Source organism: Xanthomonas sp. NCPPB 1638, assembly GCF_041475635.2.
Taxonomy (GTDB): domain Bacteria; phylum Pseudomonadota; class Gammaproteobacteria; order Xanthomonadales; family Xanthomonadaceae; genus Xanthomonas; species Xanthomonas cucurbitae.
Genome location: NZ_CM192984.1, coordinates 3,143,529 through 3,201,199 on the forward strand (window position 1 = coordinate 3,143,529; position 57,671 = coordinate 3,201,199).

Below are 57,671 nucleotides of genomic sequence, written 5' to 3' on the forward strand. Positions count from 1 at the left end.
CGCCTGGAGAGCTTGAACAACAGCACCATCCAGATCGGCGTTCGCAACCTGGCCGACCGGCAGCCGCCGCTGGTCTATTCCGGCTTCAATGCCTCCACCGACTTGCGGACCTACGATGCCATCGGCAGGTACTACTGGATGCGCTGGACTGCACGGTTCTGATCTGCAGCACCGGGAAGAGGGCGCCGCATTCGCGGCGCCCTCCTCTCAAGATCAGCTTCGGCACTTCATTCGAACCTACGACGACAGCTTGCCGCCGCACCTGTGCGCCAAGCTGATCGATTCCTTCCTGGCACTGGGCCAATTTCACCAACGCAATGGCCGTGGTGTGCGCCCCGGGCTGGACGACAGTGCCTGGACAGAGCTGGATATCTCCAAGCTGTCCGACGCGGCTTTCCTGGATTTTTTCCGTTCGCGGATCAGCCAGCAACTCGCACGCTACAACGCCGACATCGGCCTGGACATCGCGGTCCCCGATAGCCCGCTTCTCAGTCCGTTGATCCTCAAGCGTTACCGCGCCGAAGACAACGAGCGCTTCCAGACGCATTTCGACTCGATCAACAGCGTGTGCGACCGCTATCTGGTCTTCCTGTGGTATCTCAACGATGTCTCCCAAGGGGGAGAAACGTGGTTTCCCGGCCTGAACGTCGGTGTCGAACCGCGCGCGGGGCGGCTATTGATGTTTCCGCCATACTGGATGTACGCCCACCAGGGCAGGCCACCCCACAGCGGGGACAAATACATCCTTTCCACCTATCTGCGTTTTCCGCAACGCTGATCAGGCATAACCGTAACGACGACGCCACGGTGCAAGCAGTTCCAGCGTGCGCGGCGAAAAGTGCTGACGGTAGTTTTTCCACCGCCCTACCGCGCGGTCGTTGATCGGCTCGATCACCTGCGCATAACTGGGCGTATTGATGCGCACCGACCGTGATCGGGCAAGCATCTGGAAGTCGGCCATCGCATCGTCCCAGGCCGACTCCATGAAATGCAGCAGGGAAGCGACCTGCGCCGGCATGTCACGCACCAGATCCTCGTACCGCAGGACGTGAACCTGCGCATCCACCAGGGCTCTGTGCCGCTCCCAGTACGACATCACCTCAACGTAGGTCTCGGCGGAGGACTCCAGCGTTGCGAAGGAAAGCGCGCCCCCGCGCAGACCGAATGCCTGCATGTAGCAGCTCAGCACGCAGTCGCAGGGATCGCGTAGCAGCAGCACATACCTGGCGCGCGGGAACAGCCGGGCGATGTAGGGCACCCGCGTCAGATTGAGCGGGTACTTGTCGACGATGCCTTGCTGCACCGAGACATAGCGGGCGGCAACGTTGAAATAGACACCTCGCGCCGATGCGATCTGGTCGCTGGAAAGAGCTGCCAGCCGTTCGTCCAGCCCGACTTCCGGGACGGCGTCCCACGATGGCAGGGACGCAATCGCCTCTTCGAGCGCCGGCCGCTCATCCAGCACGTCCAGGGCCGGATGCGCATCCAGGATACGCTCCAGCAAGGTGGTCCCGGAGCGCGGAAATCCCACCAGGAACGTCGGATCATCCAGACCATCGTGCGTGGCCAGGGTCCGCCAGCCCTGCGGTGCCGGAGCAACCAGCGCGTCCCCCAGCCAAGCCAACGTGGCCTGGCGCGTTTGATCGGGAAAACGGCGCTGGTACGCCACAACGGCACGGGTGTGCGCCCGCTCCAGCGCAGCCATTGCAGCGTCGAATTGGTTGTCTGCATCGGCATTCTTGGCGCGCTCGAATTCCAGCAGCGCCCCGAGTGCCCCCTCCCCAACCACCGCAAGCCCGGCCTCCAGGCAGGCGTCCGCGGCTGCATGCTGCTTCTGCCGTCGTCGCATTCGCCCCATGGCAAGCGCCGTCATGGGCGTTGTGTCGCCCGCGGCAACCGCCCGATGCTGCAGATAGCCTGCGGCTTCATCCAGACGATTGAGCCGCTCCAGCAACAGCACCAGCTGCATCCGCAGCTCGAGGGTCGCGTCGGTCTCATCCAGCAGGTCCTGATACAGCGCGATGGCACGCGCCTCTTCGCCACAATGGGCCAGCAGCCAGGCAAAGGACTCGCGCTGAGCCCGCGACATGTCGCGCTCGGCGAGATACGCAAGGCATGCGCTGATCTCATCGAAGCGTTCAAGCTCCATCAGGCATTGGGAATACGCCAACGCAACATCGCAGGCGTCCGGCTCCCGTCTCCAGGCCTCGCGCAAGCTCTTTTCGGACTGTTGATACTGCTGCAGATACAGCAACGCCAACCCCCGCCCCAAGTGACAGGCGACCGCATCGCCGCCGCCACGTCGCATCGCCTCGTCAAAGGCAAACAGGGAATTCTGGAAGTCCTCCAACTCGAGCAACAGGTTGCCGGCGTTTATCGGATACGCCGGCTCGTCGGGTTGAAGCAAGGCCAGGTGCCAGTAGGCATGACAAGCATCGCGCAGCGCGTTACCTCCATGCAGTGTCTCCGCGAATCGGACCCACCCGAGGCTATCGGACGGATGCGGCGCGACGCCAGCACGGATCCATGCTTGAATTTTCGCTTGATGCTCGGACGGCGATGTGACCATCGACGGATGATCTCACACACACCGTGCCGCGATCCCAGCCGGCGCGATGTCCCGCCACTGCGACTGACGGTACCTGTCAAGACCCTTGATCTTCCCTGAAAAATCCTTTTAAGTACCAAGCGGCATCGTTTCCGGCCACACCCTGCGCTAGAAAAGCAAACCGTATCAAACCGCATGCCTGGCTTGGCTGCATGACAACCCGCCGTAGCTGCCGATACTGGGTGATAGCCACATTCGCTCTGCATGCTCGGCATCTAAATGCTGCTGGTTAGTGCGGTCAAGGAAATAATAATCAACACAATCGCAAGCCAAAGCAGCAAATAAATTCCAGCGAGGATGCCTATGACGGATCTTGGTTTTTCAAGGAAAACGCAACAGAATGCTTTGACTGACCTGACGGCTTCGCCTGGCGTATTAGGCGGAAAAAAATCAACTTCCGAGACTTGAATAACTGACTTCTCTGTGCTGACAGATTTTCTAGAGATGTAAATTACTAACGCGCGTGTCGCCATCAAGAGCGCAAAGGCAGCAAAAAGCAATAGAATTAAAATCTCAACGACTATTTTAGCCCCCACAAGCACCTCAATGAAGTAACTCATATTCAAGACAGCCAATGCATCAACACTCTTCAAAAATAATATATCAACAATCTCATACCCAGTCCTTTTCGGACGACAACCATTCTCACGCAGTGGTTACTAGATCCCTTTAGCCCCCCTCACTTCACCTTGCAGTAGTAAACCCCCTTCACATCCGAAGCCCATTCAATTCCGTAAATCCAATGGGATTTATAGGAATGCTCAAGCAAAAGCATCATTCTCTTTTTGCAGAACCGATAGCTTAGTGAATAAGGTGATTTCGCAGGTGCATTTTCCACCCAACCCGACTTCAATGCGACCCTTCTGAACTCAGCCAACGGAGGAAGCTTTCCAGCACTCAAATAGATATTTCTTGAAAGACCGCCAGCGATACTGAGCCGATCAAAAAAACCTATGGGAGCTCCACCAAAATGCTGCACAAACGGCTCAATTTCAGACCCTAATTCATGCACTCCTGGCTTCCCATAGGGATCGTGACTACTAGAACTTTCTTGAGAAAGACGGGCCCCATATAGAATACAAGAAATAATGATGAAAACAAATATTGATTTCTCGACGTTCACCATGCCCAGCCCCACCCATCATTACTGATAACCTCTCCCATCTCACCTCCGCCTCCTGCCGTAGCAGCCCCCTTCGTTATCGAAACGCCCAACCCCGCACTAATTTCCGTGGTAGACCCTGCCCCGGGAGAATAACTGAATGCTCCACCAAATGGTCCATCCGCCCGAAAGGTGGCTAATCAGGGACCGGCGAAAAGATCTTTCAAACTGCTGTCGTTCGGAGATCCTCCCTCCCGTTGCCCCATCCCACGCCAGCTGAAACACACGCAAATACTGAAGGTGAAAATATATCAACCACTCCTTTACTCATATAAAATCATCCATTCCTTCCTCAAACAAAAGGAAATTACACCAAGACCTAGAATAAAAGACACCTTACAGAATCTGACCCTTTGAAGCAAACGCAATTTTCCCTAAAAAACCTGACCCGGCCTTTCCCAGCCTGCTCAATCACCTATCTTCAAGGGCCTACTTTTTCATCTCTCTCAAGTCGTTTTTTCCGGATTTTGAATGCATGCAGGGCAAAGACAGTTACTGAAATTAGTAGGAGGGAGAGAGAAAGCCAGAAAAATAAAGTCGACCTTGAGTTATAGATTTTGTCGCATAATTTATTGCACCCAGGAGTGACGGCAATCCAAGCGTAATAGACTGCAAAAGTGAAATATAACACCGAGAGGAGCAGTGAAATCGACCCCGCCCATAAATTTAACCATCCAAATTTCACTGATTACTCCGGTGAGAATTTTGAACCAAGAGCCCCTCGCCTCTCAAATGTATTTGGGGCTATTGGACCAATTTGAGGACCATAGCGACATTGATTGACAACACCATTCGAGAAGCTTTGACACTGATTCAATATACTCCAAGTTCCTGTGGGTTGCCCTGGCTTTATCTTCTCGTTCACGCACTGCTCGTCAACATTTTGCTGAATTTGGCAACTGGCACCCGCCCCCCATGTCACGATAGTTGTCCGCTCCCCTGAATCCTCAGATGGAGAGCCCGATGGCCCGCTACAGCCCCGAACTCAAAGACCAGATCGTCCGGCGGATGATGCCCCCCAACAATCAGAGCGTTGCTGACCTGAGCCGTCACACTGGCATCAGCGCCCCCACGTTGTACGCGTGGAAGAAACAGATCCGCAGCCAAGGATATATCGTGCCCGACACCGCTACTTCGCCGGACAAATGGGATGTGAAAGCCAAACTGAGAGCCGTCGCCCAGACGATGCCGATGAACGAGGCCGAGTGCTCGGCGTGGTGCCGTGAGAACGGCATCTACCCCGAGCAGATCGCTGCCTGGCGGCAGGCCTTTGAGACCATGCAGTCGAGCGCCTCGGCAGCGGAGCGGGCGGTTTCCACGGTGATGCGCAAGCGCGTCAAGCAGCTTGAGAAGGAGCTTTTGCGCAAGGATCGCGCCCTGGCGGAGGCGGCAGCGCTGCTGACGCTGTCAAAAAAAGCCCAGGCTCTCTGGGGCACCGACGAGGACGTCTGATCCCCGCGTCGTTGAAACAGAGAGCCGTCACGTTGATCGCCGAGGCAGTGGCCGCCGGTGCCCGCGAGATCAAGGCATGCCAGGTGCTGGGCATCAGCTGCCGCACGCTGCGCCGTTGGCGCGGTGCCAGCACGTTGGTGGATGCTCGAAAAGGCGCGGCCAAGCACTGCCCGCATGCGCTGAGCTGCGTCGATAAGGAACGCATCATGGCCGTCGCCAACCAGCCCGATTACCAGAGCCTGCCCCCCTCGCAGATCGTGCCCCGGCTGGCAGATCAGGGGATTTACATCGCATCGGAATCAAGCATGTACCGCGTGCTGCGTGCGCGTGGGCAAGTCAATCGCCGTGGTCGCGCCGCCGCCCCGCGAACTGTGGCTAAACCGATGGCGGTGCGTGCCGATGCCCCTCGCCAGGTCTGGTCATGGGATATCACGTATCTGCCTTCGACGGTGAAAGGCCAGTTCTTCAAGCTGTATATGATCCTGGACGTCTACAGTCGCAAGATTGTCGGCTGGGAGGTCCACCACGAGGAGCTGGCCATCCACGCATCGATGCTGATCGGGAAAGCCTGCATGCGAGAGCAGGTGGCGCGCGACACGCTGGTACTGCACGCTGACAATGGCGGCCCGATGAAAGCGGCAACGATGCTGGCCACCTTGCAGAGCCTTCATGTGACCCCGTCCTTCAGCCGTCCACGGGTGAGTGACGACAACCCTTACTCAGAGGCGCTGTTCCGCACGCTGAAGTACGCGCCGTCGTATCCGAGCAGGCCGTTTACCGACATCACCTGCGCGCGCAGTTGGGTGGCGGGCTTCGTGGACTGGTACAACAACGAGCACCGCCACAGTGGCATCCGATTCGTGACGCCGCACGAGCGCCATGAGCGACGCGACCAGGCCATCCTGGCCGCACGCGCGGACGTGTACCGGGAGGCCGCCATGCGTCATCCGAGCCGCTGGCGCGGACGCGCCACGCGTAACTGGACGCCTGTCGGCGCGGTTTGGTTGAACCCGGATAACGACGATAGAAAAGCACCCGATGACATGAAGTTGGCAGCATGAAATAGCGGACAACTATGTTGACAATCACCGCCCGCTTGGTTCGATTGACCAGCATGGTCCTTAGTTATTGTTGCCGAGTAAGGAGCATCCGCACAGCCCTGCCCAGGAATTGGGCACTCGCCTCCCATTCCTGCCTCAAATGAGGATGTTTTAACCCACATGTGACGCAGGTACGGTCGCGCCCAATCTGGAACCCAGCCAACGTTGACCGGCCTTGAGCAAAGGTAGACAGCCAACCCAAGAACATCCATATGGTTAACAGGAGAGCCTAGACTGTATGAATATGTACTGCTCCCACCTTCAATTCCAATTGGGTCACTCTGTCCATACCGACCAGTAGTCGGATCGTAATCCCGGAAGTAGTTCTGACTCAATCCACTCACCGCATCGTATCGCTGCCCTGGGAAGCGCATATCCAATACCAGCGCCGCACCATCGCCATCAGGATCCTGATTCGGCGCGGTATTGCCGAACGCCTCGCCCTTCAAGCTCCACGTCCACACCGCCACATCGCGGGTTGGGTCGATCACTACGCGCGGGCTACCCAAATGGTCAGGCTCGATATACATCAACTTGGCGCCTGCACTGGTAAGACCTACCGGCATATTATCTAGCCATATCACTTGTTGCAGTGGCTTACCCGCATTGTCGTAGTCTCCCATCCAGCGGCCGAAATCGTCATAGAGCGTGTAGGTATTCGCATTACCGAGAAAGCGCCGAACCTGCTCGCCACGGCCGTTGTAACGGTACTCTAGAGCCACCACACCATTTCGCTTGACCTGACTCATCCGCCCAGTGACGTCGTAGACAAATTCGCGTTCAACTCCATTAATCGAGGTAGTATCGCCGACCGCGTTGTAGACACGCGGCACCGCGCCTACACTGGTCAGGCGGTGGCTGCCGGTCTCGTACGTATACGCAACTGTGCCGGCTGCTGACTTGCTGCTCTGTCGATTGCCCGTTTTGTCGTAGGTGTAGCCATCGAGTACAGTACCGGTCAAGCCATCCTTGAATTCGGTCAATCGGCCAAGCGAGTCATAGCCCAGCACGACATCCGTGACGGTGCCGCCTGCCGGGGTCAGCTTGGAAAGATTGCCCACCGGATCGAAGCCAAAGCCGACATCCAGCCCCCCGGCGCTCGTGTCTTGAACCGCCTTTGGACGGTAGTCTTGATCGTAAGTCCGCGTCAGTACACGCCCATTGCCATAATTCCAGCCAGAAACCGGACCCAACGGAAGATAGCTGGCGTTCTTCAAGAGGATCTGGCGTGCGCCCGTGAAAGGGGTATAACCCACCTCGATGGCCTGGCCCAGCCCATTGTGAACGTAGTCCACCGTTGCTCCATCCGGGTAGATCACACTCGCCAGACGGCCGCCTACGGTGTAGCCATAGCGCAACGTGAAGACTTTTCCGTTGGTGGTTTGCTGCTTACGCACTACATCGCCGAAACTGTTGTAGCAATACTCAGTCGTCCCGCTGCTGTCTTTGATGGATGCCAAACGGCCATTCGCAAACGTCTCCCCCGCTTGGCAGCTGACAGCCGCGGCGTCGTAGCTATAAAGAACATTGAAAGTGCTTGTGGGATAACTCAGCTTGGTCAACCGCCCCACCGCGTCATAACTCGAACTGATCTTGACTCCACGGGCAGTCGCTTCAAGTGTGCGGTTGCCTGCCGCATCGTAGCTATATGTGGTAGCGCCTGTATCAGGGCTAGTCAACTTGCCGAGGTCGCCAAGGCTGTTGTAGTCGTAACGCGTGACCAGACTCTTAGGATCGATCACGGCGGTGACGCGATCCAGCGCATCCAGTTGCTGCGTTGTTTCCACAGCCAGGCCGCCGACGTCTTGAAGAGTCCGTACCACACGACGTAGTGGATCAGAATTCAATTGCGTCTTGCGGCCCAATGCATCAGCCACCAAGTTGAGATCACCGTTTAGGTCGTACGAAAAATCGGTCGGGTTGGCAGACGCATCTGCTTGGGTCTGCAATTGACCAAGCTTGTTGTAAACACGCGTTAGAGTTTTCTTGACAGTTCCAGATGGATCCTTGACATCTTCCTTCAACCGATTCCCAGCCACATCAAGGACATAATGGACGTTATTGCCTGCACCGTCAGTGATATCTGTCAAACGGTGTGCCGAATCATATCCATACGTCACCGTGAGGCCATCAGGCTCTATCACCTGCTTTACGTTTCCGGTCTCATCATAATTGATGGTCGTTGCGCGATCCTGGGCAGACGCAGCGCCGTTTGCAGCGAACCTGGTAATTTTCGAAGTCAGCCATCCGCGCGGCGCGTAGCTGAAGTCAGTCGCGACCCCATTCGAATCAACGACTCGTGCAGGCCTGCCATTGACGTCATAGGAGGCATATGTAGTGACTTGCCCTACCGCACCTGTGGTCTGGAAAATATCGCCAGCGCGATGACATTGCCCCCCTGCCGTACCACACCCGGATTCGTCGCTGGAGGTGAAATAACGGTAGGACCTAACATCGCTAACGTCTGTCCGGGGGCCATCTACCGAGACAATCAAGCCAACCTGGGGACAATTGACTGCGTCGACTTTTTCGCAATAACTTATGCGCCACTGGCGGACGCCTTCCGGCGCATCTGTGGAACTTCCGCATGCATACGCATCAGCCGCCGCCACGGCAGTATTAATCTCGCATCTAGCTGTCTGCAGTCCACTACTATTGTAAGCCCATTTCGATTTCGCCTTGGCAACATTATTTGCATCGAGAACGGTTCGTTCAATAGGCTGGCGGATAGCAGTATTCCAGACAGTATTGGTAGTTCTCTGCTGTGTAGAGCCTACTGCATCGACCTGTTGTTGAAGCAAGCCGTTGACATCGAAGCTGGTCTGCGTCTTGTTGCCCAGGAAGTCAGTCATGGATGCGACGTAACCGTTTGCATCGTATGTGATAGCCCTGTAAGGCTGGTTGCACTGTGTGCCGCAAGGCAAACCAGAGCTTGCAAAGCGGATAGCACCGGTCGCAGCATCCACAAAACTGAAATAACTGCGTACCCCTAACGGGCCAGCCACGGACGCATTCACTATTCCATTAGTGGAATACGCGTCGTAATCGATCCTTGTTGTGTCAACTCCCCCTGCAAAGGATGCAGACGTCGCTCTCCGCCCCCCAGACTGATATGTGATCGTCTCATAACGCCCCCCTTTTTCATCAATCACCCCAGTCATCACACCAGGAAGGTTATTACCCCAAGTAAAATCACTCTCATTATAGAGATAGCCAATGGAGTTTCCATCGGGATATTTTACCGATGCCAGGTAGCCATTCGTGCCGTATGAATAGACAACCCTCCCCTTATCAGGGAGTGTCACTCCAACCAACCTTGATGCACCATCGTAATCAAAGTCGATTTTCCGGCCATTTCTATCGGCAGCGCTCAAGAGGAGTCCCCCTCCCACACCTGCGGCATCGGGAACGCTATAGGTCAGCAGATAGATTCTCTGGCCCGATCTATCGTAGACCTCCTGCAAAACACCCTTTGCATTATAAATTTCTGTCTGCTGAGTTGCTGAGATCGCGAGTGCGAAGCCCGCCCCGTCCGGACGCTCGACAAGCGTCTCTGCGTAATCAGAGCTAGCTTTCCATACACTATTAGTCAGCAGGAACGTCACCGAACTTCCATCTGGACGGTACGCGTTGATCGCTTGGGTGTCAGTCATCGCACTTGTAGAGCGTTGAATTTCCAGACTTCGATCAAAAAAATGGCGCCATTGCTTACCCATTGAGGTGGAAGTCACCGACGACGCGCTATTGTAAAATCGCCGAAACACAAGACCAGCAGAATTATCGTAGTCCGTATCTTGACGATAAAAGTTTCCTGTCGCTACATTGATGGGATCACCCTCAAACACCGAGCCGGATTTATTCGCTGCAGCCGCACTATCTCGGCTACCACGGGGACCGGTGCCATCCTTGCTGCCGCCAATACCGCCACTACAAGACATACTGCAGCCGCCAAGATTCTTCCTTGGCGAGCCTACCGTGTATTTTGTTGCCTCGACAAAGTAACCCAATCCAGTTGGGTCATTCGGCCACATGACAAATGCGCCAGTCGTTGCGGAATTATATTTAACGACTGGCCAAGACGGACAGCCCTGCGGCTTTGATATGCAGCCCTTGGTCATCTGACCAATAATCCAATCTACACCAGCGCCTGCGGATTCGAAGGTGGGATTTCCGTAAATGGTATTAAGAGTGTACGGAGGCCCGTAATAAGATGCCGCATTAGCCTCCAATGCCGCCATGAACAGCAAGCCGACTGACGCGCAAAGAGTAAAGTAACGAGCTAATGTGCGAGATACAGCATCCATATCACCATCCCTATGATATAAAAAGTCAAAATTTTGAAACCACTTAAATCACTGCAGATAAAGATCAAGATTCCGATACTGCTGCGGATTTAAGCTTGGCAACTCCTTTGGCGCCAACCAAGATCACTTGGCTGCTCGCCATATAGAAAACCCCTTTTAACCCACAAATGTTGCTGATTTTTGTCATGCCATGTCACGGTGGATTTGCGCCTGGCTGACCCGTCCGCGATTGACCGTTGGGGCCCTGCTCTATCGGCATCGCAGGGCCTGTCGATGCCGTACACCCGGGGGACGGCGCGCGGGGCTCGCGGCATTACCCGCCGCACAAACAACTACGCCCCCATGCGGGGGCGTAGTTGCACTCAAACGCTCAACTGCGCGCTATCAGAAACGCTGGGTGTAGCGCATGTACAGGAAACGACCAATGTCGAACCCACCGAAGTAGGAGACGTTGGCGCTCGGCTGGCTGTACAGGGTCGGACCGACGCGGTCGAACACGTTGTTGGCACCGGCGGCGATGGTCGCATTCCACGGCGCATTCCAACGCACCTGGACGTCGTTGAAGATGGTCGCGCCACGCTCGTTGGTCGGGTTGCCGACCGAAACGCCCTGATTGTTCGGGGCGCGGTAGTTCGGATCGCTGCACTCGTCCGGAAACAGCGACGCGTTCAGGCAGGCTTCTTTCAGACCGGAGAAGTAACGGACCGTCCAGCTGGCTCCGAAATCGCCCTTGTCCCAATTCAGTGCAACATTGGAACGAATGCGGAAGTGCGTGCCGGTGGTGGTGGTGCCTGCCCAGCCCACGCCCGTGAACGGGTTCGGGTCGGTGACGCGGTTACGGGTGGTCACCAACTCGTCGCGGCTGGTGTAGGTGGTGGTCCACTTGACGCCGAAGGTGCCAATCGTATCGGTCGCCAGGCGATATCCCAGGTCCAGATCGTAGCCTTCCACCTCACGATAACCGGCGTTGATCGAGGTTCGGTTCAAGGTATTGACGATGCCGCTGACCGGATCACGCGTAAACGCATTGCAACGCTCAGCAATGCCGTTGAGGTAGCAGTCGTTGAGGATCAGGTTGGCGGTGTCGCCGATGATGGTGTTCTCGACGCGGATCTGCCACCAGTCGAGCGAGACGTTCAGACCGCTCACGAAGCCCGGGCTCCACACGAAACCCAACGTCTTGGAGGTGGAGGTTTCCGGGGTCAGCTGGTCGTTGGAGCCCGACAGGAACGGTACCGGTGTCTGCGACGAGGCCGCCGTGGTCGGCACGAAGCCCTGCGCCTGCTGGCGGAAGGTGGCCGCGTTGACCGGCAGTGCAGCGGCGCAGCGCGCGCGAACCGCCGCGCTGGTACGGGAAGCACCGAACTGGGCGTCGCAGGGGTCGGTGTACGAGTCGAACGTCTGCGAACCACCGCCGAAAAGGTCAGAGATGGTCGGCGCGCGGAATCCCTCGGCCCAGGTACCACGGACCAGCAGCGAATCGATCGGCTTCCACTTGAAGCCGAACTTGCTGTTCACGGTATCGCCGAAGGTGTTGTAGTCGGAGTAGCGCGACGCCAGGCTCAGGCTCAACTCGCGAGCGAACGGCAGATCGGCCAGCAGCGGCACGTTGAACTCGGCATAGACTTCTTCCACCTTGTAGCTGCCGCTAGTCGGAAAATTGGCAAGACCGGACGTATTACCCGATTGAACCAACGCGTCGGGGCTGAACTCACCCTCTTCTTTCCGCTGCTCGGCGCCGATTGCAAAACCTAGATCGCCGGCAGGCAAAGTGAACAAGCTACCAGACAGGTTGGCGGTGAGTACCTTGGTCTTAGTGTCAGCGGTGGAGTGAGCTGTCGGGAAGAGAAAACTCTGCAGAGCTTGATTGCCGGCAAGCGCTCCAGGACCTGGCTGCCCGGCAGCGAGAAACGGATTGAATGGAACGCATTGCGACAACGACACCGGAGCAGCCGCCGAACCACACTGCGCGTCCCCCGAGGCATTAATGAAGGAAGGACCGACCGCTGCACGCAACGATGTCAGGTTCAGATCCCCCATAGCGCTTTGTACAAGCTTGTTGTTGTTGTACAGGTAGCCGACATCCCAGTCGAAAATGCGATCACCCACGTCAAAGCTACCATCGAACCCACCGGAAAAGCGGTAGGTCGTCAATTCTGAACGCGTCGTACGGGGAATTTCCGTGGATCGGCGCCACCAGTTCGCAATATCACGATTGAGCGGATTAAATGCGCTATCCACTGATATCGGCGACCCGAACGCTAGTGCTTGGTAGGGATAGCCTGCAATCTGACGCGTTGAGTCACGATTGCTGTAGAGCACATTGGTTCGGAAGCGGACCTTATCCGTCAGATCATAGCTACCATCCACAAACAGCGAGCGCCGCTCTTGCGGGGTACGCAGGTCAGTCCAAAAATTGGTATTCGTTTTGTCTTGAGAGACGAACTGGTCAACGTTCTGTGCGCGGTAGTCAGCGGGGTTATCCGTAGTGCCGCTGTTTCGCGTCAGCACACGCACTTCACGATTCGGATTACCAGTGGTAGCAGCCGGATATCTCACGTTCGGGAGCGCATCAGCCGGCCGGCTGACGAAGCCGCCAAATTCGCCCACTGGAGTCCAGCCAAGTTCAGGATGGTTCGACGAACGAGGAAACTCGGAATAAGGCCGGTCCGAAGCTGCCACTCTGTTCTCTTTGGCATACTCCACACCCACGGTCAAGCTGCCCCGCTCGCCGGTCACACCCATCACGAAGTCGGCGTTGGTGGTCTCACCGTCGCCCTGCGAGTACTGGCCGTAATACACATTGCCGGTCGCGCCGTCGAAGTTGGTGCGGGTGATGATGTTGATGACGCCGGCGATCGCGTCGGAACCGTAGATCGAGGAAGCGCCGTCCTTCAACACTTCGATACGATCGATCGACGACACCGGGACGGTGGAGATGTCCTGCAGGCCATCGGTGGTGACGCCCAGGCGCTTGCCGTTGACCAGAACGAGCGTGCGTGTAGCTCCCAGGTCACGCAGGCTGATATAGGTACCGCCAACCGCTTCGCCGGAGGACAGCGGCGAGGCGCGGCTGATCGGCGGCGTGCCGACGGCGCTGATGTTCTGCAGGATGTCGGCAACCGACGAGAAACCCTGCTTCTCGATGTCGGCGCGGCTGACCGTCAGGATCGGCTGGGCCGTTTCGGTGTCCACCTGGCGGATGCGCGAACCGGTGACTTCGATGCGATCGAGGTTGGTCGCGCCCGCGTCCTGGGCAACCGCCGTCGAAGGCAGTGCCGAGGCGGCGGCGCCGACCGCGATGGCGAACGAAATCGCGTCGCGCAGCTTGCTGGTTTTGTACATCATTGAGCTCTCTCTCCAAGATCTTGGTAATGGCGTGAAGAACAACCGTTCGCGGGATCGAAGGGCGAGCCCAATACGAAGGTTCAGCCGATAGTAGCCATCATGATGGAGACATTAAAGATGCGTTAACAAAAAATTGTTACCTCATGAATTTCAGCCGGGATTCAGCATCGACCTTCGTTTTTCGGTCACTAAAGTCGCGGCACTGTTGGCCGTTAATGCTGTGTTGGTCTGCCCGACAAGCGCCGGCACTCCTTCCTCAGGAGGCGGGGCCTGATATCGCCCGTCAGGCCGGCAACAGTGGCCGATGGCGATCTGCGCGCATCGCCCGGCGGCCTGGATCACGCTGGAATCAGCGTCTGGATCACGTGTTCCACGTAGGCCTCGAACTCCTCGCGCGCCTGCCGGGGTTGCTGCAGTTGCAGCGATAGCTGCAGGAAACCGACATAGGCCGCATACGCCAGACGCGCGCGGTGCTGGGCGTCGGTGCGCGACAGGCCGGCCTGTCGGAACGAGGCAATCAGATAGTCCAGACGACGCTGCGAAACGCGGTCGATGACCGGGCGCACGGCTGGGTGGTCGAGCGCCTTGAGCAGTTCGCTGTAGATGACGTGCGGGGTCACCTCGTGCGCCACCAGCTGGAACAGCGCGCGCAGGCGGGCACTGGGATCGGGCACGTCTTCCAGACTGCCGAACACTTCTTTCTGCTCGAAGATCTCCCAGCGCTCTAGCGCCGCCTGCAGCAACGCGTCGCGCGAGTGGAAGTGCCAATAGAAGCTGCCCTTGGTGACTCCCAGGCGACGCGCAAGTGGCTCCACGGCCACCGCACCCACGCCCTGCTCTGCGATCAGATCCAGGGCCGCCTGTGCCCAATCGTCAGCACTGAGGCGATTGCCGCGGCCGGAACTGCGGGGCGTGGTGGAGCTGGAGTCGATGGTGTCGTTCATCCGACGATTTAACCATACGCTTGAGTCAGTTGCAGTATGCGTCACATATCTGGCACCCACCCGACACCATTCAACGGTTTAACCGTCCATACCAGGCAGTATTGACAGCCGCCAGGCCGCATCCATACCATTAAGTATGGTTAGCTCATTTCATGCTCAGGCCGCAGCCGTCTCCAGCGTCCCCGCTGGCGATGCGCTGCTTGCGGTATCGGTGCGCGGTGCGGCGCAGGCGCCGACGGTGTTACTCGCGCATGGCTTCGGACAGACGCGACATGCCTGGGAAGCGACGGCCACCGCCCTGGCGGCGGCCGGTTACCGGGCGCTTTGCTACGACGCACGCGGGCATGGTGAGTCGAGCGCCAATCCGGCAGACACGCCTTATTCCCGCACCCAGTTCACCGACGACCTGATCGTGCTGGCCGGCAACCAGGCCGAGCCACCGGTGCTGGTGGCCGCATCGATGGGCGGATTGTTCGGGCTGATGGCCGAAGCGCGTTGGCCGGGACTGTTCCGCGCCATCGTGCTGGTCGACATCACGCCGCGTTGGGACAGCACCGGGGCCGAGCGCATCCTGCGTTTCATGACCGCCCATCCCGATGGCTTCGCTTCACTGGATGCCGCCGCCGATGCAATCGCGCTCTACCTGCCGCAGCGTCCGCGCAAGACCGAAGATCAATTGCAGGCGCTGCTGCGGCAACGCGCAGATGGCCGCTGGCGTTGGCATTGGGATGCACGCTTGATAGGTGAGCTGGCCGGCACGCAGTCGCAGCAGCAAGACACTGTGCTGGACGCCGCCGCGCAGGTGCGTTGCCCGATGCTGTTGATCAGTGGCGGCCGCAGCGATCTGGTCACGCCGGCCACGATCAGCGAGTTCCTGTCGATCGCCCCGCACGCTCAGCATGTGCAGCTTCCCGAGGCCACGCACATGCTGGCCGGCGACGACAACACCACGTTTACCGCCACCGTGTTGCATTATCTGGACGCACTGCCCCCGGTTGGCACCATCGCAGCGTCCAACATCACCGAGCATGTCACTGGAGCAAGACCATGAGCATCGTTGCACCATTCCTCCTCGTCATCCTGGCGGCGGGCATCGCGGCCTATCACCGCATGCGCCTGGCCACCTGGGTTGCGATCAGCGCCTGCGTGCTGGTGGCGTGCTGGCTGCTGGAAGCCAACCTGACCGCCACCATCATCGCTGCGGTCCTGGTCGTGCTGGTGGCTGCGCCGGTGCTGTTGCCGTTCCTGCGCAAGCCGTTGTTGACCACACCGCTAATGGCGTTCTTCCGCAAGGTGCTGCCGCCGCTGTCGCAGACCGAGCGCATTGCGCTGGAAACCGGTTCGGTGGGATTCGAAGGCGAGCTGTTCACCGGTGACCCGGATTGGCAGAAGCTGCTCAACTATCCCAAGCCGCAGTTGACCGCCGAAGAGCAGGCCTTCCTGGACGGTCCGGTGGAAGAGCTGTGCAAGATGGTCAACGACTGGGAAATCACCCACGTCTACGCCGACCTGCCGCCGGAGCTGTGGGACTTCATCAAGAAGAACAAGTTCTTCGGCATGATTATTCCCAAGCAGTATGGCGGCCTGGGCTTCAGCGCGCTGGCGCACCACAAGGTGATCCAGAAGCTGTCTTCGATCTCCAGCGTGGTCAGCTCCACCGTAGGCGTACCGAACTCGCTTGGCCCAGGTGAGCTGCTGCTGCACTACGGCACTCCCGAGCAGAAGGACTATTACCTGCCGCGTCTGGCCGTGGGTGCGGAAGTACCGTGCTTTGGCCTGACCGGCCCGTTTGCCGGCTCCGATGCCACCTCGATCCCGGACTACGGCATCGTGTGCAAGGGCGAGTGGAACGGCGCCAACGTGCTCGGCGTCAAGCTCACCTTCGACAAGCGCTACATCACCCTGGCCCCGGTGGCCTCGCTGATCGGTCTGGCGTTCCGCGCCTACGATCCGGAAGGCCTGATCGGCGACAAGAAGGACATCGGCATTACCCTGGCCCTGCTGCCGCGCGAAACGCCCGGCGTGGAAATCGGTCGTCGCCACTTCCCGTTGAACTCGCCGTTCCAGAACGGCCCGATCCATGGCGAAGAAGTGTTCATCCCGCTCAGCCAGTTGATCGGCGGCGTGGAGATGGTGGGCAAGGGCTGGAACATGCTCAACGAGTGCCTGGCCGTGGGCCGTTCGATCACCCTGCCCTCCACTGCCAGTGGCGGTGGCAAGGCGGCGGCCGTGGTCACCGGCGCATATGCACGCATCCGCAAGCAGTTCGGCCTGTCGATCGGCCGTTTCGAGGGCGTGGAAGAAGCGCTGGCGCGCATCGGTGGCAAGGCGTACGCGATCAGCGCGCTGGCGCAGGCCACGGCGGCGGCGGTGGACCGCGGCGACGTGCCGTCGGTGCCGTCGGCGATCGCCAAGTACCACTGCACCACCATGGGCCGCGAAGTGGTCAGCGACATGATGGATGTGATCGGCGGCAAGGGCATCATCCTGGGGCCGCGCAACTTCGCCGGCCGCGCCTGGCAGGCCGCGCCGATCGGCGTGACCGTGGAAGGCGCCAACATCATGACCCGCAGCCTGCTGATCTTCGGCCAGGGCGCCATCCTGTGCCATCCGTGGGTGATGAAGGAAATGCAGGCGGCGCAGGATCCGGACACGCGTCGCGGCCTGGAAGCGTTCGACCAGAGCCTGTTCGGGCACATCCGTTTCGGTATCTCCAATGCCGTGCGTTCGTTCTGGATCGGCTTGACCGGTGCACGCATTGGCGCAGCGCCGGGCGATGCCTACACCCGTCGCTTCTTCCGCAAGCTGGACCGTTACTCGGCCAACCTGGCGTTGATGGCCGACGTGTCGATGCTGATGCTGGGCGGCAAGTTGAAGTTCAAGGAGTCGTTGTCGGGGCGTCTGGGCGATGTACTGAGCCACATCTACATGACCAGCGCGATGCTCAAGCGCTACCACGACGACGGCGCACCGGCCACCGACCAGCCCCTGCTGGCCTGGGCCTTCCACGACAGCGTGCACAAGATCGAAACCGCGTTGTCGGCCGCGCTGCGCAACTTCCCGATCCGCCCGGTGGGCTGGCTGATGTGGGTGCTGATCTTCCCGTTGGGCCGCCGTGCCGAAGCGCCGGGCGATCGTCTGGGCCACCGCGTGGCATCGTTGCTGATGACCCCGAACGAGGCACGCGACCGCCTGGCACAAGGCGTGTTCCTGACGCCCTGCGCCAACAACCCGGGCGGCCGCATCGCCAGCTACCTGACCAAGGCCGTGATGGCCGAGCCGGTGGAGCGCAAGTTCCTCAAAGCGCTCAAGACCAAGGGCATCGAGGCACTGGACTTCGCTGCGCAGTTGGACGAAGCGGTCGCCGAAGGCGTGCTGACCCTGGAAGAGCGCAAGCTGCTGGAAGAGCTGCGCGCGATCATGATGGACACCATTACCGTGGACGACTTCGATCCGCATGAGTTGCGTGCGGCCAGCTTCTACGACAAGCCGCAGGCACGGCAGCCGCGCGAAGCGGCGTAAGACGCAGGTCGATCTGGTGAGCGATGACGGCGGGCTTCTAGCCTGCCGTTTTCTTTGCGGGCAAGCGCGCGCCTACAAGAAGCCACCCGCTACCGCCAGACGCCTCAGCGCGACAGCCACACCAGTGCCAGTGCGATCAATGCAGGCAGGGCCTGTACGAAGAAGATGCGGCGGTTGACGCTATAGGCGCCATAGGCGCCGGCAACCACCACGCAGCCCAGGAAGAAGCTCAGCACGTCCGCACGGTCGGCCAGTGCCCCCCAGAACAGACCAGCGGCCAGAAAGCCGTTGTAGAGGCCCTGATTGGCTGCCAGCACGCGCGTGGCCTGCGCCTTCTCCGGCGTGTTGCGGAAGGTCTTCAAGCCCAATGGATGCGTCCACAGCACCATCTCCAGCGCCAGGATGGCCACATGCAACAGGGCAACCAGAACGCCAGCGATGATCGCAAACAGGGACATGGCGAAAATCTGCAAGGGAGGTGACAGGCAGCATACCCGCAACCGCGCAAGCGATCAGCCCTGCGGCCTGGACGCCTGCCGGTTCTGGTCGGTCGCGCGTTCGGCAGGCAGCTTGCGCGCCTCACGCAACAGGCCGAACGCACCGACGGTCATCCCCGCAGCCGCCAGCAACCCGACGCCGAACACCGCGCTGGACCCCAGGGCCGACACCAGCTTGTGGATCCACACAAAGCTCAGGTCGCCGCCGCGGTAGACCACGGTATCGATCGCCGCGCCGGCCTTGTAGCGCCACTGCCGATTGACTCGCGTGTACAGCGTCTCGCGTGCCGGCTTGGCCAGTGCGAACTCGCTGGAGCGCGTTATCACCTGCACGATCGCGAGCATCATCGGCAGCGGCGAGGCCGTCAGCACGGCATAGCCCAGGGTGATGGCCACACCCGGAATCAGCAACGCCGGCGCGATGCCGAAGCGCGACAGCAGCGCGCGTGTCACCAGCAACTGCAGCACCAGCGTCAGTGCGTTGACCGCCAGATCGATGCTGGCGTAATACGCCGTGCTGGCCGCCGCATCCGTATACAGCCGCCGGACCAACGCAGCCTGCTCGTTATAGAGCAAGGTGCCGACGCCCACGCCGAACAGGGTCATCAGCGCCAGCCAGCGCAGCAGTGGTTCGCGCACGATCAGCTTGAGCCCGCCAAAGACATCGCCGCCCATCGGCACTTCGCCGGAATCCAACCCGAACTGCTGCTCGCGCGCCACCGCCCACAGCCGCAACCGCAACACGCACACCACGCACACCGTCAGGAACCCGGCGGACACCAGCATCAGGTGGGCGATGCCGATCCGCTCCACCAGCGTGCGGGTGAGGATCGGCCCGAGAAACGCGCCCAGCGTGCCGGCCGCACCGATGTAGCCGTAGTAGTTGCGCGCCTCGGCATTGCTGAAGACATCGGCCATGAAGCTCCAGAACACCGCCACCGCGAACAGGTTGAACACCGTCACCCACAGAAAGAACGCCATGCCGCGCCCAGGCATGCCGCTGTCGAACAGCACATAGAACAACAGCAGGGTCGCGATGAAGCAGCCATACACCGTCGGCAGGAAGACACGCCGTGGGTAGCGACTGACCAGCGCACCGTATAGCGGTTGCGTCACCACCATGATGAGGAAGGCGCAGGTAAACAGCACCTGCAAGGTGAAGTCCTTGAGCGGCAGGCCGTGTGTGGCGAAGAAGGCGATCATGCCGGCCGGAAACAGCGCTTCCACATCGGCCGACGCGCCCATCGCCTCGCGCACCGGGCGCAGCACGTAGTACCCGCTGAGCAGGCAGAAGAAGTACAGGAACGACCATGCCAGCGGCGGCGAACCGCGCAACGCGCGCGCCAACCGGCCGAGCGCCGAACGCGGTGCGGGCAAACCGCTCATGGCGTCAATGATGTCCGCACGGACGAGCCCGACAGCAGGAGCATGGCAACGGCGACATCTGACCAGGGAGCGCGCACGTTAGCCGATGCAGGAAGCGCCAACAACACGCCGGAGTCCGCGCGGCAGCCTTGCCGGGCCGGCTCCCGGCACACGGCTTGCTACAACCGGCGCAGTGGTTCGCAGCTCCCGTCCCAGGGCGCGAATTGGCCGCTCTGCGGGATACAAATCGTCAATCGGATCAATACGATGCCCATTCATCTTCCGGCAGTTTGTGCTATTGCGAAGTGCGGCGCTAGAATCGCCCAAGGCAGTGGAACAGGCGGCACAACCATGACAGAAATGCGCAGGCGCCGACGGTTCCGTCCGTTGGCCATCGGGCTGTTCGGGGCATTGCTGCCTCTGGCCCTCTCTTCCACGGCACAGACGCCTGCGCCCACTGCCTCCGCGCTGCACATGCAGTCGCCCACCGCTCCGCTTGCGTATCGCGCTTCGTTGCCCGCCGCCAGCGTGCTGGCGCCGGCCGCCGGCTTCGACGTGGCGGCATTCGAATCGATGGCCGACCAGCTGACCTACGGCAATCGTGTCCCCGGCATGGCGATGGCCATTGTCCAGGGCGGCAAGGTGCTCAGCGCGCGCGGCTACGGCGTCACCGACGTCAACCATCCACAGCCGGTGGATGGCCACACCGTGTTTCGCCTGGCGTCCCTGTCCAAGGCCTTCGCCGGCACCATGGCCGGCCTGCTGGTCAACGATGGTGTGCTGCGCTGGGACAGCAAGGTGGTCGATTACGTGCCCGGCTTCCGGCTCAGCGACGACACCGCCACCCGTGGGCTCACCGTGGCCGAGGTGCTCAGCCATCGCGTCGGGTTGACCCGCAACGCCTACGACCGCGACATCGAGTCCAATGCCGACTATTACTCCTTGAGCCACAAGCTGGCTGCCGCGCCGCTGCGCTGCGCACCGGGTGATTGCTACGCCTACCAGAATGTGGCCTTCAGCCTGGTCGGCGATGTGGTGTTCGCTGCCTCCGGCAGCTTCTACGAACAGTCGGTGGAACGCCGCATCTTCAAGCCGTTGGGCATGAACGATGCGAGCATGGGGCTGGCCGGCATCCAGGCCAGCCCGCACTGGGCACGCCCGCATGTGCGCAGCCGCAATGGCTGGGTGTCGCTGACGCCCAAGCCCACCTACTACCGTCTTGCTCCAGCCGCTGGTGTCAACGCAAGCGCCAGCGACATGGCACAGTGGCTGCTCGCGCATACCGGCCATCGCACCGACGTACTGCCGGCCCCGCTGTTGGCCACCTTGCACGCACCGTTGATCTCCACCCCGGGCGAAATGCGCTCCGGCTGGCGCCACGAGCGCGTGGACGCGGCCAGCTATGCGCTGGGCTGGCGGGTGTTCGACTACGCCGGCCATCAGGTGATCTTCCACGCCGGTGCAGTGCAGGGTTACCGCGGCCTGGTCGCGCTGCTGCCCGAGCGCGACCTGGGCATTGCCATCATGTGGAACGGCGAAAGCGGCCTGCCGTCGGGCATGATGCCGACCATCCTGGACCGCGCGCTCGGCCTGCCGGCAAAACGCTGGCTGGACATCGACGTGGATGGCGATTTCGGCAGCGAGAACATGCTGGCCGACAAACCCGATCCGGCCGGCAAGGGTGTTTCGTCCGGCAAGTCGGTGGCCTCGCCACGCTGAGCCGACCATTGCACCGGCACTGACTCACACACAGGCGGCTTCGGCCGCCTGTGTCATTTCTGGCCGGCACACCGCCCGCGTACCAGCCGCGGGCCGTCCACCACGTTGCAGCACAGGACGATGCGAGAAACGCACGCTCGCGGCATCGCACAGTACAGCCGCGCAGCCGTTGCAGCGGCTTGGCTGAGCGCGGTCACCACGCCCCCATCCGCCCTTCGGGCACCTTCCCCCGCAGGCGGGTGAAGGAAGACGACACGCTTGGACCTCCGCCGCGCGCTGTGAACGATACGCTGGAAATCGACCAGGGACGCGCAATAAAAAAGCTCCCTCCCCGCTGGGCGTCGGGGAGAGAGCTCGATGGTTACGGCGATCGGGTAGTGCAGATCAGATCAGCGGCGCCGGGGTTGCGGGCAGCGCGACCGGAGCGGCCTTCTTCTTGCGAGCGGCCGGCTTCTTCTTGGCGACCTTCTTCGCAGCAGGCTTCTTGGCAGCGGACTTCTTGACGGCGGACTTCTTGGTCGCCTTCTTCGCTACGGCCTTCTTGGCGGTCTTCTTGGCGGTCTTCTTGACGGCCTTCTTGGCGGCTGTCTTGTTGGTCGCCTTCTTGGCGGTCTTCTTCACTGCCTTCTTGGCGGCCGTCTTCTTGGTCGCTTTCTTGGCAGTCTTCTTCACTGCCTTCTTGGCGGTTGCCTTCTTTGCAGTCTTCTTGACGGCCTTCTTGGCAGCGGTCTTCTTCACTACCTTCTTGGCGGTTGCCTTCTTGGCGACCTTCTTGGTCGCCTTCTTGGCGGCAGTCTTCTTCACTGCCTTCTTGGCGGTGGGTTTCTTCTTCGCAGCTTTTTTAATGGCCATGTAATTGGCTCCTCGTCAGTGAACTATGGAGGTGAAACGCCCAGTTGAACCAAACCCCGCGCCGGCATGCCGTCGTCGGGAACCGTCCGCAGGTGATGCACGACGGGACGGATACAGAAACACCCGCATCGAACGGCGACACGGGTGCGTGATCGGGACGACTGCTGTTTTCCTGGAGGGAAGCGGACCCGACTCCACCATCGATCGTGCTTGGGTGGACGTCTTGAACAAGCTGGTCGGCTTGATGTCGATTCTGCTCACTCTCTTTCGCAGCAATGTCTGCTGGGCGAAACCTAATCACGCTTTTTTTTACTGTCAACACTCTTTTGCATTTTTTTTTCGAACCGCCATCGCGATGCCATGCAGCGAAGGGTGATCGGCGCCGCGCGCGCCACCCGGCAGCGTCACCCCACCGGCGTGCGCACGCAATCGCACTGAAAAAAAACCACTTCTTTTCCGCTGTTTTTTTTGTACACCGTCAATTCGAACACCCACCACAGACATCCGGCCCGCCGCGCACGCCGAACGCATCGGCATCGCCCGCCGCCTGTCCGCCAGCTGAAAATTTTTTTGGCAGCGACTGCACTTCCGGCGTCGCACCAGTGGAAATGCGCAAACTTATCGCGCGCTTTGATCGCCATGCATGCGTCGATGCGCGTGCGCGACAAGGTAAGCGGCGCGATCGACTGCAACGTCGAAGCCTGCCGATCAGGCGCTCGCAGTGCGCGCACTGCATCCTCACAAACGACTCACCCGGCAATCGCGCTGCAGGCGCGGATCGGGAACGCTACCGGCACGCGCCGCAATGCATGACGCCCGGCACACCACTCGGCGTTACGCCAGCGGCGGTCGAAAGATGCTGCGCCGACCATCGACCAACCCTGTCGCTCGACACGCGCAGCGGCGTCCACGCGCGCCGGAACCCGCCGCCCTTCCGCCAAAAAAATGGCCGCTCACTGAGCGGCCATGGCGTTGCGACAGACCAAAACCGGATCAGTGGTCGTCGTCTTCAAGCAGCTCGGCATAGTCGTCCGGCGCCAGCAGGTCGTTGAGCTGGTCCTTGTCGTCGATCTCGACGACGAAGATCCAACCCTCGCCGTAGGCGTCTTCGTTGATGGTTTCCGGCTTGTCGCTCAACGCGCTGTTGACCTCCACCACGGTTCCGCTGACCGGGCTATACACGTCCGAAGCGGCCTTGACCGACTCGACCACCGCCGCGCCGTTGCCGACCTGCACGGTGTCACCGACGCCCGGCAGTTCGACGTAGACCAGGTCGCCCAGCAAGCCCTGCGCATGGTCGGAGATACCGACGGTCACGCGGCCGTTGCTTTCGACGCGGGCCCACTCGTGGGATTTGAGGAACTTGAGGTCGCCAGGAATCTCGCTCATGGGTGTGCTCCGGGGAAACTGGGGTTGGGGACAGGTGGCTAGTTTAGACCGCGCGGTGAGACAGGTGCACGCGCGTCTGCATGGCTGGGGTGCATGCGGTTGCATGATGCCGGCCGGCTGCAGCCGGCATCACCCGGCTCAGTCGCCGAGCACGCCGGGCTGCGCCTGGCCTTCGCGCACGAACGGAAACTTCACCGCGCGCAAGGGCACCTGGCGGCCACGAATGTCCACGCGCAGGTCGTCGATGCTGCCGGCCGGCACGCGTGCGAAGGCGATCGCCTTGCCCAGCGTGGGCGAGAAGGTGCCGGACAGGATCTCGCCCTGGCCGGCCGCAGTGAGCACGCTCTGGCCGTGCCGCAGCACGCCCTTCTCGTCCATCACCACGCCGATCATCTGGCGCGGGGCGCCCTGCGCCTTTTGCGAGGCAAGCACCTCGCGGCCGATGAAGTCACGGCCTTCATCCAGCGCGATCGTCCAGGCCAGCGCGGCCTCGTACGGACTGACCGTGTCATCCATGTCCTGCCCGTAAAGATTCATGCCCGCCTCCAATCGCAGCGTGTCGCGCGCGCCCAGGCCGGCCGGCGTGACGCCCTGCGCGAGCAGCGCATTCCAGAACGCGACCGCCGCGTCCTGCGGCAGCACGATTTCGAAACCGTCTTCGCCGGTGTAACCGGTACGTGCAACGAACAATGCAATGCCGTCGCGCGAGCGCGTCTGCAGCGCGGCGAAACGGCCGAGCTTGCTGGCAGCCGCGGTGTCGGCCGGGTCAAGCAACTCGATGACCTTGGCACGCGCGTTGGGGCCCTGTACCGCCACCATGGCGAAGTCGCCGCGCTCTTCCACTTGCACGTCGAAGCGTGCGGCCTGCGCGCCGATCCACTGCAGGTCCTTTTCGCGGGTGGCGGCATTGACCACCAGACGGAAGAAATCCTCGCGCATGAAGTAGACGATGAGATCGTCGATGACGCCGCCCTGCGGGTTGAGCATGCAGGTGTACAGCGCCTTGCCGGCGACCTTGAGCTTGTCCACCGAGTTGGCGAGCAGGTAACGCAGGAACTCGCGCACGCGCGCGCCGTGCAGGTCGACCACGGTCATGTGGCTGACGTCGAACATGCCGGCGTCGCGACGCACCTGATGGTGTTCGTTGATCTGCGAGCCGTAGTGGATCGGCATGTCCCAGCCGCCGAAGTCGACCATCTTGGCGCCGAGCGCACGATGGGTGTCGTTGAGGATGGTCTTCTGGGTCATGAGCGCCGGTCCAAGGGAAAGACGCCCATTATCGCCGCCCGGCCGGGCTTGCGGGGAACGTATGCAGCGCTTGCGCGCACCCGGTGCCATTACGCCGCACTGCAGCATGCAAGACGGCACTACGCACTGCGCAAGCCTTCCCGACGATCAGCCAGCCGCTTCCACCAGCAAGGTCATGCCATCCACGCCGACGATCCGCACCGGTGCGCCGGCCGGCAGCTCCGGACCGCTGACCACCCAGAACGCGTCGTCGACCTTGGCACGACCACGGCCATCGTGGATGGGCTGATCGAGCAGCACGCGACGGCCGATCAATTGTTCGGCGCGCCGGTTGAGCAAGGGACGGTCGCTCTGCCGCCCCTTGCCACGAAACCAGGTGCGATAGACCTGCACCGACGCGAAGCTGAGCAGCACGAATGCCACGATCTGCACCAGCAGCGACATGCCCGGCAGCGCGAGCACCAGCACGCACACCACCGCCGCGGCAATCCCCATCCACAACAGGAATGCGCCGGGCACCAAGGTCTCGGCGGCGATCAACAGCAGCGCCAGCACCGCCCACACCACCACATCCCAACGCATGGCTCAGACTCCCGCGCGCGGCGGCATCGGCGGCACGCGTACGCCGGCGGTATCGGACTTGGTCAGCGCGTCCTTCGCCAGCTCGGCGATACCGGCGATCGAGCCGATGATGCCGCTGGATTCCATCGGCATCAGCACGAACTTCTGATTGGGCGCGGTGGCCAGCGCCTTGAACGCCTCCACATACTTCTGTGCGACGAAGTAATTGATCGCCTGCACGCTGCCGTTGGCGATCGCATCGGACACCACCTGGGTGGCGCGGGCTTCGGCCTCGGCCAGGCGCTCGCGCGCTTCGGCGTCGCGGAAGGCGGCTTCCTTGCGGCCTTCGGCTTCGAGCACGGCGGCCTGCTTCTCGCCATCGGCACGCAGGATCTCCGATTGCCGCGAGCCTTCGGCTTCCAGAATCTGCGCGCGCTTTTCGCGCTCGGCCTTCATCTGCCGCGCCATCGAATCGATCAGGTCGCGCGGCGGCTGGATATCGCGGATCTCGATGCGGGTGACTTTGATGCCCCACGGGTTGGTGGCCTGGTCGACCACGCTCAACAGCTGGGCGTTGATGGTTTCGCGCTGGCTCAGCGATTCGTCCAGGTCCATCGAGCCGATCACGGTGCGGATGTTGGTCTGCACCAGCGCGATCGAGGCGATTTCCAGGTTGGAGACCTCATAGGCGGCCTTGGCCGCGTCCAGCACCTGGAAGAACACCACCCCGTCCACGCGCACCACGGCGTTGTCCTTGGTGATGACGTCCTGGCTGGGCACGTCCAGCACCTGTTCCATCATGTTGATCTTGCGGCCCACGCCGTAGACCACCGGCATCAGGAAGTGCAGCCCCGGGCTCATGGTGTGGGTATAGCGGCCGAAGCGCTCCACCGTCCACTGGAATCCCTGCGGCACCATGCGCACGGTCTTGAACAACACGATGACGCCGGCAACCAGCACGGCGATGGCCAGAAACGAAGTTGGAAACATGTGCAGCCCCTTTGCGATGACGAGTCGGTCCTGCGCGGAGTATGCACCCGCCGCCCGCATCGCCAATGGCGGCAACGGACAACACTGCGTGGCACGCAGCATGCCGCCGCACGCCGGCGCGTACGACCGGCACCTACCCGGCTCAAGCGTTGCGTGGCGCGAACATGATGACCGCCATGCCCAGCAGGCAGCAGCCGGCGCCGAGCAGGTCCCAGCGGGTGGGCGTGATGCGGTCCACCCACCACAACCACAACAGCGCACTGGCGATGTAGACCCCGCCGTAGGCGGCGTAGGTACGCCCGCTGGCGGTGGGATGCAGGCTCAACAACCACACGAACAGCGCAAGGCTCAACGCGGTGGGCAGCAGCAACCACGCACTGCCGCCCCTGCGCAGCCATACATAAGGAAGGTAGCAGCCCACCAGCTCGGCCACGGCGGTGGCGACGAACAGCAGCACGGTGCCCAGTGCGGAATTCATCGGCGTGTCGCAGGGTCGGTATCGGGCATCGTCGCTGCGGCCGCTTCGTCCCGCTTGACCTGTTGCCACAAGGCTTCCTGCGCGCTCAACGACAGCGCGTCCAGTGCCGTGCCTTGCGCCTGCGCGCGGGCTTCCATCGCGCGGAAGCGGCGTTCGAATTTCAGGTTGGCATGCCGCAGCGCGGCGCCCACGTCGACCTTGGCATGCCGCGCCAGATTGGCGCAGACGAACAGCACATCACCGAGTTCGTCTTCCAGGCGCGCCTGGTTGTCGGCCACCGGGCCGCGCGCGAATTCCACCCGCAGTTCCTCGATTTCTTCCTGCAGCTTCTCCAGTACCGGCGCCGGGCCCGGCCAATCGAAACCGACCCGCGCCGCACGCGACTGCAGCTTGGTGGAGCGCTGCCACTCCGGCAGGCCGCGAGCGATGCCGGCAAGCGCCGAGTCGTCCTGGTGTCCGGCGGCGCGGCGTTCGTCGCGCTTGATCTGCTCCCAATTGGCGCTGACCGCCCGCGCGTCGTCGGCTGCCTGACTCGCGAAGACGTGCGGATGGCGACGCACCAGCTTGTCGCTGAGCGTGGCCACCACATCGGCAAACCCGAACGCGCCCTGCTCGGCTGCCATCTGCGCGTGGAAGACCACCTGCAGCAACAGGTCGCCCAGCTCGTCGCGCAACCCCGGCAGGTCGTTGCGATCGATCGCGTCGGCCACTTCGTAGGCCTCTTCGATAGTGTACGGAGCGATGCTGGCGAAGGTCTGCTGCACATCCCAGGGGCACCCATGCGTGCGGTCGCGCAGGCGAGCCATCAGCTGCAACAGGCCCTGGAGATCGCCGGTGGAGGGAGTCTGGGACATGCTGGATTCCTGAAACGCGATGCGGGAGAAGGTGCCAGCCGCGATCGGCTGGCGCGGTGCGCTGCATCACCGATCGCCGCAGCCGATGCCACGCAGGGAAGCCACCGAAGTGTAGCGGTCAGCCGATGACGGCCCTGCCCACCGGCCATGCGGCACGCGCACGACCGGTGGGCATGCTCATGCCAGCCAATCGCGCCATGGCAGATTGGGGTCGCCCAGCGCAATGAAGTCGCCGTTGAGCAAGGTGTCGCGGCGGTTGTAGCGGAACGGCTTGCCGCTGTCCCCAGCCAGCAGCACACCGCCGGCAGCATGCAAGACGCATTGGCCGGCGGCCGTGTCCCATTCGGAAGTAGGACCGAAGCGCGGATACACATCCAGATCGCCTTCGGCGAGACGGCAGAACTTCAACGACGAGCCCTGCGCCACCACCTCGATCTCGCCCATGCGCTCCAGCGCAGCGGCGGTGCGCGCGTCGCGGTGCGAGCGGCTGGCGGCCACCCGTAATGGCGTGGCCGCTGGTGTGCACGTCTGCAGCATCTCGTCGCGATCGCCATCGCGGCGGTAGGCGTTTTCGCCGCGCGCGGCATACCAGACCCGGCCATCGACCGGTGCCTGCACCACGCCCAGCACCGGCGCCCCCATGTGGATCAGCGCAATATTGACGCTGAACTCGCCATTGCGCTTGACGAATTCGCGGGTGCCATCCAGCGGATCGACCAGCCAGTAGCTGGTCCAGTACTGGCGATCGGCCCAGGCCACATGCGCCGATTCCTCCGACAGCACCGGTACGTCCGGGGTGATCCGGCGCAACCCTTCGACGATGACGCGATTGGCGGCCAGGTCGGCCTGGGTCAGCGGGCTGGCATCGTCCTTGATCTCCACCGCGAAGTCCTGCGCGTAGACCTGCATGATGGCCTCGCCCGCCTCGCGGGCGATGGCGATCACCGTTTCGCGCAACTCCATCGGGATGCGGATCATGGGTTGCGCTCCAACCATTCGCGCGCAATGAACAGTGCCGCCAGCGAGCGGCCTTCGGAGAAGTCTTCGCGCAGCATCAGCTCGTCCAGGCGGGCCAGTGGCCAGGGGATCACTTCCATCTCTTCCGGTTCGTCGCCGGGCAGGCGTTCGGGATACAGCTCGCGCGCCAGCACCAGCCAGGATTGGTGACTCATATAAGTAGGAGCGAGCGTCATGGCGCGCAGCACCTGCAACTGGCGTGCGCCGTAGCCGGCCTCTTCCTTGAGTTCGCGGTCGGCGGCCTGCACCGGCGTTTCGCCGGCATCGATACGGCCCTTGACCAGGCCCAGCTCGTAGCGGTGCACGCCAGCGGCGTACTCGCGCACCAGCAGCACGGTCTTCTCGTCCAGCATCGGTACCACCACCACCGCGCCATGCCCCTGGCTGAGCTGGCGTTCGTAGATGCGGCGCTGGCCGTTGGAAAATTCCAGATCCAGCTGCTGGCGACGGAACGGTCCTTCGCCCAGATCGGTGGTCTTGTGGATGATCGGCAGGCGCGGGCTCATGCGGGACACGCAGCCGCGAAGGGGGCCGATAGAATGGGGGAATGCATCGACATATTCATGAACCCGAAATCCTAGCAGACCCGATCGCCTCCGAAGCTGCAGATCAGTGGCGACAACGCGATCTTGCGGTGGTCTGGCATCCCTGCACGCAGATGCGCGAGCACCCGCACACCTTGCCGCTGGTACCGATCGCCCGCGGCGAGGGTGCCTGGCTGGTCGGCCATGACGGCCGCCGCTATCTGGATGCGGTCAGCAGCTGGTGGACCAACCTGTTCGGTCATGCCGAACCACGCATTGGCGCGGCCATCGCGCAGCAGGCCGGGACGCTGGAGCAGGTAATGCTGGCCGGCTTCACGCATGCCCCGGCAGTGCAGCTGGCCGAACGCCTGCTGGCGCTTGCGCCACGCCAGCACGGGCGTGCGCCGCTGTCCAAGGTGTTCTATGCCGACAATGGCTCGGCCGGGGTGGAGGTGGCCTTGAAGATGGCCTTCCATTATTTCCACAACCGCGGCGAGCACGGCCGCACGCGCTTCATCGCGCTGGAAAACGGCTACCACGGCGAGACCATCGGCGCGCTGTCGGTGGGCGATATTCCCCTGTACCGGCGCGTCTACGCACCGCTGCTGCTCGAATCGATCTTTGCGCCCTCGCCCGATGCCTACCTGGCCGAGCCCGGCCAGAGCGCGGAGGAGCATGCGCTGCAGGCGGCCGATGCGTTGCAAGCGCTGTTGGAGCGCTCGCCCGGCGAGATCTGCGCGCTGATCCTGGAGCCGCGCGTGCAGTGCGCCGGCGGCATGCGCATGTATCACCCAGCCTATCTGCGCCGTGCCCGCGAGCTATGCGACGCGCATGGCGTGTTCCTGATCGCCGACGAGATCGCCTCCGGCTTCGGCCGCACCGGCACCTTGTTCGCCTGCGAGCAGGCCGGGGTGATGCCCGACCTGCTGTGCCTGTCCAAGGGCCTGACCGGCGGCTTCCTGCCGTTGGCGGCGGTGCTGGCCACGCAACAGCTGTACGACGCGTTCCTGGACGATTCGCGCGAACGCGCGTTCCTGCATTCGCACAGCTACACCGGTAATCCACTCGCATGCGCGGCCGCATTGGCGACCCTGCAGATCTTCGCCGACGACGACGTGATTGCGCGCAACCAGCACACCGCCGCCCACATGGCCACGCTCGCTGCGCAGATTGGCGAACATCCGGCGGTGGCGGACGTGCGCCAGGCCGGCATGATCGTGGCGTTCGAGCTGACCCAGGGCGGCGACAAGCGCACGCCCTTCCCTGCAGCCGCGCGGGTGGGGTTGAAGGCCTATCGCGCAGCGCTGGCACGTGGCGTGGTGCTGCGGCCGCTGGGCGACGTGTTGTACTGGATGCCGCCGTACTGCGTGGACCAGGCGCAACTTGCATTGCTGGCGGCCACCACCCGCCACGCCATCGAGGAGGCCGTAGCATGCGCCTGACCCGCTCGCACGTGGCACTGCCACTGCAGTGCGACCAGGACGTCACCCTGCCCGAAGAGTCCGCCAATCACCTGCTGCGCGTGCTGCGGCTACGCGAGGGTGATGCCTGCATCCTGTTCAATGGCGACGGCAGCGATTACCACGCCCGCATCAGCGTGGCCGGCAAGCGCGAGGCGCGTGCGCTCATCGTGCGTGTCGAGCCGCGGCACAACGAATCGCCGTTGCGGATCACCCTGCTGCAGGGCATCGCCCGCGGCGAGAAGATGGACCTGATCCTGCAGAAGGCGACCGAGCTGGGCGTTGCGGCCATCGTGCCAGTCAATGCCGAGCGCACCGAGGTCAAGCTGGAGGCGGCGCGCCTGGAAAAACGCGTGGCGCATTGGCGCAGCGTGGTGGTGTCCGCGTGCGAGCAATCCGGCCGCGCGCGCATTCCGGATCTGGCAGCGCCACGTGGCCTGCAAGACGCCGCGCAGGCCTGCGATGCGCAGGCGCTGCGGCTGACCCTGGACCCGCAAGGCGACCATCGCCTGGGCACGCTGTCCGCAGGCACCGGCCAGCACATGGTAGTGGCGATCGGGCCGGAGGGCGGCTGGTCGTCGCGCGATCGCGCCACTCTGGCGGCGGCTGGCTTCAGCGGCCTGCAGCTGGGCCCGCGCATCCTGCGCACCGAGACCGCCGGACTGGCCGCGATTGCGGCGCTGCAATCGCGATTTGGGGATCTGTAGGACCTCCCTCCATCGCGGAATTGGCACGAGCGCCCGTAGGAGCGCGCCTGAGCGCGACGGGCGTTACTGGGAAAGCTGGTCGCGCCCGGGTGCGCTCCTACGGGTGCAGGGGTCGTTGGCGACTGCTGGGCCGCTGACTACGGCGCAATGTTCCGGGCATGGGCAGGGATGGATCTGCAGACCGGGCCGGACGCGCAAACGCCCGTAGGAGCGCGCCTGAGCGCGACGGGCGTTACTGGGAAAGCTGGTCGCGCCCGGGTGCGCTCCTACGGGTGCCGGGGTCGTTGGCGACTGCTGGGCCGCTGACTACGGCGCAATGTTCCGGGCATGGGCAGGGATGGGTCTGCAGACCGGGCCGGACGCGCAAATGCCCGTAGGAGCGCGCCTGAGCGCGACGGGCGTTACTGGGAAAGCCTGGTCGCGCCCGGGTGCGCTCCTACGGGTGCAGGGGTCGTTGGCGACTGCTGGGCCGCTGACTACGGCGCAATGTTCCGGGCATGGGCAAGGATGGATCTGCAGACCGGGACGGACGCGCAAACGCCCGTAGGAGCGCGCCCGAGCGCGACGGGCGTTACCGGGAAAGCCTGGTCGCGCCCGGGTGCGCTCCTACGGGTGCCGGGGTCGTTGGCGACTGCTGGGCCGCTGATTGCGGCGCAATGTTCCGGGCATGGGCAGGGATGGATCTGCAGACCGGGCCGGACGCGCAAACGCCCGTAGGAGCGCGCCTGAGCGCGACGGGCGTTACTGGGAAAGCCTGGTCGCGCCCGGGTGCGCTCCTACGGGTGCATGGACTCAGCGGCCGTGTTGCAGGAACCAGCTGGCTGCGCCGATCACACCTAGCTGGCCGTGTTCGACGATGCGCACCGGCACCTGCTCCAGCGCCGGGCGCAGCGCGCCCTTGTCGAGCAGGCGGGTGACGAAATCGCTGGTGGCAATGAAATTGGCAATCTGCGGCAGGAAGCCGCCCGCCAGATACACCCCACTGCGAATGCCATACAACAGCATCATGTCGCCGACCACGCTCCCCATGAAGCCGCAAAATGCCTGTAGCGCATCGCGCGCAAGCACGTCGTCGCCGCGCAACGCCGCGGCAGTGACGTCGGCCGGGTCGGCATGCACGGTCGGCTGACCGCGCACGGCGGCCAGTGCGGTGTAGAGCGTCAACAGGCCGGGCCCGGATAACAATGTCTCGGTCCCGACATGCCTGCGCGTGCGGCGCAACTCCTGCAGCAAGGCCACCTCCAGGTCGCTGGCGGCGGCCAGCGCCGCGTGCCCGGCTTCGGTCGGCAACACCACCGGATGGGCGCCGTTCGGAATCCAGACCGCCGCACCCAGCCCGGTGCCGGGCCCCAGCACCAACGCCGGGCCCGGCGCGCCTTGCGGCGGCCCCGACAGCTGCAGCACCTGGTTGCCGGACATGTAGTTGGCTGCGTAGGCGACGGCTTCGAAATCGTTGACCAGATGCAGCGCGTGCATGCCAAGCTGCCGACGGATCTGCTCCGGCGCCAGCGTCCAGGGCAGGTTTGCGGTAATCACGCTGCCATCTTCCAGCGCGAAGCCGGCACTGGCGATCACCCCGCGCCGCACTGGCGCACAGCGCAGTTCGGCAAAGAATGCGGACATGATCTCGGCCAGGCCCGGGTAGTCGGCGCAGCGGTACTTGCGATAGTCCAGCACCGTCACCGGCTTGCGCGCATCGGCGCTTTCGCACACCAGTGCCAGGCGCACATGCGTGCCTCCCACGTCTGCGGCAACGAAGGTGTCGGGATGCGGAAAAGCCACCGCTTCCATTGGGCTGATTGCGCTCACGCATTCTCCTGTTCAGTAACTGCAGACCGAGGTCACTCCCGGTCCAACGAACGGTCGCGGGTAGACAACGTTGTCAGTAATCCCGTTGTAACGCAACTGTGGCGCGCCACGCCTAGCATTTCCCTCCGCGCCACCCATCATCCATGAAAAAGCCGCATCGATCACGCCGATCCGGGCACAAACCAGCGGCACTGATCGGAGCGCCAAAAATCCGGCGTTGCGGGCGCCTGCGGCGTTGCCGAGCACCTCGTCGCTGCCGCCACGAGGCGGGTTGGACGCTGCTGCGATCCTGCAGTCAAAATGCTGCATTGCAGCGCAATCGCAGCCATTTCAGAGATCTGTGACGATGTGTTGACAACGCTGTCAGCGCTACGCGAGACTCGCCGCAAATCGGGGTTCTGGCAGGAGGGGCCACGGACTGTTCGGTGCTGAAGAACGGCTCTTCCCTTACCTGCCTGTTCCAGATTCGTGGGGCGTGCGTCATCACGACGTCCGGCTCGCTGAGGTCGCATTCGCTCCATCGCTTCACCACACGGGGGACACGTCCTCTACCACGCGAATCGACGCATCTGCCGTCACCTGCAGATGCTGTGTTCGACCACCGCGATCGGTCCGGATGTGTTGTTTTGCCAGCCACGCCGAGCGCGTGACGCCTCTTGCAGGCCGCGCGCTCACAGCACCAACCAACGAGGTTTAGCCATGCACAGCCGCACCACGACATTAGCACTCTGTATCACCGCCGCTCTGTACTGCTCCGGCTCTGCAATGGCTGCCGGGCAAGAGCAATCGGCACAAGCCAACGCGCCATCGGCCACGACCGAACTCGACACCATCACCGTCACCGGCTACCGCGCGTCGCTGGAGAAGAGCCAGGCGGTCAAGCGCTCGGCCAACTCCATCGTCGATGCGATCAGCGCCGAGGACATTGGAAAGTTCCCGGACATCAACGCGGCCGAATCGCTGTCGCACCTGCCCGGCATCAGCGTCGACCGCCAGTTCGGCGAAGGCGAAAAGGTCAGCATCAACGGCACCGACCCGGCATTGAACCGCGTGCTGCTCAACGGCCAGACCATCGCCTCGGGCGACTGGGGCGGCAACCCGACCGACACCAGCGGCCGCACCTTCAACTACACCCTGCTGTCGCCGGAAATCATCGGCCTGATGGAGGTCTACAAGACCCCGGAAGCACGCATCGACGAAGGCTCGATCGGCGGCACCGTGATCGTGCATACCCGCAAGCCGCTGGACCTGCCCAAGAACACCATCCGCGGTTCGATCGGCTACAACTACAACGACCGCTCGAAAGAAGGCAATCCGCGCGGGTCGGCGCTGTGGAGCTGGAAGAACGACGACGAAACCTTCGGTGCGTTGATCTCCGCCACGCACGACAAGCAGGACCTGGCGCGCGCCGGTATCGAGTACTTCGGCTACACCACCGGCGCCAACATCCCGCCGACGGCCACCATCACCGGCGACGGCAGCAATGTGGCCACCGCCCGCGTGCCTGCCGGCATCAACAGCGCATTCTTCCAGCAGACCCGCCAGCGCAGCGGCCTGCAGGGTGCGTTGCAGTGGAAGCCGGACGAGCAGAACGAATTCAACCTGACCGGCCTGTACATCAAGGGCGAATACAACAACTTCAGCCAGTCGCGGTATGTCTGCCCGGCCTGCAACGACGATCTGCGCAAGGTCACCCGCGCCAATGTGCAGGACGGCGTAGTCACCTCGGCCACCGTCAGCGACGGCGCTGCTGGCCAGCCGTATGCGCAGCTGGATGCCAACTACCGCGAGAGCACCGTCACCACCAAGAGCCTGAACCTGCGCCACGACTGGCTGGGTGAAAAATGGGTCTTCACCACCCAGGGCGGTTACACCGCAGCGACCGGCGGCAAGAACCCCGAATACCTGATGAAGTTCCTGATGGCCGACGGCGGCTACAACTATGCCTTCGACGGCCGCAACACTGCCGTGAACTACGACAACGGCGGTGCGGCCAACTGGACGCTGCCCGGCTCGCCCGCAGGGCTTGCTGCCGGTTCACAGGATCCCAGCGCCATGCAGGCGGGCGGCATCTTCTATCAGAAGAGCAAGGACGAGGAAAAATACTTCCAGTGGGATGCCGCACGCGACCTGGAATGGGGCCCGTTCACCAAGCTGCAGTTCGGCTACAAGTACATCAACCACAACAACGGGGTGGAAGCGCGTGGTAATCGCATCAACACCACCGACCCGATCTCGCTGACGCAGTTCAGCCCGGGCACCACGCCGAGTGGCTTGTACGACGGCCTGGGTGCCAGCGGCGACCTCACCACCTGGCCGACGGCTAACCTGGAAACCGTGCGCCGCTACCTGCTCGCTCAACCGCAGGGCCCGTACCGCACCGACTTCGGCTCCTCGTTCGATGTGAAGGAAATCACCCAGAATTTCTACACGCAGTTGAACTACGAAACCGGCAAGTGGCGCGGCAACCTCGGCGTGCGTCTGGTCGATACCACCAACAAGTCCGAATTCTGGCAAAGCCAGGATGGTGGCGCGAACTTCAATCGCGTTGCAGAGACCAACGACTATCGCAAGGCGCTGCCCAGCTTCAACCTCGCCTACGACATGACCGACGACACCGTGCTGCGCTTTTCGGCAGCCAAGGTCATTGCGCGTCCGCGCTACGGCGATCTAGCTGGTTCGTTCACCATCAACAGTGGTACCGGTGACCTGACGGCCGGCGGCGGCAACCCGGACCTGAAGCCGTACGAATCGACCAACTACGATCTGGCGGCCGAGTGGTATTTCGCACCGTCAAGCATGTTGTCCGGTGAAGTGTTCTATCGCGATATCGGCTCCTACATCGTCAACACCACGGTCAGCCAGCAGCTCAATCCGGCGCCGCCGGCAGTGTCGGGCATCTACCAGGTGACCACGCCGGTCAACGTGTCCGATGCCAAGGTCAAGGGCGTGTCGGTCAACTACCAGCAGTCGCTGGGTCTGGGCTTTGGTATCCAGGCCAACTACACGTTTGCCGAATCCGATTCCAGCTCCGGCTTGAACCTGCCGTACCTGTCGCGCGACACCTACAACGTGATCCCCTACTGGGAACACGGCGACTGGATGGTGCGTGTGAACTACAGCTACCGCTCGAAGTACTTCACCCAGATCGGTCGCCTGGCCTCGCAGGATTTCGCAGACAGCTACAAGCAGCTGGACCTGACCGCTTCGTATCAGATCACCGACTACATGGGTCTGACCTTCGGCGCGACCAACCTGCTGGATTCCACCTACCGCCTGTTCAGCAACACCCGCAGTACCCCCACGGCGTTCTACAAGAACGGCCGCGGCTACCAGGCCCAGCTGAACTTCAAGTTCTGATGTAGTACCGGCGCGCCACCGACCCTCCACGGTGGCGCGCTTTTTTTTGGACCTGCCCGCTGTACGCAGCGGCAGGTCGATGTCGTACCAAGGAGTGGAACTGGCCACGCCCCTTCGCACCCGAGGGAGCATGGCCAGGCCCGCTTTTGCCATCCACGCGCGGTTGCAGCATTGCCGGCGCGTCTTGCTCAACAGGAGTGCAGTTCCCATGACGACCGATAGCCGCGCGTTTGCGGCTCCATCCCGCCGCCACGCCGGAGCTGCACCCAGGACACGAGCGCTCGCGCTCGGTCTGTTGCTTGTGCTGCCGGCGTTGCATGCCAGTGCCGCGCAGTCGCCCACCGCGCCCACCGCCACCACGCTCAGCCCGGAGGCAATCGACCAGCAGTGGCTCGACGCCACCGCCGCCTACGCGCCCGAACGCGAACGCCTGGTGCGCGAAGCAGAGGCCGGCGCACGCAAGGGCCCGTTCCGTCCCGACTGGGCCGCCTTGAAGGCGTATCGCTCGCCAGCCTGGTACGACAACGCCAAGTTCGGCATCTTCATCCATTGGGGCGTGTTCTCGGTGCCGGCGTTCGGCAGCGAGTGGTATTCGCGCAACATGTATCTGCAAGGCTCCAAGGAGTTCGCCCATCACGTGGCGACCTACGGCCCGCAGGCGACCAGCGGTTACAAGGATCTGATCCCCAAATTCACCGCGCCCAAGTTCGACCCCAAGGGCTGGGCCAAGCTGTTCCGTGAGTCTGGCGCGCGTTACGTGGTGCCGGTGGCCGAACACCACGACGGATTTGCGCTATACGACTCCAAGTTGTCGGACTGGACCGCGATGAAGATGGGGCCCAAGCGCGACCTGCTGGGCGAGCTGTCCACCGCCATCCGCGCACAAGGCCTGCACTTCGGCCTGTCCTCGCACCGCGCCGAGCACAACTGGTTCTTCGATGGCGGGCGCGCCTTCGACTCCGACGTCAACGACCCGCGTTATGCGGCGCTGTACGGCCCGGCGCAGGTGCGCCTGCCGGGCAAGGACGATGCGGATGTGGCCAACGACTGGACCCCGGTGTCGCAGGCCTGGCTGGACGACTGGCTGGCACGCACCACCGAGTTGATCGATACCTATCAGCCGGACCTGATCTATTTCGATTGGTGGATTGCCCACCCCACCTTCCGGCGCAGCCTGCCGACGATGCTGGCGTATTACTACAACCAGGGCGCGGCGCGTACCGACGCCGACCGCGGTGTGGTGGTGAACTACAAGCTCGGCGCATTCCCGGAAGGCGCCGGCACGCTGGATATCGAGCGCGGCCAGCTCACCGGCATCCATCCCACGCACTGGCAAACCGATACGTCGGTGAGCAACGCATCGTGGGGCTACATCGAAAACGACACCTACAAGTCGCCCACCTTCATCATCCACATGCTGGCCGACGTGGTGGCCAAGAACGGCAACCTGATGCTCAACATCGGCCCGCGTGCGGATGGCTCGATCCCCGACACCGAGCGCGGCATCCTGCTGGCGATCGGCAAGTGGCTCAAGACCAACGGCGGCGCCATCTACGACAGCACGCCGTGGCGCGTGTATGGCGAAGGCCCCACCGAAGTGGTGGGCGGCACCTTCCAGGACGTCAAGACCAAGCCGTACACGGCGGAAGATTTCCGCTTCACCACGCGCGATGGCGCGCTGTATGCGATCGAGCTCGGCTGGCCAAGCAGCGGCGAGGCGGTGATCCGCTCGCTGACACCGGCTGATGGCGTGCGCGCGGTGACCCTGCTGGCCAACGGCAAGCGGATCCCGTTCGAACAACGCACCGACGGCCTGCACCTGCGCCTGCCGGTCAAGCCGGTTGGCGAGAGCGCCTACGTATTCCGCATCGACCTTTCTTCCCCCACTCCCTGACGGATGTTGTCTTCAATGAGTAAGCGATTGACCTGGATGTTGCTTGCGCTGGCACTGACCTGCGCCCCGGCCCTGGCCAAGAACCCCACCGCGTTGTTCTATCTGATGAACACGCAGAAATCGACCAACTCGTTCATTGCCAACGTCGACAAGATCGACGTGGTGGTGCCCACCTGGTACGGCGTGGATCAGAACGGCCTGGTCAACGGCACCCCCAACATGTACCTGTACGACATCGCCAAGCAGAAGAAGCTGCGGGTGATGCCGATCCTGTCGATGACCACCGGCCGCGACGGCTTCCATAAGCTGATGCACGATGAAGCGGCCAAGAAGCGCATGATCGAATCGCTGCTGATCCACGGCAAGCAGCACAAGTACTACGGCTTCCAGTTCGATTTCGAGAACATCGCCTGGACCGATCGCGATGCCTACACATTGATGGTCAAGCAGACCGCCGATGCGCTGCACAAGGCCGGCTTCAAGATGTCGGTGGCAGTGGTGCCCAATGCACCGGGCCATGCCGAAGGCGGCCAGTTCTCCAAGTGGATGTGGGAATACTGGCGCGGCGCGTACGACCTGAAGGCGCTGGGCCAGGCCGCGGATCTGGTCAGCATCATGACCTACGACCAGCACACCCGCTGGACCACGCCGGGCCCGGTGGACGGCATGGTGTGGATGAAGAAGCACCTGGATTACGCCATCACCCAGGTGCCGAAGGAAAAGCTGTCGCTGGGCATCGCCACCTACGGCTACCGCTGGTACACCGGCAACCCGGTGAAGGAAGACGGCACCGAGGCGTCGAATATTTCTGCGACGTATATCGATGCCGATGAATCCTTCCCGCTGGCGATCGAACAGAACGCCACCGTGCAGTGGGATCCGGTGGAGCAGGAGTCGTGGTTCTACTTCTACCGCGACGATATGCGCGAGTGGGTGTTCCGTCCGGACGCGCGCAGCTTCAAGGCACGCTACGACATGGCCAAGCAGTACGGCCTGGAAGGCTTCAGCTGCTGGGTGCTGGGCGCAGAAGACCCGAAGGTGTGGGACGAATTGCCGGTCGCGCAGCGCTGACCCACACACCCGACTGGCGCAGCGCGTTGAAGCCTGCGCCAGTCCCTGCGTGAAACAGGGTGACTTTGTTACCGTGCAGCGTGGCGTGCATGCGCAGGTCACCATGTGCATCGATGCGGCAAGGCAGGCGGCATGCGCTCGAAATCATCGGGCGCCACTCGTACACTGCCTCGTGGCTGCAGTCACCGTCTCCACGTGCGTCAGGCGTGTTGTCGCAGCGGCCAGGCACAGATGCCGTATGGCACTGCACGATGCGCCTCCCCTACCCCGCTGCGCCGCTGGCTTGTCGCAGCGCTCCACTCTCCGCCATATCGGGATGTGATTGCATGATGGTCAACACCAGCCGGGCTCCACACACACCATTGTCGAGAGTGCTGCGGCTGGACACGTCGCCATCGGCCACACCCTTATCGAACACGTCTCGATCAAACACGCGCTTGTTGCGCATGCCGTCATTGGGCATGCCGTCGCAAGGCAAGCTGCCGTCGCGCTTGCTCGGATTGTCGCTGGCCGCGCTGATGCTGGCCGGCTGCGGTAAACGCGAAACCGGCACCGCACCGGCGGTGGCAAGTGCAGGCGCTACGGCAGCCGCAGCGGCGGCCAATGCGCCGTTATCGCTGATCCCCGCACCGGTCGAGGCCAAGCCTGCGGCCGGTCGTTTCACCATCGACACCGGCACGCTGATTTCGATCCCGGCCGGCGACGCCGATGCGCGGCGCAGTGCCGACTATCTGGCAAGCCTGCTCAAACGCACCCGCGGGCTGACGCTGGAAGTGCGCGCCGAGGCCACGCCCTCGCCGGCCAGCATCCGCCTGCAGCGCAGCGCGCAGGCACCGGTGGCGCAGAAGGAGGGCTACAGCCTGGACGTGACCGCCCAGGGCATCCACATCGCCGCGCGCGACGGAGCCGGGCTGTTGTATGGCGCGGTCAGCGCCTGGCAGTTGATGACAGCCGATGCGCGCCAGGGCGCGGTGACGGTGCAAGGGGTCAGCATCCGCGACTGGCCACGCTTTGGCTGGCGCGGCCAGCATCTGGATGTGGCCCGCCATTTCCACGACGTGGACACCGTCAAGCATGTGCTGGACGCAATGGCCGTGCACAAGCTCAACGTGCTGCACTGGCATCTCACCGACGACCAGGGCTGGCGCATCGAAATCAAGCGCTATCCCAAGCTCACCGAGGTCGGTGCCTGGCGTACCCCGCCGGGCGCAGGCCGGCATGGCACGCCGGAACGCTATGGCGGTTTCTATACCCAGCAGCAGATCAGCGAAATCGTCGCCTATGCCGCGCGCCTGCACATCACCGTGTTGCCCGAGCTGGACATGCCCGGCCATGCGCAGGCGGCCGTTGCCGCCTATCCGGAAGAGGTGGGCGTACCGGGCGTGCGCACGCCAGTGGGCGTGGACTGGGGCGTCAACCCGTATCTGTTCAACACCAGCGAACGCAGCCTGAGCTTTATCACCCATGTGCTGGATGAGGTGCTGACACTGTTTCCTTCAACCTACATCCACATCGGTGGCGATGAAGCGGTGAAGGATCAATGGGAAGCCTCGCCGGCGGTGCGCGCGCAGATGCGCAAGCTCGGGGTCAAGGATGCACACGCGATGCAGGGCTGGTTCAACGAACAGCTGGCGACCTACCTCACCCAGCATGGCCGGCGCATGATCGGCTGGGATGAAATCCTCGAAGGCGGCGTGCCGGCCAGCGCGTCGGTGATGTCGTGGCGCGGCGTCGAAGGCGCGGTAACGGCGGCCAGGCAGGGCCACGATGTCGTGCTTGCGCCGGGCGACTGGCTGTATCTGGATAATCTGCAGACCACGCGCAGCGACGAGCCCAACGGGCGTCTGACGGTGTTGCCGTTGTCGAAGGTCTATGCGTTCGATCCTGTCCCCAGCGATCTCACCACCGACCAGGCCAGGCATGTGCTCGGCGCGCAGGGCGCGCTGTGGTCCGAATACATTCCCTCGCGCTGGCATGTGGATCACGCGTTGTTCCCACGCCTGTCCGCCGTGGCGGAGATGACCTGGTCGCCACCGGCCGCGCGCGAGTGGAAGAACTTCCTGGCGCGGCTGCCAGCACAGCTGCAGCGTTACAAGGCATTGGGCATCGGCTATAGCGATGGCGCGTTTGCGGCCGATATCGCACTGGAAAGCGGTCCCAACCCGGTGCTGGCCGGCGCCCCGGCCACGGTAGCGCTCAGCACCCAGACCGGCGCGGGCGCACTGCACTACACCACCGACGGCAGCGCCCCCACACCGGCCTCGCCGCGCTATGAGGCGCCGTTCCCGATCACGCTGCCGACCACGGTCAAGGCCACCGCCTTCGCTGCCGATGGCACGCCGTTGGCCGCCACGCGCAGCCGCACCTTCGACCGTGCCTCGCTGCTGCGCGTGGACACCCAAGGCCTGGGCCATTGCGTCGAACAGGGCGCGCTGGGCCTGCGCCTGCCGCTGCTGCCGGAGATGACCGGCGCCGAGACGCCGGTCTACAACGTCGATCTGTTCCATGCCTGCCGGCTGTATCCCCAGGCACGCCTGGATGGCATTGGCGCCATCCGCATCGAGGCCGCACGCCTGCCCAACAACTTCGGCCTGGCACACGAGCAATCCAAGGTGGTGCAATACCCGGCCAGGACGCGTGGCGGCGAACTGGAAGTGCGCCAGGGCTGCGACGGCGACGTGCTGGCCAGCGTGCAGCTGCCCAACAGCGACACGCTGGGCGAACAGTTCACCCTGGAAACTCCACTGCCGGCACGTACCGGCATCCATGATCTGTGCCTGCGCTTCACCGCACCGATCCGCGGCCCGCTGTATGCCATCGGCGCCGTGCAACTGATCGAAACCACCGCGCAGGCGCCCCCCGCCGCCACGCGCTGACCCATCCAAGGAGAGTCACCCATGCCCCTGTCGCACCGCTTTGCCTCCACACGCCCCATGCGCACGCCGGCCCGGCTCGGGCTTGCCCTGGCCTTTGCGATCTCGCAGGCCTGGGCGGCGCCGCCCAGCGCCGTGCGCCTGGACAGCGGCTGGCAGGTGCGCCTGGTTCCGGGGCAGCCGCAGGCCAAGACCTATCCCAAGGCCGCCGACTGGATGCCGGCGCAGGTGCCGGGCGTGGTGCAGACCGACCTGATCGCTGCCAAGGTGGTGCCCGACCCATTCCTGCGCGACAACGAAGGCAAGATCCAGTGGGCCGGCCTGAGCGACTGGCAGTACCAGACCCGCTTCAATGTGGATGCCGCCACGCTCAAGCGCGACCATGTGGAGCTGGTGTTCGACGGCCTGGACACGCTGGCCGAGGTCACCCTCAACGGCAAAAAGCTGTTCAGTGCCGACAACATGTTCCGGCAGTGGCGGGTGGATGCCAAATCGCTGCTCAAGCGCGGCGAAAACCGGCTGGAAATCACGTTCTTCTCGCCGATCAAGAAGATCCAGCCGTGGCTGGCCAAGCAGCCGTATGCATTGCCCGGCGCCTATGATTCGGCATTCGGCGACGAGCCCGATGGCCGCCACAGTTCCACCTACGTGCGCAAGGCGCCGTACAGTTATGGTTGGGACTGGGGCCCGCGCATGGTCAATGCCGGCATCTGGAAGGACGTGCGCGTGGAGGCCTGGGATGCGGTGCGCGTGGACGGCCTGCACATCGCCCAGCAGCGCGTGGATGCCGATAGCGCCCAGTTGCAGGCGCAGCTGGAACTGCAGGCCGGCCGCAGCGGCCCGGTGCAGGTGACGCTGGAGGTGCTGGGCCCGGATGGCCAGCAGGTGGGCCAGTTCACCCAGGAGGCGGTGGTCGACCCCGGCCAGAACCGCATCGATCTGCCGGTACGCATTGCCAAGCCCAAACGCTGGTTTCCGGCCGGCTACGGCGCGCAGGACCGCTACACCTTCGTCGCCAGCGTGCGCGATGCCGCTGGCGACAGCCAGCAGATCAAGCGCGTCACCGGCTTGCGTTCAGTCGAACTGCGCCGCGAGAAAGATCAATGGGGCAAGAGCATGGAGATCGTCATCAACGGCATCCCCATCTTCGCCAAGGGCGCCAACCTGATTCCGCTGGACGCCTTCCCCTCGCGCGTCAGTGCCGCGCGCATGCGCAGCACCTTGCAGGACGCGCGCGATGCCAACATGAACATGCTGCGCATGTGGGGTGGCGGGCATTACCAGGACGACCATTTCTACGAGGTGGCCGACGAACTGGGCATCATGATCTGGCAGGACTTCATGTTCGGCGGCGCGGTGCCGCCGTATGACGTGGAATTCCGCGAGAACACCCGGCAGGAAGCGATCGAACAGGTCAAGCGCCTGCGCGACCACCCCAGCGTGGTGCTGTGGTGCGGCAACAACGAAGTGCAGACCGGCTGGGAAAACTGGGGCGACCGGGTCAAGTTCAAGCAGTCGCTGGACCCGGAAGAACGCAGCCGCGTCGAACGTGGCATGACCACCTTGTTCGGCACCGTGTTCCGCGAAGTGGTCGCCACCTACGATAGCGACGTGCCGTACTGGGCCACCTCGCCGGGGACCGATTTCGATGGTGCCGCCGACCAGACCAACGACGGCGACATGCATTACTGGAAGGTCTGGGGCGGCCCTGCCCTGCCGGTTACCGAATACCTCAACGTCACCCCGCGCTTCATGTCCGAATACGGCCTGCAGTCGTTCCCGGACATGCGCACCGTCCGCGTGTTCGCCGATGCGGCCGACATGGACCCGGAATCGCCGGTGATGCGTGCGCACCAGAAGTTCGACAAGGGCAATGGCAACAAGCGGCTGATGCTGTACATCCGCCGCGAATTCGGCGAGCCCAAGGATTTCGAAAGCTTCGTCTACCTGAGCCAGCTGATGCAGGCCGAAGGCATCAACCTGGCCGCCTCGCACCTGCGTGCGTCGCGTCCACAGTCGATGGGCTCGCTGTACTGGCAGCTCAACGACGTGTGGCCAGGCGCGTCGTGGTCCAGCGTGGATTACTACGGACGCTGGAAGGCGCTGCAGTATCACGCGCGCCGCTTCTACGCGCCGGAGATGATCGCCGCGCTGCGTAACGACAAGGGCCAGACCCAGGTCTCGCTGGTCTCCGATCGCACCACTGCCTTGAATGCGCGCTGGCGCATGCGGGTGATGGGCATGGACGGCAAGCTGCTGAGCAAGCGCGAGCAAAAAGCCACGATCAAGCCGCTGAGCAGCCTGCGGGTAGGCGATTTCAGCGATGCGCAATTGCTGGGCAAGGCCGACCCCAAGCGCAGCTACGCCGTCTTCGAGTTGCTGGAGGGCGACACGCTGCTATCGCGTGAAGTGATGTTCTTTGCGCCGGCCAAGCAACTGGCGCTGCCGGCCGCGAAGATCGACAGCCAGTGGCGCGCCGATGGCGATGGCTACGCGCTGACCCTGACCAGCAACGCGCTGGCGCGCGAGGTGTGGTTGTCGTTCGGCGATCTGGAGGTGAGCGTGGCCGACAACGCTTTCGACCTGCTGCCGGGTGAGCCGCTCACGCTGCACGTCACCAGCAAGCTGCCGATGGCGCAGGTGCAGTCTGCGTTGCAGGTGCGCGATTTGGCAGCGACGCTGGCCGACGCTCCGGCAGAGCCGCCGGAGGCAGCTGCCGCGAAATGAGCGGCAGGGCGGCCCTCATCCGCCCTTCGGGCACCTTCTCCCGCAAGGCGGGAGAAGGAAGTAACGTCCGGTCCCGCCGGGCGGGAGAAGGAAGTGATGTCCGGTGTGGCTTCGCATCCTTCTCCCGCTGGCGGGAGAAGGTGCCCCGCAGGGGCGGATGAGGGCACACCGCACTCCCAGCAACCATCACACCCAATGGCACGCCTGTCACCACCGCGCCGCCCCCCACTTCGCCGCACCCCCTGCGGCAACACCAGAACAACGCGCGGCGGACTCCACCGCTGCGCAGGAGTGAATCGATGTCTTCCATGTTTGTCTCGCGTCTTGCCATGGCACTGGGCCTGAGCCTCGGCCTGCCCTGTGTCGCCCTCGCCGCGCCCGCCGACCGCAGCGGCACGCCCGAACAGCGCGCCGCCGCGCTGGTGGCGCAGATGAGCCGCGAGGAAAAAGTCGCCCAGGCGATGAACGATGCGCCGGCGATCACGCATTTGGGCATTCCCGCCTACGAATGGTGGAGCGAAGGCCTGCACGGGATCGCCCGCAATGGCTACGCCACGGTATTTCCGCAGGCCATTGGCCTGGCCGCCAGCTGGAATACGCAGCTGATGCAGCAGGTGGGCACGGTGGTTTCCACCGAGGCGCGCGCCAAGTTCAACCAGGCTGGCGGCCCCGGCAAGGATCACAAGCGCTACGCCGGGCTGACCATCTGGTCGCCCAACATCAACATCTTTCGCGACCCGCGCTGGGGCCGCGGCATGGAAACCTATGGCGAAGACCCCTTCCTCACCGGGCAGCTCGCGGTGGGCTTCATTCGCGGCCTGCAGGGCGAGGACCTGAGCCACCCGCGCACCATCGCCACGCCCAAGCACATCGCCGTGCACAGCGGCCCCGAACCGGGCCGGCATGGCTTCGACGTAGATGTGTCGCCGCGTGACGTGGAAGCGACCTATACGCCCGCCTTCCGTGCTGCGCTGGTGCAGGGCCAGGCTGGCTCGGTGATGTGTGCCTACAACTCGCTGCACGGCACCCCGGCGTGCGCCGCCGACTGGTTGCTCAATGGCCGCGTGCGCGGCGACTGGGGCTTCAAGGGCTTCGTGGTGTCCGACTGCGACGCGGTGGACGACATGACCCAGTTCCATTACTTCCGCCCCGACAATGCCGGCTCCTCGGCCGCCGCGCTCAAGGCCGGCCACGACCTCAATTGCGGCCACGCCTATCGCGGGCTGGGTACCGCCATCGAACGCGGCGAAGTGGACGAAGCCCTGCTCGATCAAGCGCTGGTGCGCCTGTTTTCCGCCCGCTACCGCCTGGGCGAGCTGGAAGCCCCACGCAAGGACCCGTACGCTCGGCTGGGCGCCAAGGACATCGACAACCGCACCAACCGTGCCTTGGCCCTGCAGGCCGCTGCCGAATCGATCGTGCTGCTGAAGAACGCCAACGCCACGCTGCCGTTGCAGGCGGGCACGCGGCTGGCGGTTCTCGGACCCAATGCCGATGCACTGGCCGCGCTGGAAGCCAACTACCAGGGCACCTCCGCGCAGCCGGTGACCCCGCTGCAGGGCCTGCGCGAGCGCTTCGGTGCGCAGCAGATCCATTACGCACAGGGTGCACCGCTGGCCGCCGGCGTGCCGGGCATGATTCCGGAGACCGCGTTGCGCAGCGACGGCAAGCCGGGCCTGCGTGGCGAATATTTCGCCAATGTCGATCTGGATGGAGCGCCGGCCGTGGTGCGCCAGGACCGCGTGGTGAGTTTCAACTGGGATCAGGTCAGCCCGGCCAAGGGCGTGCCGGCCGATCGCTACGCGGTGCGCTGGAGCGGTGAACTGCTGCCGCCGGGCGCCGGCGACTACACCCTGGCGGTGCGCGTGGCGCGCTGCTTCGATTGCGCCGGGCACGATCCGGTGCGGCTGTACATCGACGACAAACTCGTCGTTGCCGGCAACGCCGAAGACAAGCATGTGCCGGCCGGCATGCACAACGCCGACGGCCGCAGCGTGGAAACCGTGCTGCACTTCGACGATACGCGCCCGCGCAAGATACGCCTGGAAATGGAACACCGTGGACAGGACCAGGGCGTGCGCCTGGAATGGCTGGCACCGGCCGCCGCGCAACTGGCCGAGGCCGAGCAGGTGGTGGCGCAGGCCGATGCCATCGTGGCCTTTGTCGGACTGTCGCCGGATGTGGAAGGCGAGGAGCTGCGCATCGACGTGCCCGGCTTCGACGGCGGCGACCGCAACGACATCTCCTTGCCCGCTGCGCAGCAGGCCTTGTTGGAACGTGCCAAGGCTTCCGGCAAACCACTGGTGGTGGTGTTGATGAGTGGCAGCGCGGTGGCGTTGAACTGGGCCAAGCAGCACGCCGATGCGATCATGGCGGCGTGGTACCCGGGCCAATCCGGTGGCACCGCCATCGCACGCGCCCTGGCTGGCGACGACAATCCCGGCGGTCGCCTGCCGGTCACGTTCTACCGCTCCACCAAGGACCTGCCGCCCTACGTCAGCTACGACATGAAGGGCCGCACGTACCGTTACTTCAAGGGCGAGCCGCTGTTCCCGTTCGGCTATGGCTTGAGCTACACCAGCTTCGCGTATGCGGCGCCACGCCTGTCCACCAGCACGTTGCAGGCCGGCAGCACGCTGCAGGTGACCACCACCGTGCGCAATACCGGCACCCGTGCCGGCGATGAAGTGGCGCAGGTGTATCTGCAATACCCGGACCGCCCGCAGTCGCCGTTGCGCAGCCTGGTCGGATTCCAGCGCGTGCATCTCAAGCCCGGCGAGCAGCGTGAGCTCACCTTCCAACTGGATGCACGCGCCTTGAGCGATGTGGATCGCAGCGGCCAGCGCGCGGTGGAAGCCGGCGCCTACCAGGTGTTCGTCGGTGGCGGGCAGCCCGGTACCGGCGCACCCGGTGCAGCAGCAGCGCTGACGATCCAGGGACGTTCGCCGCTGCCGAAGTAAGCCACGCCGCAGCAAAACGACAACAGGCGTCGGTGCTGATGGCCGACGCCTGTCCTGCGATGCGGGCATGTTGCGATGCACCGCAAATCGCAGGAGGACACAGATAATCGACCTCGATCCGCAGGCAAAGCGAAGATTTCCGCACACACTTCACACCTGCTTGACAGTGCCTTGAAGCGGGTCTATCTCTGGCGGCGGTCGGTGGTTCGCGCCAATGGGTGCTACTGCTGCCAGAGGCGACGGTATGACCGTCACTCACACGTTGCACAGGGCGATCGCCGCGCGTTTTTCGTGCTGATCGCCAGGACGCTCCACATCGCACACGTACCGGGAGATGGGTGGATGCCGCATCGTTACAGCAACCATCGCTCGCCTGCTGCCGCCTGTGCGTTGCGCTGCCTGTTCGCCGTCCGCGCGGCTGCCGCTGCGGTGCCGTTGTCATGACCAAGCACTACAAGTTGAGCGCCATGCGCTCGCGTTCCAAGTGCATCGCCGGATATTCCCCGCCCCGCCGCTGAGGTCTGCATCGCTGTACCAGCTGGCAGACGCTCCGGTGACATGCTCTGGTTGATGCACGCTGCGCACGCAGACCTGCGGCGCCGTGCAACGCCGTGTGCGCATCTCCCCGTGTAGACCGTCTGCCTCAAGAGCAAGGCATCGGAGGGCGTTGCCATCGGCAACGTTGCCCAGCATCTGGCGAGGTGGCATGTGCACCAGCGTAAGCGTTTGGCCCGTAAACAATTGATCGTGGCGATCCTGAGCATCACCGGCCTGGCCGCCACGGCCGGCGCGGTGGCCGGCACTGTGGAGGGGCACCTGACCGAGCGCAGCAGCGGCAGACCCGCTGCCAATGCCACGGTCCGCATCAGCGGCACGTCGTATCGCGCAGTGACCGACGCGCAAGGTCATTTCGTCATCGGCAACGTGCCCGCAGGACAGTACGCGCTCGATCTCGACTACCCCGGCTTCAGCGCCACCGACACCAGCGTGCAGGTCGACGAGCACGGCACCGCCTCGGTGGCGATCGCGCCGGACGAGGTCAAGCAACTGAAGGCCGTCAGCGTGGTCCGCAATCGCTACGACGCCAGCGACCTGAAGCTCAACGCCGCCAATACCGTGGATGTGCTGTCGGCCAACGATCTGCAACGCACCGCCGTGCACAACGTGGCCGAAGCGCTGGGCCTGATCGCCGGCATCAACATCACCACGACCGGCTCGGGCTACCTGGGCGGCATCGACGGCGCAGCGCGCGGCGAAGGCATGTTCGCGTCGGTGCGCGGGCTGCCGTCCGAATACAACGTCAACATGATCGACGGCGTCACCGTGGCGCAAGGCATGCCGTACAGCCGCAGCGTGCAATTGAGCCTGCTGCCGCCCACCGGGCTGCAGACCATCGTCGCCAACAAGACCTCCACCGCCGATATGGAAGGTGATGCAATCGGTGGCACGCTGGATTTCCGCACTCCTACCGCCTACGACTTCAAGGCCACCACCAGCGGCAGCATCACCGGCAGCGGACGGGTGGAAAGCCGTGCGCGCGACTATGGCGGCGATGGTCTGGGTGGCGGTTTCGGCGGCGAGTTCCAGCACAAGTTCGGCGATGCGCAGCAGTTCGGCATCTATGCCAGTGCCTACTACGACTACCGCACCACGACCAACAGCGAAGCTGCCGCGGCCGTCAGCGCCCTCAACGACGGCTCGTGGGAGTTTCTGAACACCGACGCCGACGGCCGCAACGCGGCGGGTTTCGACCCGCAGCACAATCTCACCAGCACCGGCATGAACGTGGGTATCGCCGCCGGCTGGGAACGTCGCTACGGTGGCAATGCCTCCTTCGACTGGCACGTGGACGACAGCCTATCGTTGTATGCGCGCATGACCTACGCCTATGCCAGGACCGAACAGGGCACCACCTTCGTGCAGTTGCTGCCGCAGGATGTGCGGTACGTGCCAACCGCTACGCCCGGCATATTCACCCCAGACATCGGACGCATCGCCGCACGCTTCTGGTACGAGACCAATCCGGAAATCGCCGACCTGGCCACCTTCCAGATTGGCGCACGCAAGACCCTGGGCGGCTGGACCTTCATGCCCAACGTGTTCTACAGCTTCGGCGATAACGACAGGCCGGACCATATCGAGATCGACGGGCGCGAAGACAAGTTTTCTGGCTCATCGCGGATTCGTGTGGGTGCCTTGAGGCCCCTGAAGCTGCGTTGAGCCTTGGAAACAGGCCCTTTCCACCGTCCCAGACGGTGATGCATCCTGTGCTGACTTCTTGACGCGGTGTTCTGCATGAAAACGGGCCGTCGGCTGAGTGAGTTGTTTTCCTTCCCTGGCTTCGCGGCGGAGTCCACGCTCAAGGGCGTGTTCGGCGCCCCGAAGGCGCGGATCGTGACCTTGCGGCGCCGAAAAAAACGGCCGTGTGTTCCAACTGTGGCCATCGGTGTCGCAGCCGCTACGACAAGCGCCTGTGCCGCGCCCGCGACTTGCGGGCGGCCGGCTGGATGCTGTTCGTGGAGTTCGAGCGCTGGCGGGTCGATTGCCCGGGGTGCGGCGGCGTGCACGTAGAGCGGCTGGACTGGCTGGCCAAGAATCCGCGCTACACCGAGCGATTCGCCCTGCATGTGGGCAATCTGTGCCGGAGCATGACGCACAAGGCCGTGGCTGAGCTGGAGCGCCTGCACGACAGCACGGTCAAGGAGCTGTCCACGCTGTACATGGCCGAGCAGGTGCGCCGGGCGGGGACGCCGGCGCCGCGCGCCATCGGCATCGACGAGATCGCGATCCACAAGGGCCATGACTACCGCGTTGTGGTCAGCGATCTGGAGCGCGGCCGACCGATCTGGTTCGGCGGCAGTGGGCGCACCGAGGCGGACATCGACCAGTTCTTCGCCGAATTGGGCCCAAAACGTAGCGCCGGCATCGACGTGGCGGTGATGGACATGTGGCGGCCGTTTCGCAACTCGGTGGGCAAGAATGCGCCCAACGCCAGCATCGTGTTCGACAAGTTCCACATCATGCGCCACCTGTCCGACGCGCTCGACCAGGTGCGGCGCGACGAGTACAAGCGCCTTCAAGGCCAGGATCGCAGTTACATCAAAGGCCAGCGTTACACCCTGCTGAGCAACCGCGAAAACCTTACCCTGGACGGTCGAAAGGCGCTCGCCAAGCTGCTGGCGGCCAACAAACGTCTGAACACGGCGTACCTGCTGAAAGAGTCCTTCGGGCAGCTGTGGAGCTACCGCACCGAGCGAGGTGCACGGGAGTTCTTCGAGCGCTGGAAGCAGAGTCTGCGCTGGCAGCGGCTTGCGCCCTACCAGACGTTCGTGGGGATGATCGAGCGCCACTGGGACGGCATCGCGGCGTACTGCAGGCCGGAGAACAAGGTCAGCCTCGGCCTGGTGGAAGGGCTCAACAACAAGATCCGGGTCATCCAGCGCAGCGCCTACGGCTATCGCGACGAGGAGTTCCTGAGGCTCAAGATCATCGCCAGCTTCCTGCACGCGTTACCCGAAAACGCTCGATTGCACCCACAGTGATCCGCGAAGACCCTCTTTTCGCTGGCTGGCTTCTACAAGCAGCTGCGCAACTACATCTACGACGCCGGCCCGTCGCAGGCCAACGGCACCACCACCGGCAGCGGCACGGTGCTGTACCACCTGCCGGCCAACGGCGGCGATGGCACGGTCTACGGGGTGGAAGTCAGCGCGCGGCAGAAGTTCCAGGACCTGCCGGCGCCCTTCGATGGGCTGGGCATCAGCGCCAACGCCACGCGGCAACACGCGCGTGCCGATCTGGGCATGGAGGGCTTCGACAACGAGCACATGCAGTCTGCCCCCTCGGCAATGGCCAACCTGGAACTGTTCTATGAGCACGGTGGCTTCTCGTTGAACCTCAGCTACCACTTCAGCAGTTCGTACCTGCTGGGCTACGACCTCCTGCATGAAGGCGCGCCCTGGAACGACCTGTGGGCGCGCCCCACCCGGCGCGTGGACCTGCACACCGGCTATCACTTCGACAGTGGCGTCAGCGTGGATCTGTCGATCTCCAACCTGACCAGGGAATACAGCTACTGGGCACATGTGGGCCGGCGCAACCTGGCGATCTCCGACATCGTCGATGCGGTCAGCACCTCGTTGCTGACGATCAAGTACGCGTTCTGAACACGGCGCGCCGCTGCGTGCCCAGGCGCGCGCAGCGGCGCAGATGTCCTTCCACGCCGGTTGCAGACCGCATGAAACGCAGGAATGTGTGTACGTTCGGCCTGCTCGCACCGCTGAGTCTGGCAACAGTACCGACGCCGGCATGGGCGTTGCACGCGCCGGTGCCCGATGGCCGGCCGCATGCATTCGGGTTCGCGCGCGGGCAGTTCGTGCTGGATCGGCAACCCTGGCAACTGCGCAGCGGCGAGATGCATCCACTGCGCATCGCCCGCGCCGACTGGTTGCACCGCATCCGCATGGCCAAGGCGATGGGCTTGAACACCATCGCGCTTTATCTGATGTGGAACGCGTACGAGCACACGCCCGGCCAGTTCGACTTCGAGACCGGCGAGCGCGACTTCGTCGCCTTCATCGGTCTGTGCCAGCAGGAAGGGCTGTGGGTGTATCTGCGCCCCGGCCCGTATGTCTGCGCCGAATGGACGCTGGGCGGCCTGCCGCCGTATCTGCTGCGCGAGCCAGGCATCCGGCTGCGCGATGCCGGCAATGCGCGCTACATGGCTGCGGTGCGGCGCTATATCGCGGCCGTGGCGCCACGCATCGCGCCCTTGATGGCCAGTGCCGGCGGGCCGGTATTGATGCTGCAGATCGAGAACGAATACAACATGCAGGGCAGCGATGTGGGCTACCTGCAGACGCTGGCGGCGCTATGGCGCGCGCACGGCATTCCCGGGCCATTTTCGCTGGCCGAGGGCATGAAGGATCTGCGCCGGCGCAAGGCCTATCTGCCGGGCGCGGCCCTGGGGCTGGATGGCGCGGACATGGCCGAAGTGCAGCAAGCCAAACGCATCGCCGGCCAGGCACCGGTGTGGGTGGCCGAAGGCTACCCCGGCTGGCTGACGCATTGGGGCGAGAATGGCTTTGCGCAGCGCGACTATGCGCCGATGCTGCGGCAGCTGATGGCGGCCGGCATTTCGTTCAACCTCTACGTGGTGCACGGCGGCAGTAATTTCGGCCTCAGTGCCGGCGCCAATGCCGAAGACGATGGCTCGCAATTCCAGCCCGCGTTGACCAGCTACGACTACGGCGCACCGATCGACGCAGGCGGCCGCGCCACGCCGGCCTACAGGGTCCTGCGCGCGATCATCGCCCAGCACAGCACCACCACGCTGCCGCCGATTCCGCCTGCTCCGCTGCGCGCGCACTTTGCATCGGTGACGGCACATCCGGTGGCGAGCCTGTGGGACAACCTGAGTACCGCGCCGGTCGTCACCCAGCATCCCACCGATCTGCAAGGTCTGCTCAAGCAAAACCTGGGACTGGCGGTCTACCGACGCCGCATTGCGGCAGGCACGCAACTGGATCTGGGACAGGTGCACGACTACGCAGCCGTCCAGCTGGACGGTGCGGAGATCGGACATGTTTCGCGTATGCCGCATGCCCGCCTCAACAGCGCAGCGCAGCTGGCGCTGCCACACACCACCTCCACCGAGCGCACGCTGGAGATCGTGATCGACAGCTTCGGCCATATCAATTTCGGCCCGGCCCTGGGCGATGCGAAAGGCCTGCTCGGCCCGGTCACGCTGGATGGCAACGCACTGCACGACTGGCAGGTGCAGGGCCTGGCACTGGACGGCGACAGCCCGCCATCACTGCGGCCGTTGCAGGGCCCGCCCACGCGTCCCGGGCTGTTCTTCGCCACGACCATCACACTGGAGACGGTGGGCGATGTGCATGTGGATATGAGCCACTGGCGCAAAGGCTACCTGTGGATCAATGGCCGGCTGCTTGGGCGGTACTGGAACATTGGCCCGCAGGACTGCCTGTTTTGCCCAGGCGCGTGGCTGCATGCCGGTGAAAACGCGGTGCTGGTGCTGGACCTGCATCAGCTGGCACCTGCGGCGATCCATTGCGCAGGCGGCCTGAGGTCCGCGCGCCGCGCAGATCATGCGCGCAGCACGGCGCTGGCATGGGCTGCGGCATGCTGACCGCGCCTGCCGCGTCGCCAGCATATGGCTGCGACCAGGCACCGCCCCGCACGCTCGGTTTTTGGGGCGCGCTGTCGGCCAACCTGCTCAACATGATCGGCATCGGCCCGTTCATCACCATTCCACTGGCGTTGTCGGCACTGGCCGGGCCGGCGGTGTTGATCGGCTGGGTGGCCGGCGCGGTGCTGTGCTTTTGCGATGGGCTTGTGTGGGCGGAACTGGGCGCGGCGATTCCGCGTTCCGGCGGGCCTTATCACTACCTGCGCGATGCGTACGGGCGCGAGCGCTGGGGGCGCCTGTTCGGCTTTCTCTACCTGTGGCAGACGCTGTTGACCGCGCCCTTGTCGGTGGCGTCGGCGGCGGTGGGGTGCGTGCAGTACCTGGCGTTCGTGTTGCCGGAACAGAGCCACGTCCAGCTCACCGCCATGGCGATGGCGGTGTGCGCGTTCAATACGCTGCTGCTGTATCGCCGGGTGCGCTCGGTGCAGCTGCTGTCGCTGTTGGTCAGCGCGGTGGTGGTCGGCGCCTGCGTGTGGATCATCGGCAGCGGCGTGCTGCACTTCAATGCCGGCATCGCCTCGGCCTTCCTGCAGACGCGTCCGGCATCGGCGCAGGGATTCTGGCTAGGCTTCGGTGCGGTGGCCTTGATCGCGGTCTACGACTACTCCTACTGTGTCATTAAATGCGAAGGTGCGGAGACATCGTTCCAAGTAGTGTCACTGCGATTTCTACGGCGATTGTCCAGCGCAGCGTCGCGATCGAGTCCACTACATGGCGCTGAGCCCGCATCGGCCGCCCCGCGCGGGCGGTAATCTTCGGGTAGGGCAGGTTGCGGGCGTTGTGACGGTTTTTTTTGATGCGCCCCGCGCAAGCGCTCAGCAACCAGAAACCCGTAAGCAGCAATGCATAGCGTGGCGTGATGATGAAACCCCCGCCAACCGCGCCCTTCGTAGTGATCCAGACCAAACTCCTGCTTCAGGTCCTGATAATCGCGTTCAACCCGCCAGCGCGCTTTGACCGTATTCACCAGATCCTTGCGGAGCGTGCTTGCCGGCAAGTTGGAGAGGAAGTAGCGCGTTGGCTTGTCTTCGTTTTCGGGCCATTCGATCAACAACCACTCCTCCTGACGCAAACGATCTCCCTGCGCGGCACGCACGCGCAGGGCCGCAAAGCGTCCGGACAACGGTGCGTTGCTGCCTTCCCGCCATGACACCGTCCGGAAGGCACGCCGAGGCAGGGACTGCGCCAGTGCCTCCACCGACTGTGGCTGGCGATCCGCCGTGCGGCGATGGCGAATCGCAGGACGGCCCTGCCCCTTCCAAGGCGCGGGCGGCTCGGGCGTTTGCCCCGGCGGCCAGACCTTGACGCTCGAAACAATCCCCACTGCATAAGTCAGTTCCAAGGCAGTCAGCGCATCACGCCAAGCCGTATTGCTGCCATAAGCTGCATCGGCCAACACGGTGCCGCGGACGACACCTGCAGCACACGCGGCCTGCATCTGCGCCAGCGCTATCTCTGGCTTGGTGGCGAACGCGATCTCTTCCGGAACACCGGCCTTCTCCCGCTTTGCCGCATCGGCCGCCCAAGCCTCAGGAAGATACAGCCCAAAGGCCATCGGCACGCTCGCCGCAGGCGTCGCCAGCGAGACGCTCACCGCCACCTGGCAGTTGTCCTGTTTGCCGATCTCCCCGCAGTACTGTCGGGTCACACCGACCGAATGCTTGCCCTTCTTGCGAAAACCCGTGTCGTCCACGATCCAGTACACCTCGCCCTTCAAATCCATATGCGATGAGACGTACTGACGGACGCGCTCCAGCACCGCCGCATCGGACCAGTCCGACTTGGCCACGAAATGGTGCAACGCCTGATGCCGAGCCCGTGTCCGCAGCGGATCCACATGCGCCGCCAGCGGCTCTACGCTTTTGCGCTCCAACGGCAGCATCAATCCTCGGCAATAACCGTGTAAGCTCGCCGCGCGATCAGCATGACCAAGCGCAGCGGATAGGTCATCCAAATAGGCGGAAAAACGCGCTTGGTGACTGACTGCGGCCATGTTCATCTCAGCACGGTGTGGATTGCCTGCAGAATAACATTTTTATGACACAGTAGGACTACGGCGGCTACAACAATGTGTGCATGCTCGGTGGCGAAATCCGCAAGCCACGCCGCACCATTCCGCGCGCGGTGCTGCTGTCCATCCCGATCGTGGCATTGCTGTACCTGGGCCTCAACATCACCCTGCTCGGCGTGTTGCCGTGGCAGCAGGCGGCGCACTCGAAGGCGGTGATGGCCGACTTCATGCAGACCATCTACGGCCCGGCCGGCGGCACCCTGGCGGTGGCATTGATCGCGCTGGCGGCGTGGGGCTCGGCGCTGGTGGTGTTGCTGGGGTATTCGCGGGTGCCGTATGCAGCCGCCGCGGCCGGGCAGTTCTTCGGCATCTTCGCGCGGCTGCATCCGCGCGGGGGCTTTCCCACCGTGTCGTTGCTATTCGTCGGTGCCAGTTCGATGCTGGCCTGCCTGCTGTCGCTGGACGACCTGATCGCCAGTTTGATGATCGTCCAGATCCTGTTCCAGTTCCTGGCGCAATGCCTGGCGGTGGTGCTGCTGCGGCGCAGGCGCCGGCGGCGGGGGTTCTCGATGCCGCTGTATCCATGGCCGCTGCTGGTCAGCGTGGCCGGTTGGCTGTCCCTGCTGGCCACCAGCCCGGGACGACGCCTGCTGG

At 63.5% G+C, this 57,671-nt stretch carries 35 protein-coding genes and 5 pseudogenes (2 of these 40 cut by a window edge); 20 read left to right on the top strand and 20 right to left on the bottom strand.

Annotated elements, in window-relative coordinates; translation table 11 throughout:
• Positions 1-162, top strand: the 3' end of a protein-coding gene (locus tag ACCQ13_RS13610) for a TonB-dependent receptor plug domain-containing protein (RefSeq protein ID WP_159407344.1). Its footprint begins 2,766 nt before the window's first position; 162 of the gene's 2,928 nt are visible here — the last part of the coding sequence; its start codon lies beyond the left edge, outside the window; its stop codon occupies positions 160-162.
• A gap of 88 nt (positions 163-250) precedes the next feature.
• Positions 251-778, top strand: a complete 528-nt coding sequence (locus ACCQ13_RS13615) for a 2OG-Fe(II) oxygenase (protein ID WP_223214331.1) — start codon at positions 251-253, stop codon at positions 776-778.
• On the opposite strand, the gene ACCQ13_RS13620 is transcribed toward ACCQ13_RS13615, so the two are convergent.
• From ACCQ13_RS13620 to ACCQ13_RS13630, 3 genes are all read right to left on the bottom strand, one after another.
• Positions 779-2,569, bottom strand: coding sequence for a tetratricopeptide repeat-containing sulfotransferase family protein (locus tag ACCQ13_RS13620; protein WP_159407345.1), 1,791 nt, complete (start codon positions 2,567-2,569; stop codon positions 779-781).
• 254 nt (positions 2,570-2,823) lie between these two features.
• The gene (locus ACCQ13_RS13625; RefSeq protein ID WP_506185057.1) at positions 2,824-3,174 is read right to left on the bottom strand and encodes a hypothetical protein; all 351 of its coding nucleotides are present in this window, start codon (positions 3,172-3,174) and stop codon (positions 2,824-2,826) included.
• Between the two features lie 113 nt (positions 3,175-3,287).
• Entirely contained in the window at positions 3,288-3,734 is a 447-nt protein-coding gene (locus ACCQ13_RS13630) for a hypothetical protein (RefSeq protein ID WP_159407347.1), read from the bottom strand.
• A 999-nt stretch (positions 3,735-4,733) separates the two neighbouring features.
• Here ACCQ13_RS13630 and ACCQ13_RS13635 point away from each other — a divergent pair.
• A protein-coding gene (locus tag ACCQ13_RS13635) for an IS3 family transposase (protein ID WP_372372182.1) occupies positions 4,734-6,283 on the top strand; the annotation gives its coding sequence in 2 pieces (ribosomal slippage) (positions 4,734-5,187 and positions 5,187-6,283; 1,551 coding nt in all).
• On the opposite strand, the gene ACCQ13_RS13640 is transcribed toward ACCQ13_RS13635, so the two are convergent.
• From ACCQ13_RS13640 to ACCQ13_RS13650, 3 genes are all read right to left on the bottom strand, one after another.
• A complete protein-coding gene (locus tag ACCQ13_RS13640) occupies positions 6,166-10,626 on the bottom strand; it encodes an RHS repeat-associated core domain-containing protein (protein WP_372372184.1) in 4,461 nt (1,486 codons plus the stop codon). The genes ACCQ13_RS13635 and ACCQ13_RS13640 overlap by 118 nt on opposite strands.
• 384 nt (positions 10,627-11,010) lie before the next feature.
• Complete coding sequence (locus ACCQ13_RS13645; RefSeq protein WP_159407348.1) at positions 11,011-13,974, bottom strand: TonB-dependent receptor domain-containing protein; 2,964 nt, start codon at positions 13,972-13,974, stop codon at positions 11,011-11,013.
• A 338-nt stretch (positions 13,975-14,312) separates the two neighbouring features.
• Positions 14,313-14,918 (bottom strand): TetR/AcrR family transcriptional regulator, encoded by a 606-nt coding sequence (locus ACCQ13_RS13650; RefSeq protein ID WP_159407349.1) that lies wholly within the window; start codon positions 14,916-14,918, stop codon positions 14,313-14,315.
• A gap of 136 nt (positions 14,919-15,054) precedes the next feature.
• On the opposite strand from ACCQ13_RS13650, the gene ACCQ13_RS13655 reads away from it, so the two are divergent.
• Both ACCQ13_RS13655 and ACCQ13_RS13660 read left to right on the top strand, forming a co-directional pair.
• Complete coding sequence (locus ACCQ13_RS13655) at positions 15,055-15,969, top strand: alpha/beta fold hydrolase (protein ID WP_159407350.1); 915 nt, start codon at positions 15,055-15,057, stop codon at positions 15,967-15,969.
• Positions 15,966-18,440: an acyl-CoA dehydrogenase gene (locus ACCQ13_RS13660; RefSeq protein ID WP_159407351.1), complete on the top strand. Its 2,475-nt coding sequence runs from the start codon at positions 15,966-15,968 to the stop codon at positions 18,438-18,440. Before ACCQ13_RS13655 ends, ACCQ13_RS13660 begins: the two co-directional genes overlap by 4 nt.
• A 104-nt stretch (positions 18,441-18,544) precedes the next feature.
• Here ACCQ13_RS13660 and ACCQ13_RS13665 read toward each other — a convergent pair whose 3' ends face one another.
• Positions 18,545-18,898 carry a DUF1304 domain-containing protein gene (locus tag ACCQ13_RS13665; protein ID WP_104603104.1) on the bottom strand — a complete coding sequence of 118 codons (354 nt, stop codon included), beginning with the start codon at positions 18,896-18,898 and terminating at the stop codon, positions 18,545-18,547.
• 54 nt (positions 18,899-18,952) lie between these two features.
• Positions 18,953-20,323: an NTP/NDP exchange transporter gene (locus ACCQ13_RS13670; RefSeq protein ID WP_159407352.1), complete on the bottom strand. Its 1,371-nt coding sequence runs from the start codon at positions 20,321-20,323 to the stop codon at positions 18,953-18,955.
• Positions 20,324-20,653: 330 nt separating this feature from the next.
• Between ACCQ13_RS13670 and ACCQ13_RS13675 the strand changes: the two genes are divergently transcribed.
• Positions 20,654-22,021 (top strand): serine hydrolase domain-containing protein, encoded by a 1,368-nt coding sequence (locus tag ACCQ13_RS13675; RefSeq protein WP_104603045.1) that lies wholly within the window; start codon positions 20,654-20,656, stop codon positions 22,019-22,021.
• 384 nt (positions 22,022-22,405) lie between these two features.
• Here ACCQ13_RS13675 and ACCQ13_RS13680 read toward each other — a convergent pair whose 3' ends face one another.
• The 10 genes and pseudogenes from ACCQ13_RS13680 to nudE form a co-directional block, all read right to left on the bottom strand.
• Positions 22,406-22,873, bottom strand: a complete 468-nt coding sequence (locus ACCQ13_RS13680; RefSeq protein WP_159407353.1) for a histidine biosynthesis protein HisIE — start codon at positions 22,871-22,873, stop codon at positions 22,406-22,408.
• A gap of 315 nt (positions 22,874-23,188) precedes the next feature.
• Positions 23,189-23,410, bottom strand: a complete 222-nt coding sequence (locus tag ACCQ13_RS13685) for a hypothetical protein (RefSeq protein WP_159407354.1) — start codon at positions 23,408-23,410, stop codon at positions 23,189-23,191.
• A gap of 456 nt (positions 23,411-23,866) precedes the next feature.
• Positions 23,867-24,262 (bottom strand): glycine cleavage system protein GcvH, encoded by a 396-nt coding sequence (gcvH, locus tag ACCQ13_RS13690; RefSeq protein WP_104603042.1) that lies wholly within the window; start codon positions 24,260-24,262, stop codon positions 23,867-23,869.
• Between the two features lie 138 nt (positions 24,263-24,400).
• Positions 24,401-25,510, bottom strand: a complete 1,110-nt coding sequence (gene gcvT, locus ACCQ13_RS13695) for a glycine cleavage system aminomethyltransferase GcvT (RefSeq protein ID WP_104603041.1) — start codon at positions 25,508-25,510, stop codon at positions 24,401-24,403.
• Positions 25,511-25,657: 147 nt separating this feature from the next.
• Positions 25,658-26,092 (bottom strand): NfeD family protein, encoded by a 435-nt coding sequence (locus ACCQ13_RS13700; protein WP_159407355.1) that lies wholly within the window; start codon positions 26,090-26,092, stop codon positions 25,658-25,660.
• 3 nt (positions 26,093-26,095) lie between these two features.
• Positions 26,096-27,061 (bottom strand): SPFH domain-containing protein, encoded by a 966-nt coding sequence (locus ACCQ13_RS13705; RefSeq protein ID WP_104603039.1) that lies wholly within the window; start codon positions 27,059-27,061, stop codon positions 26,096-26,098.
• Between the two features lie 142 nt (positions 27,062-27,203).
• Positions 27,204-27,539, bottom strand: a complete 336-nt coding sequence (locus tag ACCQ13_RS13710) for a YnfA family protein (protein ID WP_104603038.1) — start codon at positions 27,537-27,539, stop codon at positions 27,204-27,206.
• Positions 27,540-27,583: 44 nt separating this feature from the next.
• A pseudogene (gene mazG, locus ACCQ13_RS13715) lies at positions 27,584-28,393 on the bottom strand (nucleoside triphosphate pyrophosphohydrolase); the annotation flags it as partial.
• A gap of 177 nt (positions 28,394-28,570) precedes the next feature.
• Positions 28,571-29,371 carry a 3'(2'),5'-bisphosphate nucleotidase CysQ gene (cysQ, locus tag ACCQ13_RS13720; RefSeq protein WP_104603037.1) on the bottom strand — a complete coding sequence of 267 codons (801 nt, stop codon included), beginning with the start codon at positions 29,369-29,371 and terminating at the stop codon, positions 28,571-28,573.
• Entirely contained in the window at positions 29,368-29,916 is a 549-nt protein-coding gene (nudE, locus tag ACCQ13_RS13725; protein WP_167526921.1) for an ADP compounds hydrolase NudE, read from the bottom strand. The genes cysQ and nudE overlap by 4 nt, the downstream gene beginning before the upstream one ends.
• A 41-nt stretch (positions 29,917-29,957) precedes the next feature.
• On the opposite strand from nudE, the gene bioA reads away from it, so the two are divergent.
• Positions 29,958-31,376, top strand: coding sequence for an adenosylmethionine--8-amino-7-oxononanoate transaminase (bioA, locus tag ACCQ13_RS13730; protein ID WP_159407356.1), 1,419 nt, complete (start codon positions 29,958-29,960; stop codon positions 31,374-31,376).
• Complete coding sequence (locus ACCQ13_RS13735; protein WP_104603034.1) at positions 31,367-32,101, top strand: 16S rRNA (uracil(1498)-N(3))-methyltransferase; 735 nt, start codon at positions 31,367-31,369, stop codon at positions 32,099-32,101. The genes bioA and ACCQ13_RS13735 overlap by 10 nt, the downstream gene beginning before the upstream one ends.
• A gap of 792 nt (positions 32,102-32,893) precedes the next feature.
• On the opposite strand, the gene ACCQ13_RS13740 is transcribed toward ACCQ13_RS13735, so the two are convergent.
• Positions 32,894-33,892 (bottom strand): glucokinase family protein, encoded by a 999-nt coding sequence (locus ACCQ13_RS13740; RefSeq protein ID WP_211292985.1) that lies wholly within the window; start codon positions 33,890-33,892, stop codon positions 32,894-32,896.
• Positions 33,893-34,609: 717 nt separating this feature from the next.
• On the opposite strand from ACCQ13_RS13740, the gene ACCQ13_RS13745 reads away from it, so the two are divergent.
• From ACCQ13_RS13745 to ACCQ13_RS13795, 11 genes and pseudogenes are all read left to right on the top strand, one after another.
• A complete protein-coding gene (locus ACCQ13_RS13745; protein ID WP_104603032.1) occupies positions 34,610-37,270 on the top strand; it encodes a TonB-dependent receptor in 2,661 nt (886 codons plus the stop codon).
• Positions 37,271-37,478: 208 nt separating this feature from the next.
• The gene (locus ACCQ13_RS13750) at positions 37,479-39,164 is read left to right on the top strand and encodes an alpha-L-fucosidase (protein WP_104603031.1); all 1,686 of its coding nucleotides are present in this window, start codon (positions 37,479-37,481) and stop codon (positions 39,162-39,164) included.
• Positions 39,165-39,167: 3 nt separating this feature from the next.
• Complete coding sequence (locus ACCQ13_RS13755) at positions 39,168-40,235, top strand: glycosyl hydrolase family 18 protein (protein ID WP_372372193.1); 1,068 nt, start codon at positions 39,168-39,170, stop codon at positions 40,233-40,235.
• A 446-nt stretch (positions 40,236-40,681) separates the two neighbouring features.
• Positions 40,682-43,111, top strand: a complete 2,430-nt coding sequence (locus tag ACCQ13_RS13760; RefSeq protein ID WP_167526923.1) for a family 20 glycosylhydrolase — start codon at positions 40,682-40,684, stop codon at positions 43,109-43,111.
• A gap of 21 nt (positions 43,112-43,132) precedes the next feature.
• On the top strand, positions 43,133-45,835 hold the full coding sequence (locus tag ACCQ13_RS13765; protein ID WP_372372194.1) for a beta-mannosidase: 2,703 nt from the start codon (positions 43,133-43,135) through the stop codon (positions 45,833-45,835).
• Between the two features lie 299 nt (positions 45,836-46,134).
• The gene (locus tag ACCQ13_RS13770) at positions 46,135-48,795 is read left to right on the top strand and encodes a glycoside hydrolase family 3 C-terminal domain-containing protein (protein ID WP_104603027.1); all 2,661 of its coding nucleotides are present in this window, start codon (positions 46,135-46,137) and stop codon (positions 48,793-48,795) included.
• 792 nt (positions 48,796-49,587) lie between these two features.
• A pseudogene (locus tag ACCQ13_RS13775) lies at positions 49,588-50,970 on the top strand (TonB-dependent receptor); the annotation flags it as partial.
• Between the two features lie 248 nt (positions 50,971-51,218).
• The gene (locus ACCQ13_RS13780; protein WP_372372196.1) at positions 51,219-52,337 is read left to right on the top strand and encodes an ISL3 family transposase; all 1,119 of its coding nucleotides are present in this window, start codon (positions 51,219-51,221) and stop codon (positions 52,335-52,337) included.
• A 15-nt stretch (positions 52,338-52,352) separates the two neighbouring features.
• Positions 52,353-52,961: pseudogene (locus ACCQ13_RS13785) on the top strand (TonB-dependent receptor domain-containing protein); the annotation flags it as partial.
• 71 nt (positions 52,962-53,032) lie between these two features.
• Positions 53,033-54,946, top strand: a complete 1,914-nt coding sequence (locus ACCQ13_RS13790; protein ID WP_159407362.1) for a beta-galactosidase — start codon at positions 53,033-53,035, stop codon at positions 54,944-54,946.
• A pseudogene (locus ACCQ13_RS13795) lies at positions 54,940-55,611 on the top strand (APC family permease); the annotation flags it as partial. The gene ACCQ13_RS13790 and the pseudogene ACCQ13_RS13795, both read left to right, overlap by 7 nt.
• Positions 55,612-55,613: 2 nt before the next feature.
• Here the strand turns inward: ACCQ13_RS13795 and ACCQ13_RS13800 are convergent.
• Entirely contained in the window at positions 55,614-56,999 is a 1,386-nt protein-coding gene (locus tag ACCQ13_RS13800) for an IS701 family transposase (protein WP_223214333.1), read from the bottom strand.
• Positions 57,000-57,055: 56 nt separating this feature from the next.
• Between ACCQ13_RS13800 and ACCQ13_RS13805 the strand changes: the two are divergent.
• A pseudogene (locus ACCQ13_RS13805) lies at positions 57,056-57,671 on the top strand (APC family permease) (its annotated part continues 86 nt past the right edge of the window); the annotation flags it as partial.

Coding starts and splice junctions, on each gene's coding strand:
- gcvH (WP_104603042.1), bottom strand. CDS start 24,262: ATGAGCGAGATTCCTGGCGACCTCAAGTTCCTCAAATCCCACGAGTGG.
- ACCQ13_RS13770 (WP_104603027.1), top strand. CDS start 46,135: ATGTCTTCCATGTTTGTCTCGCGTCTTGCCATGGCACTGGGCCTGAGC.
- nudE (WP_167526921.1), bottom strand. CDS start 29,916: ATGAGCCCGCGCCTGCCGATCATCCACAAGACCACCGATCTGGGCGAA.
- ACCQ13_RS13760 (WP_167526923.1), top strand. CDS start 40,682: ATGCCGTCATTGGGCATGCCGTCGCAAGGCAAGCTGCCGTCGCGCTTG.
- ACCQ13_RS13655 (WP_159407350.1), top strand. CDS start 15,055: ATGGTTAGCTCATTTCATGCTCAGGCCGCAGCCGTCTCCAGCGTCCCC.
- ACCQ13_RS13665 (WP_104603104.1), bottom strand. CDS start 18,898: ATGTCCCTGTTTGCGATCATCGCTGGCGTTCTGGTTGCCCTGTTGCAT.
- ACCQ13_RS13740 (WP_211292985.1), bottom strand. CDS start 33,892: ATGGAAGCGGTGGCTTTTCCGCATCCCGACACCTTCGTTGCCGCAGAC.
- ACCQ13_RS13705 (WP_104603039.1), bottom strand. CDS start 27,061: ATGTTTCCAACTTCGTTTCTGGCCATCGCCGTGCTGGTTGCCGGCGTC.
- ACCQ13_RS13745 (WP_104603032.1), top strand. CDS start 34,610: ATGCACAGCCGCACCACGACATTAGCACTCTGTATCACCGCCGCTCTG.
- ACCQ13_RS13630 (WP_159407347.1), bottom strand. CDS start 3,734: ATGGTGAACGTCGAGAAATCAATATTTGTTTTCATCATTATTTCTTGT.
- gcvT (WP_104603041.1), bottom strand. CDS start 25,510: ATGACCCAGAAGACCATCCTCAACGACACCCATCGTGCGCTCGGCGCC.
- ACCQ13_RS13700 (WP_159407355.1), bottom strand. CDS start 26,092: ATGCGTTGGGATGTGGTGGTGTGGGCGGTGCTGGCGCTGCTGTTGATC.
- ACCQ13_RS13750 (WP_104603031.1), top strand. CDS start 37,479: ATGACGACCGATAGCCGCGCGTTTGCGGCTCCATCCCGCCGCCACGCC.
- cysQ (WP_104603037.1), bottom strand. CDS start 29,371: ATGATCCGCATCCCGATGGAGTTGCGCGAAACGGTGATCGCCATCGCC.
- ACCQ13_RS13735 (WP_104603034.1), top strand. CDS start 31,367: ATGCGCCTGACCCGCTCGCACGTGGCACTGCCACTGCAGTGCGACCAG.
- ACCQ13_RS13675 (WP_104603045.1), top strand. CDS start 20,654: ATGACAGAAATGCGCAGGCGCCGACGGTTCCGTCCGTTGGCCATCGGG.
- bioA (WP_159407356.1), top strand. CDS start 29,958: ATGCATCGACATATTCATGAACCCGAAATCCTAGCAGACCCGATCGCC.
- ACCQ13_RS13650 (WP_159407349.1), bottom strand. CDS start 14,918: ATGAACGACACCATCGACTCCAGCTCCACCACGCCCCGCAGTTCCGGC.
- ACCQ13_RS13710 (WP_104603038.1), bottom strand. CDS start 27,539: ATGAATTCCGCACTGGGCACCGTGCTGCTGTTCGTCGCCACCGCCGTG.
- ACCQ13_RS13640 (WP_372372184.1), bottom strand. CDS start 10,626: ATGGATGCTGTATCTCGCACATTAGCTCGTTACTTTACTCTTTGCGCG.
- ACCQ13_RS13645 (WP_159407348.1), bottom strand. CDS start 13,974: ATGATGTACAAAACCAGCAAGCTGCGCGACGCGATTTCGTTCGCCATC.
- ACCQ13_RS13765 (WP_372372194.1), top strand. CDS start 43,133: ATGCCCCTGTCGCACCGCTTTGCCTCCACACGCCCCATGCGCACGCCG.
- ACCQ13_RS13660 (WP_159407351.1), top strand. CDS start 15,966: ATGAGCATCGTTGCACCATTCCTCCTCGTCATCCTGGCGGCGGGCATC.
- ACCQ13_RS13620 (WP_159407345.1), bottom strand. CDS start 2,569: ATGGTCACATCGCCGTCCGAGCATCAAGCGAAAATTCAAGCATGGATC.
- ACCQ13_RS13680 (WP_159407353.1), bottom strand. CDS start 22,873: ATGGCCATTAAAAAAGCTGCGAAGAAGAAACCCACCGCCAAGAAGGCA.
- ACCQ13_RS13800 (WP_223214333.1), bottom strand. CDS start 56,999: ATGGCCGCAGTCAGTCACCAAGCGCGTTTTTCCGCCTATTTGGATGAC.
- ACCQ13_RS13755 (WP_372372193.1), top strand. CDS start 39,168: ATGTTGTCTTCAATGAGTAAGCGATTGACCTGGATGTTGCTTGCGCTG.
- ACCQ13_RS13790 (WP_159407362.1), top strand. CDS start 53,033: ATGAAACGCAGGAATGTGTGTACGTTCGGCCTGCTCGCACCGCTGAGT.
- ACCQ13_RS13670 (WP_159407352.1), bottom strand. CDS start 20,323: ATGAGCGGTTTGCCCGCACCGCGTTCGGCGCTCGGCCGGTTGGCGCGC.
- ACCQ13_RS13685 (WP_159407354.1), bottom strand. CDS start 23,410: ATGCCGATGCGTTCGGCGTGCGCGGCGGGCCGGATGTCTGTGGTGGGT.